The organism is Arthrobacter sp. FW306-2-2C-D06B, assembly GCF_021789175.1.
In the GTDB taxonomy this organism is placed as follows: domain Bacteria; phylum Actinomycetota; class Actinomycetes; order Actinomycetales; family Micrococcaceae; genus Arthrobacter.
The window spans coordinates 3,827,220-3,884,890 of record NZ_CP084560.1; the positions used below are offsets into that span (position 1 = coordinate 3,827,220).

The 57,671-nt window shown below is 64.1% G+C and carries 47 protein-coding genes and 1 tRNA gene (2 of these 48 cut by a window edge); 27 read left to right on the forward strand and 21 right to left on the reverse strand.

Annotated features, from left to right (window positions below):
- Both LFT47_RS17850 and LFT47_RS17855 read left to right on the forward strand, forming a co-directional pair.
- Positions 1-648: the 3' portion of a CHAD domain-containing protein gene (locus LFT47_RS17850; protein WP_236812741.1), read on the forward strand. The gene continues 216 nt to the left of window position 1, outside the view; the window shows 648 of its 864 coding nt (coding positions 217-864); its start codon lies beyond the left edge, outside the window; the stop codon is at positions 646-648.
- 222 nt (positions 649-870) lie between these two features.
- On the forward strand, positions 871-1,071 hold the full coding sequence (locus tag LFT47_RS17855; protein WP_236812744.1) for a YegP family protein: 201 nt from the start codon (positions 871-873) through the stop codon (positions 1,069-1,071).
- Between the two features lie 67 nt (positions 1,072-1,138).
- Here LFT47_RS17855 and LFT47_RS17860 read toward each other — a convergent pair whose 3' ends face one another.
- Genes LFT47_RS17860 through LFT47_RS17870 form a run of 3 tightly spaced genes read right to left on the reverse strand, consistent with a single transcriptional unit; the run spans position 1,139 to position 3,812 of the window.
- Complete coding sequence (locus tag LFT47_RS17860) at positions 1,139-1,819, reverse strand: NUDIX hydrolase (protein ID WP_236812746.1); 681 nt, start codon at positions 1,817-1,819, stop codon at positions 1,139-1,141.
- Positions 1,816-2,607, reverse strand: coding sequence for an endonuclease III (nth, locus tag LFT47_RS17865; RefSeq protein ID WP_236812748.1), 792 nt, complete (start codon positions 2,605-2,607; stop codon positions 1,816-1,818). Before nth ends, LFT47_RS17860 begins: the two co-directional genes overlap by 4 nt.
- Before the next feature lie 11 nt (positions 2,608-2,618).
- Positions 2,619-3,812, reverse strand: a complete 1,194-nt coding sequence (locus tag LFT47_RS17870; RefSeq protein ID WP_236812750.1) for a hypothetical protein — start codon at positions 3,810-3,812, stop codon at positions 2,619-2,621.
- A gap of 419 nt (positions 3,813-4,231) precedes the next feature.
- Between LFT47_RS17870 and acs the strand changes: the two genes are divergently transcribed.
- The 6 genes from acs to LFT47_RS17900 all read left to right on the forward strand — a co-directional run bounded on the left by acs (position 4,232) and on the right by LFT47_RS17900 (position 12,573).
- Positions 4,232-6,268, forward strand: a complete 2,037-nt coding sequence (gene acs, locus LFT47_RS17875; protein ID WP_236812752.1) for an acetate--CoA ligase — start codon at positions 4,232-4,234, stop codon at positions 6,266-6,268.
- 196 nt (positions 6,269-6,464) lie between these two features.
- On the forward strand, positions 6,465-7,781 hold the full coding sequence (locus LFT47_RS17880; RefSeq protein WP_236812754.1) for an ABC transporter substrate-binding protein: 1,317 nt from the start codon (positions 6,465-6,467) through the stop codon (positions 7,779-7,781).
- A gap of 14 nt (positions 7,782-7,795) precedes the next feature.
- Complete coding sequence (locus tag LFT47_RS17885) at positions 7,796-8,800, forward strand: carbohydrate ABC transporter permease (RefSeq protein WP_236812756.1); 1,005 nt, start codon at positions 7,796-7,798, stop codon at positions 8,798-8,800.
- Positions 8,797-9,705 carry a carbohydrate ABC transporter permease gene (locus tag LFT47_RS17890; protein WP_236812757.1) on the forward strand — a complete coding sequence of 303 codons (909 nt, stop codon included), beginning with the start codon at positions 8,797-8,799 and terminating at the stop codon, positions 9,703-9,705. Before LFT47_RS17885 ends, LFT47_RS17890 begins: the two co-directional genes overlap by 4 nt.
- Positions 9,706-9,710: 5 nt before the next feature.
- A complete protein-coding gene (locus LFT47_RS17895; RefSeq protein WP_236812759.1) occupies positions 9,711-11,765 on the forward strand; it encodes a beta-galactosidase in 2,055 nt (684 codons plus the stop codon).
- Positions 11,766-11,793: 28 nt separating this feature from the next.
- Positions 11,794-12,573, forward strand: a complete 780-nt coding sequence (locus LFT47_RS17900; protein WP_236812761.1) for a DeoR/GlpR family DNA-binding transcription regulator — start codon at positions 11,794-11,796, stop codon at positions 12,571-12,573.
- Between the two features lie 88 nt (positions 12,574-12,661).
- Here LFT47_RS17900 and LFT47_RS17905 read toward each other — a convergent pair whose 3' ends face one another.
- Both LFT47_RS17905 and LFT47_RS17910 read right to left on the reverse strand, forming a co-directional pair.
- Positions 12,662-13,681, reverse strand: coding sequence for a LacI family DNA-binding transcriptional regulator (locus tag LFT47_RS17905; RefSeq protein WP_236812762.1), 1,020 nt, complete (start codon positions 13,679-13,681; stop codon positions 12,662-12,664).
- 13 nt (positions 13,682-13,694) lie between these two features.
- The gene (locus LFT47_RS17910; protein ID WP_236812764.1) at positions 13,695-14,897 is read right to left on the reverse strand and encodes a Gfo/Idh/MocA family protein; all 1,203 of its coding nucleotides are present in this window, start codon (positions 14,895-14,897) and stop codon (positions 13,695-13,697) included.
- Between the two features lie 228 nt (positions 14,898-15,125).
- Here LFT47_RS17910 and LFT47_RS17915 point away from each other — a divergent pair, with 228 nt between their 5' ends.
- From LFT47_RS17915 to aroQ, 5 genes are all read left to right on the forward strand, one after another.
- A complete protein-coding gene (locus LFT47_RS17915; RefSeq protein ID WP_236812766.1) occupies positions 15,126-16,067 on the forward strand; it encodes a carbohydrate ABC transporter permease in 942 nt (313 codons plus the stop codon).
- 12 nt (positions 16,068-16,079) lie between these two features.
- The gene (locus LFT47_RS17920; RefSeq protein WP_236812768.1) at positions 16,080-17,039 is read left to right on the forward strand and encodes a carbohydrate ABC transporter permease; all 960 of its coding nucleotides are present in this window, start codon (positions 16,080-16,082) and stop codon (positions 17,037-17,039) included.
- A 51-nt stretch (positions 17,040-17,090) separates the two neighbouring features.
- A complete protein-coding gene (locus LFT47_RS17925; protein WP_236812770.1) occupies positions 17,091-18,446 on the forward strand; it encodes an ABC transporter substrate-binding protein in 1,356 nt (451 codons plus the stop codon).
- 114 nt (positions 18,447-18,560) lie between these two features.
- Entirely contained in the window at positions 18,561-20,780 is a 2,220-nt protein-coding gene (locus LFT47_RS17930) for an alpha-galactosidase (RefSeq protein ID WP_236818676.1), read from the forward strand.
- A 152-nt stretch (positions 20,781-20,932) separates the two neighbouring features.
- Positions 20,933-21,397 carry a type II 3-dehydroquinate dehydratase gene (gene aroQ, locus LFT47_RS17935; RefSeq protein WP_236812772.1) on the forward strand — a complete coding sequence of 155 codons (465 nt, stop codon included), beginning with the start codon at positions 20,933-20,935 and terminating at the stop codon, positions 21,395-21,397.
- A 342-nt stretch (positions 21,398-21,739) separates the two neighbouring features.
- Here aroQ and LFT47_RS17940 read toward each other — a convergent pair whose 3' ends face one another.
- The gene (locus LFT47_RS17940; RefSeq protein ID WP_236812774.1) at positions 21,740-22,924 is read right to left on the reverse strand and encodes a MarP family serine protease; all 1,185 of its coding nucleotides are present in this window, start codon (positions 22,922-22,924) and stop codon (positions 21,740-21,742) included.
- A gap of 247 nt (positions 22,925-23,171) precedes the next feature.
- On the opposite strand from LFT47_RS17940, the gene LFT47_RS17945 reads away from it, so the two are divergent.
- A complete protein-coding gene (locus tag LFT47_RS17945; RefSeq protein ID WP_011775987.1) occupies positions 23,172-23,849 on the forward strand; it encodes a Crp/Fnr family transcriptional regulator in 678 nt (225 codons plus the stop codon).
- A 106-nt stretch (positions 23,850-23,955) separates the two neighbouring features.
- Here the strand turns inward: LFT47_RS17945 and LFT47_RS17950 are convergent, their stop codons facing one another.
- Genes LFT47_RS17950 through LFT47_RS17960 form a run of 3 tightly spaced genes read right to left on the reverse strand, consistent with a single transcriptional unit; the run spans position 23,956 to position 25,579 of the window.
- The gene (locus tag LFT47_RS17950) at positions 23,956-24,867 is read right to left on the reverse strand and encodes an NUDIX hydrolase (RefSeq protein ID WP_236812777.1); all 912 of its coding nucleotides are present in this window, start codon (positions 24,865-24,867) and stop codon (positions 23,956-23,958) included.
- 17 nt (positions 24,868-24,884) lie between these two features.
- Positions 24,885-25,421, reverse strand: a complete 537-nt coding sequence (locus LFT47_RS17955) for a RidA family protein (protein ID WP_236812779.1) — start codon at positions 25,419-25,421, stop codon at positions 24,885-24,887.
- Positions 25,422-25,423: 2 nt separating this feature from the next.
- A complete protein-coding gene (locus LFT47_RS17960) occupies positions 25,424-25,579 on the reverse strand; it encodes a DUF4177 domain-containing protein (protein ID WP_009359196.1) in 156 nt (51 codons plus the stop codon).
- On the opposite strand from LFT47_RS17960, the gene LFT47_RS17965 reads away from it, so the two are divergent.
- The 5 genes from LFT47_RS17965 to LFT47_RS17985 all read left to right on the forward strand — a co-directional run bounded on the left by LFT47_RS17965 (position 25,578) and on the right by LFT47_RS17985 (position 32,973).
- Positions 25,578-27,911, forward strand: coding sequence for a transglycosylase domain-containing protein (locus tag LFT47_RS17965; protein ID WP_236812781.1), 2,334 nt, complete (start codon positions 25,578-25,580; stop codon positions 27,909-27,911). The two genes, LFT47_RS17960 and LFT47_RS17965, sit on opposite strands and share 2 nt — an antisense overlap.
- Positions 27,904-28,866, forward strand: coding sequence for a metallophosphoesterase (locus LFT47_RS17970; RefSeq protein WP_236812783.1), 963 nt, complete (start codon positions 27,904-27,906; stop codon positions 28,864-28,866). Before LFT47_RS17965 ends, LFT47_RS17970 begins: the two co-directional genes overlap by 8 nt.
- A 302-nt stretch (positions 28,867-29,168) precedes the next feature.
- Positions 29,169-30,998 carry an ABC transporter ATP-binding protein gene (locus tag LFT47_RS17975; RefSeq protein WP_236812785.1) on the forward strand — a complete coding sequence of 610 codons (1,830 nt, stop codon included), beginning with the start codon at positions 29,169-29,171 and terminating at the stop codon, positions 30,996-30,998.
- Complete coding sequence (locus tag LFT47_RS17980) at positions 30,995-32,812, forward strand: ABC transporter ATP-binding protein (RefSeq protein ID WP_236812787.1); 1,818 nt, start codon at positions 30,995-30,997, stop codon at positions 32,810-32,812. The genes LFT47_RS17975 and LFT47_RS17980 overlap by 4 nt, the downstream gene beginning before the upstream one ends.
- A gap of 84 nt (positions 32,813-32,896) precedes the next feature.
- Positions 32,897-32,973: transfer RNA gene (locus LFT47_RS17985), tRNA-Pro, on the forward strand.
- 287 nt (positions 32,974-33,260) lie between these two features.
- Here the strand turns inward: LFT47_RS17985 and LFT47_RS17990 are convergent.
- Complete coding sequence (locus LFT47_RS17990) at positions 33,261-33,521, reverse strand: hypothetical protein (RefSeq protein ID WP_236812788.1); 261 nt, start codon at positions 33,519-33,521, stop codon at positions 33,261-33,263.
- A 138-nt stretch (positions 33,522-33,659) separates the two neighbouring features.
- Between LFT47_RS17990 and LFT47_RS17995 the strand changes: the two genes are divergently transcribed.
- On the forward strand, positions 33,660-34,946 hold the full coding sequence (locus LFT47_RS17995) for a helix-turn-helix domain-containing protein (protein WP_078107616.1): 1,287 nt from the start codon (positions 33,660-33,662) through the stop codon (positions 34,944-34,946).
- Positions 34,947-35,050: 104 nt separating this feature from the next.
- Here the strand turns inward: LFT47_RS17995 and LFT47_RS18000 are convergent, their stop codons facing one another.
- Both LFT47_RS18000 and purD read right to left on the reverse strand, forming a co-directional pair.
- On the reverse strand, positions 35,051-35,986 hold the full coding sequence (locus LFT47_RS18000) for a phosphoribosylaminoimidazolesuccinocarboxamide synthase (RefSeq protein ID WP_236812790.1): 936 nt from the start codon (positions 35,984-35,986) through the stop codon (positions 35,051-35,053).
- 3 nt (positions 35,987-35,989) lie between these two features.
- Positions 35,990-37,300 (reverse strand): phosphoribosylamine--glycine ligase, encoded by a 1,311-nt coding sequence (gene purD, locus LFT47_RS18005; RefSeq protein ID WP_236818677.1) that lies wholly within the window; start codon positions 37,298-37,300, stop codon positions 35,990-35,992.
- Positions 37,301-37,773: 473 nt separating this feature from the next.
- Here purD and LFT47_RS18010 point away from each other — a divergent pair, with 473 nt between their 5' ends.
- Genes LFT47_RS18010 through LFT47_RS18020 form a run of 3 tightly spaced genes read left to right on the forward strand, consistent with a single transcriptional unit; the run spans position 37,774 to position 40,818 of the window.
- Complete coding sequence (locus LFT47_RS18010) at positions 37,774-39,351, forward strand: molybdopterin-dependent oxidoreductase (RefSeq protein WP_236812791.1); 1,578 nt, start codon at positions 37,774-37,776, stop codon at positions 39,349-39,351.
- A gap of 36 nt (positions 39,352-39,387) precedes the next feature.
- Positions 39,388-40,404 (forward strand): asparaginase, encoded by a 1,017-nt coding sequence (locus LFT47_RS18015; RefSeq protein WP_236812793.1) that lies wholly within the window; start codon positions 39,388-39,390, stop codon positions 40,402-40,404.
- Positions 40,405-40,419: 15 nt separating this feature from the next.
- Positions 40,420-40,818, forward strand: coding sequence for a sterol carrier family protein (locus LFT47_RS18020; protein ID WP_236812795.1), 399 nt, complete (start codon positions 40,420-40,422; stop codon positions 40,816-40,818).
- 70 nt (positions 40,819-40,888) lie between these two features.
- Here the strand turns inward: LFT47_RS18020 and LFT47_RS18025 are convergent, their stop codons facing one another.
- Positions 40,889-42,379 (reverse strand): cation:dicarboxylate symporter family transporter, encoded by a 1,491-nt coding sequence (locus LFT47_RS18025; protein WP_236812797.1) that lies wholly within the window; start codon positions 42,377-42,379, stop codon positions 40,889-40,891.
- Positions 42,380-42,612: 233 nt separating this feature from the next.
- On the opposite strand from LFT47_RS18025, the gene LFT47_RS18030 reads away from it, so the two are divergent.
- Complete coding sequence (locus tag LFT47_RS18030) at positions 42,613-43,524, forward strand: glutaminase (protein ID WP_236812799.1); 912 nt, start codon at positions 42,613-42,615, stop codon at positions 43,522-43,524.
- Between the two features lie 35 nt (positions 43,525-43,559).
- Here the strand turns inward: LFT47_RS18030 and LFT47_RS18035 are convergent, their stop codons facing one another.
- The 3 genes from LFT47_RS18035 to LFT47_RS18045 all read right to left on the reverse strand — a co-directional run bounded on the left by LFT47_RS18035 (position 43,560) and on the right by LFT47_RS18045 (position 46,768).
- Entirely contained in the window at positions 43,560-44,324 is a 765-nt protein-coding gene (locus LFT47_RS18035) for an SDR family oxidoreductase (RefSeq protein WP_236812801.1), read from the reverse strand.
- A 21-nt stretch (positions 44,325-44,345) separates the two neighbouring features.
- Positions 44,346-45,104 (reverse strand): aspartate/glutamate racemase family protein, encoded by a 759-nt coding sequence (locus tag LFT47_RS18040; protein ID WP_236812803.1) that lies wholly within the window; start codon positions 45,102-45,104, stop codon positions 44,346-44,348.
- Between the two features lie 95 nt (positions 45,105-45,199).
- On the reverse strand, positions 45,200-46,768 hold the full coding sequence (locus LFT47_RS18045; protein WP_236812805.1) for an NCS1 family nucleobase:cation symporter-1: 1,569 nt from the start codon (positions 46,766-46,768) through the stop codon (positions 45,200-45,202).
- A 344-nt stretch (positions 46,769-47,112) separates the two neighbouring features.
- On the opposite strand from LFT47_RS18045, the gene aceE reads away from it, so the two are divergent.
- Positions 47,113-49,854 carry a pyruvate dehydrogenase (acetyl-transferring), homodimeric type gene (gene aceE / locus LFT47_RS18050; RefSeq protein WP_236812807.1) on the forward strand — a complete coding sequence of 914 codons (2,742 nt, stop codon included), beginning with the start codon at positions 47,113-47,115 and terminating at the stop codon, positions 49,852-49,854.
- A 55-nt stretch (positions 49,855-49,909) separates the two neighbouring features.
- Here aceE and LFT47_RS18055 read toward each other — a convergent pair whose 3' ends face one another.
- A complete protein-coding gene (locus LFT47_RS18055; protein WP_236812809.1) occupies positions 49,910-50,101 on the reverse strand; it encodes a YegP family protein in 192 nt (63 codons plus the stop codon).
- 202 nt (positions 50,102-50,303) lie between these two features.
- On the opposite strand from LFT47_RS18055, the gene nboR reads away from it, so the two are divergent.
- On the forward strand, positions 50,304-50,933 hold the full coding sequence (gene nboR / locus LFT47_RS18060) for a nicotine blue oxidoreductase (RefSeq protein ID WP_236812811.1): 630 nt from the start codon (positions 50,304-50,306) through the stop codon (positions 50,931-50,933).
- Positions 50,934-51,085: 152 nt separating this feature from the next.
- Positions 51,086-52,084, forward strand: coding sequence for an IS481 family transposase (locus LFT47_RS18065; protein WP_236812812.1), 999 nt, complete (start codon positions 51,086-51,088; stop codon positions 52,082-52,084).
- Positions 52,085-52,121: 37 nt separating this feature from the next.
- Here LFT47_RS18065 and LFT47_RS18070 read toward each other — a convergent pair whose 3' ends face one another.
- The 4 genes from LFT47_RS18070 to LFT47_RS18085 all read right to left on the reverse strand — a co-directional run.
- A complete protein-coding gene (locus LFT47_RS18070; RefSeq protein ID WP_236812814.1) occupies positions 52,122-54,944 on the reverse strand; it encodes a molybdopterin-dependent oxidoreductase in 2,823 nt (940 codons plus the stop codon).
- Between the two features lie 2 nt (positions 54,945-54,946).
- Positions 54,947-55,906 (reverse strand): FAD binding domain-containing protein, encoded by a 960-nt coding sequence (locus tag LFT47_RS18075; RefSeq protein ID WP_236812816.1) that lies wholly within the window; start codon positions 55,904-55,906, stop codon positions 54,947-54,949.
- Entirely contained in the window at positions 55,897-57,138 is a 1,242-nt protein-coding gene (locus LFT47_RS18080) for an XdhC family protein (protein ID WP_236812818.1), read from the reverse strand. The genes LFT47_RS18075 and LFT47_RS18080 overlap by 10 nt, the downstream gene beginning before the upstream one ends.
- Before the next feature lie 290 nt (positions 57,139-57,428).
- Positions 57,429-57,671: the final stretch of an NCS2 family permease gene (locus tag LFT47_RS18085; RefSeq protein ID WP_442863416.1), read on the reverse strand. 1,329 nt of this gene lie beyond the right edge of the window; 243 of the gene's 1,572 nt are visible here — the last part of the coding sequence; the start codon falls outside the window, past its right edge; the stop codon is at positions 57,429-57,431.

Genomic DNA, 57,671 nt, shown 5'->3' on the forward strand with positions numbered 1-57,671 from the left:
TCGCTCGGTGAGTCCAGGGACGCCTATGTCCTGGCGCAGAGAATACGGCTATCCCTCGACACCAAGGATTCCTGGAAAAGCCCCGAGGCCGTGCGCGTGGCCGTGGAGGAACTGGAAGCGTCCAGCGCCCGGCTCGCCGCTTCCCTTGGAAGCCACAAGCGCAGCAAACGCACCGTGCGGGCCGCAAGGGCAGCGCTACTGGAGGTCCCCGCCGCCAGGGAATACAAGCACCCGACGGCGGACCTCGCCGAGCGCCTCCAGGCACGGTGGGAGCGGTTGCAGCACAGCCTCGCTGAGCAGGCGGGCAGCAGCGACCCCGAGGTACGCAACGCAGCGCTCCACCAGGCGCGCAAGGACGTCAAGTGCCTCCGTTACTCGGTGGAGGCAGTTGCGGACGCCTTCACCCATCATGCTTCCGGGGTGATCCAGCCGGCGATCGGCCTGCAGCGGTTGTTGGGCGAGCAGCATGACGCCGTCGTGGCTGGCGAATGGATCAGGGAACTGGCAAAAAGCCCCGGCATTGACGCCGAAGATGCCCAAAGGCTGGAATCGATGGAGGCCCGGCGGCGACTCAACGCGGAGGAAGAGTTCCGCATGGCGATCGCCGAATACCCGGTGCCGGCCCCCAGGCGCGCGCTGATCTTCTGAAGCCCGGAACCCTAGCCGCCGGCGGGTCCGAAAGCGAGTCATATGGCGGAAACGAACCTGGCATGACCCGGGCAAGTAATGTACCCCAAAGTAACTTCAACACCCCCGTTCCTTCTGGATAGTCTCGTCTTGTGGCGTTCGAAGTGAGGAGCGCCACAGTGCAAAGACGCACTGACTTTGCGAGTCAGCGTGCAAGGCAGTATCCAAGGGGGAACAGCAACGATGGCTGGACGATTCGAAATTCTCAAAGACGGCGAAGATGGCTACCGGTTTCGGTTGACCACTGCCGATGGAACCCTGGTGGCGGAATCACCGCGGTTCAAACACCTGAAAGCCGCCGTTGCCGGAATCAACGCAGTGCGTGAAAATGCCGCTACGGGCATCGTCGTGGATCGCTCAAACACGGCCCGGCGCGCAGCGTAGCCGGAGCCAGCAGCGTAGCCGGAGCCGGCGGCGCGGCCTGGGGCGCGCACGGAGCTACGCCGCGAGGCTAGATCTCGATTTCAAGCAGGCGTTCCGTGTCCCAAGGAACAGTCCAGCCCAAAGCGTCGAACAACCCGCTGAGCACCATCCCGGTGAAACCCCACACCACAAGTCCGTTGACTTGGAAAACGGGGCTCGAGAAGGTCTGGCCGAGCCGGGTGAGCGTCCCGGTGTATCGGTTGTCGGGATCCAGGAGGTCCCGCACCGGAACGCGGAACACTTGCGCGGATTCGGCGTAGTCCACCACCCTCACAGGCGACGGCGACGCCCACCACGCCAGGACCGGTGTGACCACAAAATTGCTGCGGATCAGGCCGAGTTCCGGCATGACGCCCAGCACCTGCACGCCACCGCTGTCCAGGCCGGTCTCCTCCTCGGCTTCCCTGAGGGCCGCCGCGACGGCTGACTCATCCCCGGGATCGATGCTGCCGCCTGGGAACGCCACCTGCCCCGGATGGTCGTCCAGGGTGTGGGCGCGTTCCAGGAGCAGCACGTCCAGATCCGCCGGGGCCACTGGTTTCGCGGATTGGGCGGGAACGTCGTCCAAGACGCCGAAGAGCATGAGTACGGCCGCTTTTCGCGCCTTGTCCGGATCCACGGTTGCGGCGGCGATCCGCGGATCAGGGCCGGGATGCAGCCCGGAATCGATCCTGGTGATGAGGCTGACGAGGTCCTCGAGCGCGGTCATGCCGGTCTCCTTTGCGATTCCATCCGAATCTCAGCCGCGCGATGGGTCTCGGCAAGCAGCTTTGCGAGAAGCGTTTCGTTGCCCGGCGCCAATTCGTACTTGAGCAACTTGGCCGCTTTCACGGGATCCTTTTCGCCTTCGCCATAACTCGGGCACCAGTTGGCCACCGCACACGCCCCACACGCCGGCCGGCGCGCATGGCAAACCCTGCGCCCGTGGAAAACCACGCGGTGGGACAGCATGGTCCAGTCCCTGGGCTCGAACAGTTCCGCGACGTCGAACTCGATCTTCACCGGATCCTCGGACCTCGTCCAGCCGAACCTGCGCGCCAGCCTGCCAAAATGGGTGTCCACAGTGATTCCCGGAACGCCGAACGCATTTCCCAACACCACATTTGCCGTTTTACGCCCGACGCCGGGAAGCGTCACGAGATCCTCCAGCCGGCCGGGAACCTCGCCGTCGAACTCGTCCACCAAGCGCGTGCTGAGCGCCACCACGTTCTTCGCCTTGGCACGGAAGAAGCCCGTAGGCTGCAGGATCGCCTCCAGCTCGGCAATCTCAGCCTCGGCCATGCTCCGGGCATCCGGATAGCGTGCGAACAGGATCTTTGTGACTTGGTTGACCAGCACGTCCGTGGTCTGGGCGGACAGCACCGTGGCCACTACCAGCTCGAACGGGTTCCGGAAATCAAGCTCAGCGTGGGCGTAGGGATAGAGCTCAGCAAGCGCCTTGTTGATTTTGCGCGCGCGCCGCTTCAGTGCCAGCGGGGTCTCGACGGCGGTGTCCACGGCCGGCCTGGTTAGCCGCGTTCGATGTGGCTGAGATCGCGCAGGATGCCCACACTGCCGTCGGTATCCTGCACGAGGAATTCTTCGCCGCGGTCTTCGAGGGCCAGGACCCACGCGCCCGGTTCGATGGTGAAGGCGGGCATTCCTGTGCGCTCGTCGACAACGACGCGGGGATGGGCCACGGCGAACCAGAATGCCTCGTACCCGGAGGCATGGTAGGACTCGTCCTTTCGAGTGGCTGGATCCACCGTAGCGCCGATGGGCTCGTGCGCCCGGGGCTGATCGACCGTGCCGATGTGCTGGGTGGCTGCCCCGGCTCCCAGATCCGGGCCACCCACGATCGGCGTAGCCATAGTGGCGGTAGGCAGGTGCTTGGGCTCCTCGGGTGTAGGGGCCGGCGCCTCACGCCCGCCGTCTGCAACCGCGGCTTCTGTGGACGCTGCGGGTACGACGGCGGCGGGCACGGCTGCCGCGACGGCGGCCGCCTCAGTGGCCGCGGGTTCAGGGGCCGCGGCTTCTGGGGCGCCGGCCTCAGGGGCAGCGACGGGTGCGGCTGAGGCGGGTGCGGCAGGTGTCTCTACGGGTGCCGGGGTGGCTGCTGCCGGCTTAGGCTTGGCGGGCTTCGGCACGGCCGGCTTGCGGGTTGGAATGGCCGATTCCCGAGCCACAACGTGTGCTGGCTGTTCTTCCCGGTCCTGGAAATCGTCGCGGAGGAGCGGCAAGTGGGGAGCCAGGACCGTCGCGGCCAGAAGACCTACCGAGCCGATGAGCCCGACGAGCACGAAAACGGTAAACGCGCCTGCAGCGGACAGGAAGTACAGGGTCAGGGCGAACGACGCCACGACGGAAGCGAACTGGTCGGTCGAAAGGGAACCGATTCTCACAATGTTCCCCGGCTGCAGGCGACGGGCAACGAACAAAGCGGTAACTACGAGGGGAAGAATGATGCCCAGTGCCAGGAAGAAAAGGTTGTCAAGGTTCCACAGGTTGTAGCGCCCGCCAAACATCGGCAGGAGCGACCCCACGAACATCAGCAAGGTGGAGCCGAAAACGGTCGCATCCCGGATAGTGAACGGACCCAGCACGGCCTGGTACTTCGGGGAGGTCATGCTGCCGGGCTCTGGCGCCCCGGATCCAGCTGCTGCTTCGGGGGCCGTTCCAGGCGCGATTGCACCGTATTTCGGACCTTGGCTCGTCTGGTTCATATGCAAATCTCCTTTGTACGGCGGCGCCCGGTACGCTGCCGCACGAGGCTGCAGCCCGTGTTTTCGGGCCAGGCCAGGCGGCGAGATTTCGCGTCTCGAGACCTCTTCAGCCTATGCCACGCGTCTGACAGTCCACTAGTTGGCACCGGCGCCGAGGCAGGCATGCTGCGCCGTAACATTCCCCGCGTTGGAGCCAAGGGAAAGCCTTCAGCGCCGTTCGGCGCGAATCACCAGCCGCTCACTGTCCGGATTGTGACGGCAGACACTTGTTGTCGGCCCAAAACGCTAAGGTGGGTTCCGGAAAAGCTCTTTGCGGAATCCCGTGAGGCGCCGTAGCCCAACGCCGTGCACGATTGGTGGTGGAGCGGCCTCGCTGCGGGACTGCCGCGCGGCAGAGATCGATGAATGATGAGGTTCACATGTCCCAGGACGCCAATGGATCGACGACCACCGCTGCACCCGGATCCGACGGGGCAGGCAACGGCGATGCCCTCGAAAACCTTCTCCACGAGAACCGGAAGTTCGCGCCCACCGCTGAGTTCGCTGCGAACGCGGTAGTCGGCGCCGAAGTCTATGAGGAAGCGGATGCGGACCGCCCCGCGTTCTGGGCCAAGCAGGCCCGCGAACTGCTGGACTGGGACACGGACTTCACCGAGGCCCTGGACTGGTCCAACCCGCCGTTCGCGAAGTGGTTCGTCGGCGGGCAGGTCAACGCCGCGTACAACGCATTGGACCGGCACGTCGAGAACGGGCTCGGGGACCGGGTGGCCATCCACTTCGAAGGCGAACCCGGCGACACCCGAAGCTACACGTACGCCCAGCTCACCGAAGAGGTGAAGAAGGCCGCCAATGCGTTCGAATCCCTCGGGGTGGCAAAGGGCGACCGGGTGGCCGTGTACCTGCCCATGATCCCCGAAGCCGTCATCACGATGCTGGCCTGCGCCCGGATCGGGGCCGTGCACTCGGTGGTGTTCGGTGGCTTCTCCGCCGACGCCCTGCGCTCCCGGATCGACGACGCCGAGGCCAAGCTCGTGGTCACCGCGGACGGCACGTACCGGCGCGGCAAGCCCAGCCCGCTCAAGCCGGCAGTGGACCAGGCCCTGTCCAGGGAGGGACACTCGGTCCGGAACGTCGTGGTGGTCAAGCGCAACGGCGAACCCGTGGACTGGCACGAGGGCCGGGACCAGTGGTGGGAGGACACCGTCGGCGCCGCCTCGGGCGAGCACATCGCCGTCGGGCATGACGCCGAACACCCGCTCTTCATCCTCTACACCTCCGGGACCACCGGCAAGCCCAAGGGCATCCTGCACACCACCGGCGGCTACCTCACCCAGACCGCGTACACGCACAAGGCGGTCTTCGACCTGCACCCGGAAACGGACGTGTTCTGGTGCACCGCCGACGTCGGATGGGTCACCGGCCACTCCTATGTCGCCTACGCGCCGCTGGTCAACGGCGCCACCCAGGTCATGTACGAGGGCACCCCGGATTCCCCGCACCAGGGCCGCTGGTGGGAAATCGTGGAAAAATACAAGGTCTCCATCCTGTACACCGCCCCCACGGCGATCCGGACCTTCATGAAATGGGGCAAGGAGATCCCGGGCAAGTACGATCTGTCCTCCATCCGGGTCCTGGGCTCGGTGGGCGAACCGATCAACCCCGAGGCCTGGATGTGGTACCGGGACGTCATCGGCTCCAACGCCGGCAAGAACGGGGAAAAGAAGGACCACCCCGCCCCGATCGTGGACACCTGGTGGCAGACCGAGACCGGCGCCCAGATGATCGCGCCCCTGCCCGGGGTCACCGCGACCAAGCCCGGCTCCGCGCAGGTCCCGCTGCCGGGCATCGCGATCGACGTCGTGGACGAGGCCGGCGAGTCCGTCCCGGACGGGCATGGCGGCTACCTCGTGGTCCGCGAACCGTGGCCGGCCATGCTGCGCGGCATCTGGGGGGACCCGGAACGGTTCAAGGAGACCTACTGGTCCCGTTTCGAAGGCATGTACTTCGCCGGCGACGGGGCCAAGAAGGACGAAGACGGCGATATCTGGCTCCTGGGCCGGGTGGATGACGTCATGAACATCTCCGGGCACCGGCTCTCCACCACCGAAATCGAATCCGCGCTCGTGTCCCACCCCTGGGTGGCGGAGGCCGCCGTCGTCGGAGCCTCCGACGAAACCACCGGCCAGGCCGTCGTCGCGTTCGTGATCCTGCGCGGGGATGCCGTGAACGACGGCGACACCACCGTCGCCGAACTGCGCAACCACGTGGGCAAGGAAATCGGCCCCATCGCCAAACCCAAGCACATCCTCGTGGTCCCCGAACTCCCCAAGACCCGCTCGGGCAAGATCATGCGCCGACTCCTCAAAGACGTTGCCGAAGGCCGCGAAGTCGGCGACGCCACCACCCTCTCCGATCCCACCATCATGGCCCAGATCGCGGAGTCGCTAAAGAAGTAGGCTCAGGCCCAAACCACGCGGCGCCATGCCGCCACGCAAGGGCGGCGGTTCTCTGCACAGAGGACCGCCGCTTTTGTGTCAAAAACCCTCCGTCGCAAGAATGTTATATTTAGTTCTTTCATGTTCTCTTTTGAGCGGTTATAGTCGAGTTCTACGTGAGAAAACTCACAAGCACCACGCTTTCAAGGGAGAGAACATGGCAGCGAATCTTGACCCGTTCCAGTCGGCCCACAACGCCGGCCCTGGACGCCGCACCATCCTGAAGACGCTCGGTATCGGCGCTGCGGGGCTCGCCGGCATTCCGCTGCTGACTGCCTGCACCGGTGGCTCCGGGCCGGCTCCCGGGGCCTCCTCGAACAGCCTGACCTTCGGCTCGGGCTCCTCGGACGATGTTCCCAAGGCCGCCTACAAAGCCGTTACCGATGCCTTTACCAAGAAGTCCGGCATCACGGTGGCCACCAACGTCGTCCCGCACAACGACTTCCAGAACAAGATCAACTCCTACCTCCAGGGCAGCCCGGACGATGCCTTCACGTGGTTCGCCGGCTACCGCATGCAGTACTACGCGGGCAAGGGCCTCCTGGCTCCCGTGGATGATGTGTGGGCAACCATCGGCAGCAACTTCTCCGACGCGATGAAGAAGGCCTCCACCGGGCCGGACGGCAAGATGTACCTGGTTCCCAACTACAACTACCCGTGGGGCTTCTTCTACCGGAAGAGCTTCTGGGCCGAAAAGGGCTACGCAGTCCCCAAGACGTTCGATGAGCTGAAGACCTTGGCCACCAAGATGAAGTCCGACGGCATCATCCCCATCGGCTTCGCGGACAAGGACGGCTGGCCCGCCATGGGCACCTTCGACTACATCAACATGCGCCTCAACGGCTACCAATTCCACGTGGACCTGACCGCCCACAAGGAAAGCTGGGACCAGAAGAAGGTCAGCGATGTCTTCGACACCTGGAAGGCCCTCCTGCCGTTCCAAGACCCCAATGCCCTCGGCCAGACCTGGCAGGACGCGGCCAAGGCCCTCGAAGCCAAGAAGACCGGTATGTACCTGCTGGGTTCGTTCGTGACCCAGCAATTCACGGATCCCGCTGTGCTGGCGGACATCGACTTCTTCCCGTTCCCGGAGATCGCCGTGGAAGGCACCGACGCCGTCGAAGCCCCCATCGACGGACTACTCCTCTCCAAGAAGGGCGGCGACAACAAGGCGGCGCACGACTTCCTGGCGTTCATGGGATCCGCAGAAGGCCAGAATGCCTACTCAGCCGTTGATGGCTCCAACATCGCCACCGTCAAGGGCGCCGACACGTCGAAGTTCACCCCGCTGAACAAGAAGTGCGCGGACACCATCGCCAATGCCAAGTACATCAGCCAGTTCCTGGACCGGGACGCCCTCCCTGCCATGGCCAACAACGTGATGATCCCCGCGCTCCAGTCCTTCATCAAGGACGGCACCGTGGACGTCAAGAACCTTGAAGCGCAGGCCAAGACCCTTTACGCAGCCCAGTAGCTGAAGGAATCCCCATGAGTACTACCGCCGAGAAACCGGCAGCACCGGACAGCGAGCCCGGTGCTGCCGGGCGAACCATTGCCGGCAAGAGCCGGTCCGGCACCGGCAGGCGGACCGGCAAAGCAGGCAAGGTCCGCCGCCTCACACGCCGCGACAAATTCATCCTCGCTGTCATGGTGGGCGTGCCTACCCTGATCCAGCTCCTGCTGGTCTGGCTGCCCACGCTCTTCTCCATTGCGCTGAGCTTCACCCGCTGGAACGGCCTGGACCTGAAGGACATCAAGGCCGCAGGGACGGACAACTACCGCTACGTGGTCCAGGACTATCCCCCGTTCTGGCCCGCCATCCAACACAATGTGCTGTGGCTCGTCTTCCTGGCCCTGATCGCGACACCCCTCGGCCTCCTGCTGGCCGTGCTCCTGGACCAGAAGATCCGCGGCAGCAAGATCTACCAGAGCATCTTCTTCACACCCGTCATGTTGTCGCTGGCCCTCATCGGCATCATCTGGCAGCTGTTCTACAACCGGGACAGCGGGCTGCTGAACTATCTTCTGGGCACGGCGGGCACACCGCAAGCGGTGGACTGGTTCGGAAATTCCAACGTCAATATCTGGGCGGCCATGGTTGCAGCTACGTGGCGTCACGCGGGCTACGTCATGATCCTGTACTTGGCCGGGCTGAAGGGCGTGGACCCCTCGCTGAAGGAAGCGGCGTCGATCGACGGCGCCAACGCGGCGCAGACGTTCTTTCGCATTGTGTTCCCGGCAATGCGCCCCGTGAACATCGTGATCGTGGTGATCACGATCATCGAGTCGCTGCGTGCCTTCGACATCGTGTACGTCATCAACCGAGGGACCAACGGCCTTGAATTGATCAGCGCCCTGGTGATCCAGAACTTGATCGGCGAAGGCCAGGTAATCGGCGTCGGCTCCTCCCTGGCGGTGATTCTCCTGGTCATCTCGCTGATTCCCATCGTCTTCTACCTCATCCGCACCTTCGGCAAGGAGAGCAAGGCATGAGCACCCTCGCCAACCCCATCCCGCGCACGGCAGCCGCAAGCGAAACCCGGACGTCCGGGAAGCGCCACTACGGGACGCATATCTTCCTCACCGTCATGGCAATAATGTGGCTGATTCCGCTGGGTTGGTCCTTGTTCACGGCATTGCGTCCCAAGGCCGATACGGACAAATACGGCTATTTCAGCCTGGGCGGCACCTTCAATTTCGACAACTTCATCACGGCCTGGACCCAAGGCGGATTCTCGAAATACCTCCTGAACTCGGTGATCATCACCGTACCGGCGGTGCTCCTGACCCTGTTTTTTGCCTCGATGATGGCATTCGCCGTCTCCCGGGTGAGCTGGAAGTTCAACGTCACGCTCCTGATCATGTTCACCGCCGGGAACCTCCTGCCCCCGCAGGTCCTGGCAGCCCCGTTGTTCGAGATGTTCAAACATGTCACGCTGCCTTACTCCTTCAGCGATTCGGGCAACCTGCTGAACACCTACATCTCGGTGATCGCCGTGGACACGGCGTTCCAGATCGGTTTTTGCACGTTCGTGCTCTCCAACTACATGAAGGCCCTCTCGTCCGACCTGACGGAGGCCGCGCTCGTGGACGGTGCCGGGATCTGGCGGCAGTACTGGAACATCATCCTGCCGCTGTGCCGGCCAGCCCTCGCGGCGCTCGGGACCCTGGAAGTCATTTTCATCTACAACGACTTCTTCTGGCCGCTGCTCTTCATCCAAAGCGGTAACCGGCTGCCGATCACCACAGCCATCAATAACCTGCAGGGCGAATTCCTCAGCAACTACAACCTGCTGGCGGCCGGCGCCACCATCACCGTGATACCCACCCTGATCATCTACCTCGTGCTGCAGCGCCAATTCGTGGCCGGCCTCACGCTCGGTTCCAGCAAAGGATAAAACGCATGGCAATGGATTACATCGTGGACAAGCTGGGCGGCCGGATCGCCTTCGGCGGCGACTACAACCCCGAACAATGGCCCGAAGAGGTCTGGAAACACGACGTCGCCCTCATGAAGGAAGCCGGAGTGAACCTGGTCAGTGTCGGCATCTTCAGTTGGGCCCTTCTGGAGCCCGAAGAAGGCCGGTACGAGTTCGGCTGGCTGGACAGGATCCTTGACCTGCTCCACACCAACGGCATCAGTGTGGATCTCGCGAATGCGAGCGCTTCTCCCCCGCCCTGGTTCAGCCGCAAGTACCCCGATTCACTCCCGGTGGATGCCGGCGGCGTCCGGCAAAGTTATGGTTCGCGCCAGGCCTTCGCGGCGTGCTCGCCGGACTATCGCCGGGCGGCAGCAGCCCTGACGACGGCGATCGTGCAGCGCTACGCGGGGCACCCCGCCGTCGTGATGTGGCATGTCCACAACGAGTACGGCTGCCACAACCAACCGGACTTCGGCCCGCACGCGGAGCGTGGCTTCCAGGAATGGCTCCAGGCCAGGTACGGGAGCCTTGACGCGCTCAATGAGGCCTGGGGAACGGCCTTCTGGTCCCAGCATTACTACGACTGGGCCGAAATCCTGCCGCCGCGCCGCTCGGGAACGTGGGTGAACCCCACGCAGCAACTGGATTTCGCGAGGTTCTCTTCCGATGCCCTGCTTGAGTGCTTCAACGCAGAGGCAGACATCATCAGGGCACATTCGAAGCACCCGGTGACCACCAATTTCATGGGCTTCAACATGGGCCTGAACGCCCCTGTGGACTATTGGCGCTGGTCCGGACACATGGACGTCGTGTCCAATGACCACTATCTGATCGCCGCCGACGAACGGAACTTCCAGGATCTGGCCATGACGGCTGACCTCACGCGGGGCTGGGCACAGGGCAAACCCTGGCTCCTGATGGAACACTCCACCTCGGCAGTCAACTGGCAACCCCGCAATGTGGCCAAAGCGCCGGGCGAAATGCTGCGTAACTCCCTGCAGCACGTGGCCCGCGGAACCGATGGCGTGCTGTTCTTCCAATGGCGCGCCTCCCGCGCCGGGGCCGAAAAGTACCACTCCGGACTGGTCCCCCATGCCGGCCGCGACAGCAAAGTGTGGCGCGAAGTGGTGGAGCTCGGCCGTGCACTCGAGAGCATTTCGGAGGTGGCCGGCTCAACTGTCCAGGCCGAAGCCTGCATCATCCACGACACCGACGCCCGCTGGGGCACCGAACTGGACTCGCACCCCAGCGAGGACGCCCGGAACCTCCCGGAAACACGGCGTTGGCACGATGCCCTCTACCGGGCCGGCGTCACGACGGACTTCAGGCAAAGCACCGATGACCTTTCCGGCTACAAACTAGTGATCGCGCCCATGCTGTACCTGGTCACGGATGATCGCGCGGCAAAACTCCACGAGTATGTCGAAGCCGGTGGAACCCTCGTGATCACCTATTTCTCCGGAATCGTCGACCAGAACGACCACATCCGCATGGACCCTGTCAACGGCGGCGGCTATCCAGGGGCGTTCTCCGAACTTCTCGGCGTGAGCATGGAGGAATTCTTCCCCCTGCGATCCGGCGATGCCGTCGGTTTGAGCCGCTTCGGCTCCGGGACGGTCTGGAGCGAGCTGGGTAAGGCAACCGCGGCGGAGGTTCTTGCCACGTTCGACGGCGGTGCAGCCACTGCCGGGTCCGGCGTCGGCGGCTCGCCGGCAGTGACCCGCCGGGCCGGATCCGCCGGACGCGGCGCCGCCTATTACGTGGCCACGAGCCTGGGCCGCGAGGGGCTCGCCGAACTGGTGCAGCTCATCTCCTCGGACGCCGGCGTGGAGCCGGTTCTGGGTGTTCGGCCTCCGGAAGACGTGGAGATCGTGCGCAGGAGCAACGGCACCAAGGACTGGACCTTCGTCATCAACCACAGCGCGCAGGACGCGGAGGTGGCGCTCGACGGCGTCGAGCTCCTGAGCGGGACACCCACCGGAGGTACGCTAAACCTTACTGCCGGAGGCGTCGCCGTCGTCGCCACTTCCGCCTAGCCACCCGCCGTCGTCCAGAAAGGCTCCGATGCTTCAGGCAGCCCGCCACACCGCCATTGTCGACGCCGTCCAGCGTGAACGGGTTGTCCGTGTCTCGGACCTCGCTCAACTGCTGGGCGTCTCAGCCATGACAGTTCGGCGCGACATTGAGTCGCTCGAGGAGTCCGGACTCGTCGAACGTATCCATGGCGGGGCCAAGATACCCGGCGATGCCCGGACCCACGAGCCCGGCTTCGAACTGAAGTCAACCCAGCTGATCGAGGAAAAGCACGCGATCGCCGTCGAGGCCGCCACCCTGGTCCATGAGGGCATGGCCGTGGGCCTGAGCGCCGGAACCACCACCTACGAGCTCGCCAAGGTGCTCCTTGAGGGGCCACGGATCACGGTGGTGACGAACTCCATCAGGATTGCGGATCTCTTTCACAATGCCTCGGGTTCCCGGGAGGGTTTCCCGGTCATCGTGACGGGTGGCGAGCGGACGCCGTCGGACGCCTTGGTGGGTCCCATCGCCACGGCCGCGCTGAAGCAACTGCACCTGGACACGCTGTTCCTGGGCGTCCACGGCATGGATGCCGACGCGGGATTCACCACGCCCAACCTGCAGGAAGCCGAAACCAACAGGGCCTTCATCAGTGCGTCCCGCAACGTGGTGGTCTTGGCGGACCACAGCAAGTGGGGAACGGTGGGCATCGCCTCGATTGCCCAGCTGGAGGAAGCCGACGTGCTCGTGACGGATTCGCATCTCGGCGAGGATGCGCGGCGCATCCTCGCCGACGGCGTCGGGAAGCTCAGGATCGCCGCACCTTAGCGGGGCCGGCCCCAACTAGCTCGCATTTGTTGTCGTTATGAGCCCTCAAAACGACAACAAATGCGAGCTAGTTGGGCTGGGGAGGGCGTTAGGGGCACCCGCACGATTGCCGGATACGGAGCTGGGTGGGGAAGACCCTGTGCCGCGGGGGTTCGTTGCGGTTCTCGCCCACCAGCGCGGATACTGCGGCCTCTGCCATCTCCCACACGGGCTGCTCCACCGTGGTCAGGGCCGGCCAGCTGTATTCGGCCTCGATCGAACCGTCGAAGGACGCCACGGCGATATCGTCCGGAACGGACAAGCCAGCCTCGCGGATCGCCCGGAGGAGTCCGATGGCCTGCATATCGGAGCTGGCGAAGATCGCCGTCGGGCGGTTGTCCATGGCCAGGAGGCGTTGTCCGGCAGCATAGCCCCCGGGACGGTCGAACCCGCCGCGGGCGAGCGGCCCAACCGGGAGTCCGGCAGCTTCCAGCGCCCGCCGCCAACCCTCCTCGCGCCCGTCAGCCTCGTTGTCCGCCGTGATGCCCATGGCGAGTCCGATGTTGGTGTGTCCGTGGCCGATCAAATGTTCCACGGCCAGGCGGGCGCCGGCTTCAAGGTCCACGCCCACGCTGTTGAAACCGGGAGCGACCGAGGCATGGTTCAGCAGGACCGAGCGGATTTCCGTGCCGAAAAGCTCCAGTAGATCGGGTTCGAACATGACGCTGGCCAGGACCACTCCATCAACCTGCCGGTCAGCGAGGTTGCGTATGTGGCGGCGTTCGGAGTCCAGGTTGTTGTCGGAATTCGTCAACAGCAGGGCATATCCGCGCTCGGCGGCAGCCACTTCCACCGCGTGTCCCAGCAGGGCCCAGAACGGGTTGCTGGAGTCGGGAATCACGAGGCCGAGGGTTTGGTTGGACCCCATTTTGAGCGCACGCGCGGCGGCATTCGGCCGGTACCCCAGAATCCGGATGGCTTCCTGGACCTTCGCTTCCGTTGCCGGCGCCACCTTCTTGGGGCCGCCGTTCACCACATAGCTCACGACGGCGGTGCTCACCCCGGCGTACCGGGCCACGTCTTTGCGCGTCACCGGTCCGCGCGGGGTGTGCACTGCCGAAGTAGTCATTGGATCATGCTAGCTACAAAGCCTCCGGAGCATCGCCGAAATCGCGGATGGGAAGCCGCTCGCCGCCGCGGAGGGCGGATTCGTGAGCCACGACGCCGGGAAGCGTGAAGCGCGCCGCCACCCAGGCGTTGACCGGGGGAAGGCTTCCTTTGTTCACGGCCGTGACGAAGTCGTCCACCAGGAACTGGTGGCTGCCTTCGTGCCCGGTGGGGGCTCCCTCGAATTCAACCGGGAGCCGGCCGGCGTCATGCACCGGGGCGAGGCCGGAGATGAACGCACCGCGAAGTTCGGGGGCCACGTCCGCCAGCGAGGGGTCATCGGCCGACATGCTCGGCTTGGTCTCCACCTGGTCCGAGACGTCGAGCACTCCCTTTTTGTCCTGCCACAGCGTGGTGGTGGCCAGCTGTTCAAAGCTTGCCTCCGTGCCGAAGAAGCGGAAGCGCGATTCCCGAATGTGCGAGGGGTAGCCGACGCGGCGCATCTCATTGGTGCGCATCACGCCGCCGTCGTTCATTTCGAACAGCGCCGTGGCGTTGGAGAAGTCATTGTCGAACATGCTGACTTCCTTGTCGAAGACGCCGTCGCCTAGATCGTCCTTGACGCCGATGCAGCTGACGCTCACGGCGTGTCCCGGTATGGCGCCCAGCACGCCTCCGATGGCGTGGGTCGGGTACAGCATGGGCGGGTAGCTTGCAGTTGCTTTCCAGTTTTCGCCGCCGCTGTACTGGTAGGCCTCGTAGAAGCCCAGGTCCATGTCGTGGACATAGTCGCCTTCGGTGTAGAAGATGCGCCCGAACTTGCCGGCGGCGTGCTGCTTTCGGGCATAGACGGTGGCGGGGTTGTAGAAGCTGGTCTCTCCCATGGCATAGACAAGCTTGGTTTCACGCACGGCGTCGATGATTCCGGCGATCTGCTCCTCGGAGATTGCCATGGGAACGGCCGAATAGACGTGCTTCCCGGCGCGCAGCGCCTTGATCACCAGCGGCCCGTGCGTCCAACGCTGCGTGAAGATGGCGACGGCGTCGACGTCGGAGGCCAGCAACTCGTCGAAACTGCCCATGGTGCCGTCGAGCCCCAGCTGTTCAACAGCTTTGGACGCGCGTTCAGGGAGCTCGTCCACTGCGTAGACCGCGGAAACCCCTGGGTGGAGCTTGAAGAGGTGGGCAAATTGGCCGCCAAACTGGCCAAGGCCTACTACTCCCATTGAAAACGTCATTGTTAGCCCTTCGATTCATGTGGATGGCTTCAGAATGCCCTCGCCAGGCCGGGAGGGGCTCAACGAGTGACTCAGGCCAGTGAATCACCGGGATCTACTCGAGTCAACAAAAAGCAAGAAATCTAAAATAATCGAACAAAACTTCACAAATCCACTTGACCCCTTCATATCTACTCGTGTAGATTTCCATCAGTTGTAACCCACATCACAGTCAGGAAAGGGTCGAAGATGACCACCCTTGCCAAACAAGCGGAGCCCGCCGCGCTTCCCCAACCGGGCAAACCAGCGAAGTTCGGCATTCGCCGGATCGGTGACTTGAAGATCGCGTTGCTCTTCATCTTCCCGGCGATGATCGGCTTCGTTCTTTTCTTCCTGGTCCCCACCATCCGGGGGATCTACCTCAGCTTCACCGAGTACAGCATCCTGGGTGATCCCACCTGGATCGGCCTGAAAAACTACACGACGATTTTCAGCGACGACCTGTTCTGGAACGCCATGGCGGTCACCGTGCAGTACGTGGCACTGAACATCGGCTTCCAGACCGTCATCGCCATCGGACTCGCGCTCCTCATGCACCGCGTGGCCAAATCGACCTTCATCCGCGGCGTCCTGCTGCTGCCGTTCCTGGTGGCGAACGTGATCGTCGCACTGCTCTGGTTCTGGATGCTGGACTACCAGCTGGGCATCGTCAATGAAGTCATCAGCTGGATGGGACTGCCCCGCATCGCCTTCTTCGGCAGCGAACAGTGGGCCATTCCCACCATTGCCTTCGTCAACGTCTGGCGGCACATGGGCTACACCGCCCTGCTGATCTTCGCAGGACTCCAGTCCATCCCCAACCACGTCTACGAAGTAGCCAACCTTGACGGGGCCTCCCCCACCCGCACCTTCTGGAGCATCACCATGCCGCTCCTTCGCCCGGTGCTGGCCCTGGTCCTGGTGGTCACCGTGATCGGTTCATTCCAAGTCTTCGACACCGTGGCTGTCACTACGCAAGGCGGACCTGTCAATGCCTCCAGGGTCATCCAGATGTACATCTACCAGAAGGCCTTCGGCGAGTCCGACTTCGGCTACGCCTCAGCGCTGTCCGTGATTCTCTTCATCATTCTCGCCCTGGTGGCCTTCATCCAGATGAAGTTCCTCAAGGGCAACGAGACGGACCTGGACTAAGGAAACCCCGCCATGAGTACCTCCACCAATTCCCGCCACTCCCGCGAGTCAGCCACCGCCGTCGTCGGGTCCCCGCAGTCGCGCCGCCCCCGCACGAAACCCTTCAACTGGCGCCGCGCAGGCGCCTGGATCCTCGTAGTGACCGCCGTCGTGGTCACGGTCGCTCCGTTCCTCTGGATGCTCCGGACAGCATTGTCCAGCAACCATTCGCTGGCCTCGAACGCCGGCAACCTCCTTCCGGCCGATTTCAGCTGGGGCGCGTTCCAGCGGGTCTTCGGGTTGCAAAGCCCCGAGCAAGCCATCGCCGAAGGCGGTTCCGGCGCCGACATCAATTTCTGGCTCTACCTGCGCAACTCGATCATCTTCGCCACCATGACCACCGCGGGCCAGGTGTTCTTCAGCGCAATGGCCGCCTACGCCTTTTCCAGGCTGCGCTGGCCCGGCCGGAACAAGGTCTTCGCGATCTTCCTGGCCACCATGATGGTCCCGCCGATCTTCACGGCGTTGCCCAACTTCCTGATGATCAAGAACCTGGGCCTGCTCAACACCTTCGCCGGACTGGCACTGCCCTTTATGTTCATGACGCCGTTCGCCATCTTCTTCCTGCGCCAGTTCTTCCTCAGCATGTCCCGCGAAGTGGAAGAGGCCGCCATGCTCGACGGCGCCAAGCACCTCCGGATCTTCTTCCAGATCGTGATCCCCAACGCCGCAGCACCCTTGGCCACCCTGGCCCTGCTGACCTTCATCGGTCAGTGGAATGAGTACTTCTGGCCGCTCCTGGTGGGCCAGGACGAAAGTGTCCGCGTCCTCACCGTGGGCCTGGGCGTCTTCAAATCCCAGTCCCCGCAGGGGGCGCCGGACTGGAGCGGGCTCATGGCCGCCACCCTCGTGGCAGCGCTTCCCGTCCTGATCCTCTTCATCGCCTTCGGCAAGAAGGTGGTCAACTCCATCGGCTTCTCCGGCATCAAGTAAGTCCTCCGCCAGCACTGCCCCGTTCTATCGCAACCCCCTGAAAGGTCCACCATGAAGAAATCCATTGGCACCGTCGCAGCTGCCGTCACCGTCGCTGTCGCGGCCGCACTATCACTCTCCGCTTGTGGCGGCGGGTCCGCCCCCGCCTCCAGCGAAGCCAAGGGCGAGATCAACTACTGGCTGTGGGATGCCAACCAGCTCCCGGCCTACCAGCAGTGCGCGAGTGACTTCACCAAGGCCAACCCGAATATCACGGTCAAAATCACCCAGCGCGGCTGGGACGACTACTGGACCACCCTGACCAACGGTTTCGTGTCCGGTACCGCTCCGGATGTCTTCACTGACCACCTGTCGAAGTACCCGGAGTTTGCTTCCAAGAAGCAGCTGCTGGCCCTCGACGACGCAGTGGCCAAGGACGGGGTCAAACTGGACAGCTACAACAAGGGCCTGGCCGATCTCTGGGTGGGTCAGGACGGCAAGCGCTACGGCCTCCCGAAGGACTGGGACACCGTGGGCCTCTTCTACAACAAGGCCATGACCGATTCCGCCGGCATCACGGCCGAGCAGATGGCCAAGCTCGATTGGAACCCCAAAGACGGCGGCAGCTACGAAAAGACCATCGCCCACCTGACCGTCGACAAGAACGGCAAGCGCGGAGACGAAGCAGGCTTCGACAAGAACAACGTGGCCGTCTACGGACTGGGCTTGGCGGGCAGCGGTTCCGGCCAGGGCCAGACCGAGTGGAGCTTCCTGGCAGCCACCACCGGCTGGACCGCCACCGACAAGAACCCGTGGGGCACCAAGTTCAACTACGACGACCCCAAGTTCCAGGAGACCATCGCCTGGTGGGCCGGGCTCGCGGACAAGGGTTACATGCCCAAGCTTGAGACCACCGTCGGCGCCAGTGTGGCGGACAACTTCGGCGCCGGCAAGGCCGCCATCAACACCTCCGGCGACTGGATGATCGGCCAGTACACCGGCTATAAGGGCATCCAGACTGCCTTCGCTCCCACCCCGGTCGGTCCAAGCGGCAAGCGTGCATCCATGTTCAACGGCCTGGCCGACTCCATCTGGGCCGGCACCAAGAACCCCGCAGCAGCCACCAAGTGGGTCGAATACCTTGGTTCCTCAGCTTGCCAGGACGTCGTCGCCAACAAGGCCGTCGTGTTCCCGGCGATCAGCGCGTCCTCGGATTTGGCCGCCAAGGCTTTCGCAGCCAAGGGTGTTGACGTCTCCGCATTCACCCAGCAGGTCAAAGACGGGACCACGTTCCTCTTCCCCATCGCGGACAAGGCTGCAAAAGTTGACGGCATCATGAAGCCCGCAATGGACGCCGTACTCAGCGGCAAGAAGCCGGCCAGCTCCCTCTCCGATGCCAATAACCAGGTCAACAACCTCTTCAAGTAACACCAGCCCCTGAAAACCAGTCCGGGCGCCGCCGCTTCACTCCTTTGACGGCGGCGCCCGGACTCTCCACTCCCTCGTAACGCGACACACGACTCTCTGAAAGTGAACCAGCCCATGGACCCGCTCCACCTCCGTTCCGCCGGCACAAGCCTGGTGGTCAGTTTCGATAGCGGAGAGGCCGAAGTGATCCACTGGGGCGCCGATCTCGGCAGCACCCTCCCCGACCTCGCCATCCTGGGCGAACCCATCCCGCACTCCGCCGTCGACGCCAACGTACCGGCAGCGCTCCTCCCCCAAGGCTCCTCCGCCTGGCAGGGCCGCCCGGGCCTGCGTGGCCAGAGAATCGCCGACGGCGTCCCGGGACTGGACTTTTCGCTCCGGCTTCGCGTGGTGGACGTCCAGACTGACGCCAGTTCCGCCGTCGGCTTTGCAGCGGTCACCTCTGCAGTGATTGCCTCTGCAGTGATTGTCCAGAAGGATCCCGACGCCGGGATCACCGTGACCTCCACCCTCACCCTTCACCCCGGCGGCCTCCTCGAGCTGCGCCACACCGCCGTCAACGACGGCACGTCTCCCTTCCAGCTCGACGAACTGGCCACCGTCCTCCCAGTGGGGCCGGACGCCGTCGAACTCCTCGACCTCACCGGGCGCTGGTGCCGCGAACGGCACCCACAGCGCCGGGCCGTCCAGCAAGGGACCTGGGTGCGGACGGGACGCCACGGGCGCACGGGGCACGATTCCTCGCTGCTTTTCGCGGCGGGTACCGCCGGATTCGGCAATCGCCACGGGAAGGTCTGGGCCACCCACCTGGCGTGGAGCGGCAACCACGAACAATTCGCCGACACCGTGGCCGATGGCCGCACCATGATCGGCGGCTCCGAGCTCCTGGGCCCGGCCGAAGTGGTGCTCCAGCCCGGCGAGGGCTACACCACGCCCGCGCTGTTTGCCGCCTACTCGGACCGCGGCCTGGACGGCATCAGCGAAGCCTTCTACAGCTGGTTCCGGTCCCGCCCCCATCATGTCCTGCCCGCGGCTTCCACGGGACTCCCCGCCGGCAACCCCCGGCCGGTGGTCCTGAACACCTGGGAGGCCGTGTACTTCGACCACAGGCTGGACACCCTGATCGAGCTCGCGGAGTCCGCTGCGGAACTGGGCGTTGAGCGCTTCGTGCTCGACGACGGCTGGTTCCGCGGGCGCCGTGACGACCACGCCGGCCTGGGCGACTGGTACGTCGACGAAACCCTTTGGCCTGACGGCCTGACACCGCTCATCGAGGCCGTGAACTCCCACGGCATGGAATTCGGGCTTTGGGTGGAACCGGAGATGGTCAACCTGGATTCCGACGTTGCCCGGGCGCACCCCGACTGGATCGTGGGCCCCGCGGTGCTCTCCCACAAGAACGGCGGGCGCCTCCCCCTGGAATGGCGCCACCAGCACATCATCGACCTCGTGAACCCCGCGGCCTGGCAGTACGTGTTCGAACGGATCGATGCCCTGCTGGGGGAAAACAACATCAAGTATCTCAAATGGGACCAGAACCGGGACCTCAGCGAGCATGGCCATGCAGGCCGGGCATCCGTGCATGCGCAGACCCTTGCGGCCTACCGCCTCTTCGACGAGCTCCGCAAGGCCCACCCCGGCGTCGAGATCGAAAGCTGCTCTTCCGGCGGCGCCCGGGTGGACCTCGGCATCCTTGAGCGGACCGACCGGATCTGGGGATCGGACTGCAACGACGCCCTCGAGAGGCAGACCATCCAGCGCTGGACCGGCGTCGTGGTTCCACCGGAACTGGTGGGCGGGCACATCGGTCCGACCACCTCGCACACCACGGCCCGCACGCACGATCTCTCTTTCCGTGCCATCACCGCGTTGTTCGGGCATTTCGGCATGGAATGGGATGTCCGCCAGGTGCAGGGCGCCGAACGCGAGGAACTCAAGCGCTTCATCGGCCTGTACAAGGAGCACCGCGGGCTCATCCACAGCGGGCGGATCGTCCGTGCGGACGTTCCGGACGACTCGCTGATGCTGCACGGCGTCGTGTCCGACGACGGCGACGCTGGTTTGTTCGCCGTCGTCAGCACCCGGACGTCGTTCGCGGAACAACCCGGACGGCTGGCTATTCCGGGCCTCGACCCCGAGCGTTCCTATAGGGTTCAAGCCATTTTCCCGGCCCCCGGCGATGCCGACTATGCCCGCACGTTCACCCAGGTGCAGCCGCCGGCATGGTTGCCATCCGGGGCCCAGGCGAGCGGCCGATTCCTTGCCGAGGTGGGGCTTCCGATGCCCGTCCTGAACCCGGAGCACGCTCTGCTGCTCAGCTGCACCGCGGAGTAGCTGCTGTTCGGTGTTTCTTACGCTGCGCGTGTTTCTTACGCTGTTCGGCGTTTCTTACGCTGTTCGGCGTTTCTTACGCTGTCGGCGCCGCGGCGCAGCCGGGCGGCGTAAGAAACGCCGGACCGGCTCGGCGCACCGATAGATTGGGAGTCATGACTGAAGCTCCCACCGCCACCGAAGCCGGTCGCGGCACCATCCTCGTCCTCAATGGCCCCAACCTGAACCTGCTGGGCACGCGCGAGCCTGAAAAGTACGGCACTTCCACGTTGGCCGACGTCGAACAGCTCGCCATGGCAGCCGCCGAGGCCAACGGCTTCACAGTGGACTGCGTCCAGTCCAACCATGAGGGCGACCTTCTGGACGCTATACACGGAGCCCGCGGAACCGCCGTCGGGATCGTCATCAATGCTGGGGCCTACACACATACTTCCGTGGCACTGCGGGACGCGCTTGCAGCAGTCCAGATTCCCGCCGTCGAGGTCCACATCACCAATGTGCACCAGCGCGAGGAATTCCGGCACCACTCCTACCTGTCCCCGGTGTGCTCCGCGGTGATCGTCGGCGCAGGAGTCCAGGGCTACAAGCTGGCCATCGACTACCTCGCCACCGCGGTCTAGATCGTCGGACGGAGCAGGGTTCCCTGGGGGACATGCTCATTCTTGGCGGCCAGCGCTGGACATGTGCGCCCCACCCCTCGGGACATGCTCATTCTTAGCGGGTGGGGCTGGACATAATCGCAATATGTCCAGTGCTCAGATCAAGCGCTGAGCATGTCCCGTGGTGGGCAGGGCTACTTTTCAAATCCTGGCAAATGGAACATGCTCAGTCTTCGTGACCAGGGCTGGACATGTCCGCCCATCCCCTTGGGACATGCTCAATGTTCACAGCCAGCACTGGGCATACTGGCAATATGTCCAGTGCTCAGATCAAACGCTGAGCATGTCCCTTTGTGGGCGGGGCTATTTCTTGGTGCACTGGCCCGACGACACCGCATCGCTCAGGGAAGGTGCTTGCTTGGCCACTGGCGAGAGCTCGTCCATAGTGAGGGCATAGCCAACTGCCACATCCGAAGTGGTCTTGGCGAAGACCACACCGGCAACCTGCCCTTGGGTCGTCAGCAGCGGACCGCCCGAATTGCCCGGCTGCACGTCTCCGGCCAGCTTGTAGACCTGCTCCGGGGACGGGTTGTCTCCATAAATGTCCGGGACCAGCAGGGTCGAGATGCCCTCCACCGCGGCCGGTTTGGACTGGAAAGGCCCACCGTGGGGGTAGCCGGCGAAGGCCGCGGGCGAACCGGCCGGAAGGTCGGCACCCAACTGCAGCGGCGCCGTCGGGAGACCGTCGACGGCGACCACGGCCAAGTCGCGTTGGCTGTCGAAGTAGACCACTCGACCAGGCAACGCACCGCCGTCGGGGATTTCCACTACAGGCTGCGACACGCCGGCCACGACGTGCGCGTTGGTCACCACGCGGCCGGGGGAAACCACGAAGCCGGAGCCCGTCTGGTTTTGCCCGCATTGGTAGGCCGTGCCGGCAATCTTCAACACGGAATGGGCCGCATTGTTGAGTGCGGGAGTGTCCGTGCTGGTGTTCGGAACGGGCACAGGAGCCACAGGGCCAATGCCCTCGATGAGCTGCGGAATGCCGTTGCCCATGACGGTGGAACGCAATTGCGCCACGCTCGCCTTGACGGGTGTGGGCGTCATGGTGTCGATGAAGCGGATGACCTTGGAGTCTGCGAGCTGCTGCGAAACGAAGGGCACACCCAAGGAGCCGATACTGAACGCCAACATGGACATGACCAGTGCGGCAACAATCAAGCTGACGAAACCTCCCAACACGCGGTCAAGTGCGTGCAATGGCTGGATGCGCACCGCTTTGCGGACCCTCTGGCCGATCCAGGTACCTAGACCGTGCCCCAGGACAATGAGCACCACCGCCGAGCCGATAATGGCGGTCAGCCTCCAGCCACTGTCCTTCACCCAGTCTCCGACGAGCGGAACCGCAATAAAGGCAGCCGCTGCCCCGACTGCGAAGCCTGCGATTCCTCCGAGCGTCACGAAGAAGCCGTTGCGCAGTCCGTAGATCAGGTAGGAGAGAAGCGTCAAAATCAACGCCAGGTCCAATATGGTCAAGCCGAACACCAAAGCTCCTCACAGCCGAGTAAGCCCCAATTGTAGTTGCACAGGCTGACAGCTTCCCGTCGGCAGCAAGCTGCCGTCCAGATCGCGCAGCCGCCGTCTAGCAGGGCATTCCCGGCCGATTGGGGTGCGGATTTGGGGCTCTTCCGCGTGATTTAGGGCGTTTCGGCTGCCAAGTACGTCACAGAGGCGACAAAATTCTGAAACAATGGCTGAAGCGCCCCAGCCGAACTTTTACTCAGGAGATTTCATGGATATCGAGGTATTGCGCCGCGCACCCCTCTTCGCCACCCTTGACGACGACGCTTTCCGTCTGCTGACGGACGAACTCACAGAGGTGGACCTTTCACGCGGAGCGTCTGTTTTCCGCGAGGGCGATCAGGGTGACCAGCTCTACTTCATCGTGTCCGGCAAGGTTAAGCTCGGCCGCACCTCTCCGGACGGCCGCGAATCCCTCCTGGCCATCCTCGGCCCGGGCGAGCTCTTCGGCGAAATGGCGTTGTTCGACCCCAGCCCGCGCACCGCGACGGCCACGGCCGTTTCAGAGACCCGCCTGGCCGGCCTGAAGAACGAGAGCCTCAACGCCCTGCTGCGCACTCGGCCCGAGGTGTCGGCACAATTGCTCCAGGCCCTTGCCCGCCGCCTGCGCCGCACCAACGATTCCCTGTCCGACCTCGTGTTCTCGGACGTCCCGGGCCGTGTCGCCAAGGCCCTGCTGGACCTCGCGGACCGCTTCGGCCGGCCCGCGACCGACGGCGTCCTGGTGGCCCACGAGCTCACGCAGGAAGAACTGGCCCAGCTGGTCGGAGCCTCCCGCGAGACGGTCAACAAGGCCCTCGCCGAGTTCGTTCAGCGCGGTTGGCTCCGCCTGGAGGCCCGCGCAGTAGTCATCCTGGACATGCAGCGCCTCCGCCAGCGCTCGCGGTAATTTCTAACGACACAGAAAATGCCTGGCGACTCCGGAATTCCGGAGTCGCCAGGCATTTTTCGTTTCGTCGGCGTCGTAGGTCGCCGGTCCCGCTCAGCGGTACTGCTCAGCGCTCCCGCTGCGGCTCCCCTGAAACCGTCCGGGCGGCCTCGACTTCGAGCATGAGTGAGCCATCCTCTTCGACCAGCCGCGGCTGGTACATGTGTGGCTTCCGTTTATAGCTGAGGTACGCAATGCAGCCTTGGGCAGCGGCCATCTTTTCGAGGATGATCTCCGAGCCCGGCACCAGCAATTGGCCCAGTGGCAAGCCAACCGTGTTTTCCTGGCCGATTTCGTCCCCAAGCGCGGTGGTCTGGCGCTCGGCCATGAGTTTGGAAACGCACACCCAACGCCCCCAGACACCCTTGCTGGCCAGCAGTGTGGGCTGCTGGTTGACGGGAAGCGTGGCGGCGAAGTAGCGGGTGTTGAAGCGCCGGTGCGCGAAGTCCGGGCTGAGCCAGTTGACGAGCGGCTTGAGCAGGTCGGTCCGCAGCGACAAGCCACGCTTGGCCAGGACATCCGTGAACGACTTGTCCTGGGCTGCCACGGCTTCGCGGGCCTTCATCCACTCGGGAGTCGAGGTCGCCTCCACTGTGGAGGAAAGGTCAGGGCCGGCCAGGAGCACGCCGGTTTCCTCGAACAGTTCGCGGATGGCGCCCACCACGTGGCGGCGGGCAAGTCCGACGTCGGCGGTCCCCAGCGTCTCAGCCCAATGCTGAGGTGAGGGGCCCAACCAACCGAGGGCGTCCTCGTCGGTGGGTTCCAGCGATCCGCCGGGAAACGCGACAACGCCCAACGGCGAGGAACCGGGACGGTAACCCATCCACGTTTCCAGGCCGGTAGGCGAATCGCGGAGCAGGACTACAGATGATGCAAAACGCGCGGCGCGGGGGGCCCGTTCGCCGAGCTCAAGCCAATTCCGTGCAGCCCCTTCTAGTTCAGGGGGTAACGCAAACAGGCGTCGGGCTAGTTGTGGCAATTGAGTGAACCGGTTCCTTAGCTGAATTCAGCGATCAACTCGACCTCGACGGGAGAGTCGAGCGGAAGGACTGCAACGCCGACGGCGGAACGCGCGTGCTGCCCTTTGTCGCCGAAGACACGCCCGAGGAGCTCGGATGCACCATTGATTACACCGGGCTGGCCGGTGAAGGAGGCATCGGAGGCCACGAAGCCGACGACCTTCACGATGCGCGTGATGCGATCGAGGTCCCCGATGACGCTCTTGACGGCAGCCAAGGCATTGACGGCACAGACGGCTGCATACATCTGCGCGTCTTCCGGAGACACCGTGGGCTCTTCCGAAAGGCCCTCTTCACCGCTGGAGACTTTGCCCGTAGCTTCGAGTTTGCCGTTAATGAAGGGCAGCTGTCCGGAGGTGTAGACGTGGTTGCCGGAGACGATGGCCGGAACATAGGCGGCCACCGGAGCTGCCACAGCCGGCAGGGTCAGTCCCAGTTCGGCAAGGCGCTGCTCGACGGCGGATGCCGGAGCTGTGGAATCCGCGCCAACGGTGGCTTCTGCGGGGGTTGTCATTGTTACTGCTTCTCCCTCTTCAAGTATGCAACAAGTCCGTTTCCATCGGGTCCGGGGACAACCTGGACGAGCTCCCAGCCGTCCTCTCCCCACTGGTCCAGAATCTGCTTTGTGGCGTGAATGATGAGCGGAATCGTCGCGTACTCCCATTTGGTCATGAAAGAAAGACTAGCCCTTGCCGGTAAAGTGGTGAACATGGTGACTCGTAGGAACCCTCTATTCGACACTGCCACCACTCTTGGAAAGATCCTCGGATTCCTCGGTGTGAGCGCTATTTGTGGTGTCCTGGTGGCGGGCTTGCTCGTTCCCGCGGCCGCGGTTTCAGGCAGTGCGGCGAGTGGATCCATTCAGTTCTTCGACACGCTGCCGGCGGAGCTTCAGGTGAACCCGCCCAGCCAGGCGACCACCATCCTGGCCGCGGATGGCAGCCAGATCGCCTCCATCTACTCCGAGAACCGCACGCGGGTCTCGCTCGACCAGATGAGTCCTTTCATCAAGGACGCGATCGTCTCGGTCGAGGACAGCCGCTTTTATGAGCACGGCGGCATCGACGCCACCGGCATCATGCGCGCCATCGTCAGCACAGCGCGTGGAAAGCAGCAGGGTGCCTCCACCATCACCCAGCAGTACGTGAACAACGTCATCAACGAGTCCCTCGTTTCCCAGGACAAGGCTTCCGACGTCAAGCTCAACGGCGTCAACAAGGGCGTCGGCGACAAACTCCGCGAAATGAAGCTGGCCATCGCGCTGGAGAAGAAGTTCTCCAAGCAGCAGATCCTTGAGGGCTACCTCAACATCGTCTTCTTCAATAAGGACGCTTACGGCATCGAGGCCGCCTCGAGGCTGTTCTTCAGCACCAGCGCCAAGGACCTCACCTTGCCGCAGGCCGCATTGCTTGCTGGCGTGGTCAACAGCCCGTCCTACTACGACCCGGTGACGAACCCGGACCACGCGAAACAGCGTCGCGACCTCGTACTGGGCCTCATGCTGGACCAGGGAAAGATCAAGAAGGCTGACTATGACGCCGCCATCGCGACGCCGGTGACCACCAAGGTCACCCAGCCTCGCCAAGGCTGCGCATATGCCGCCACGGCCCCGTATTTCTGTGACTACGTACTTCACTTGATCCTGAACAACCCGGCGTACGGTGCCACCCCTGTCGAGCGCGCCAACCGCCTCGCACGAGGTGGCCTGACCATCCAGACCACTCTGGATCCGAAAGCCCAGAGCGTTGCCCAAAGCCAGGTTGATGCCACTACGGGGGCCAACCCGGATAAGTGGGGCGCCACGATCGTCTCGGTCCAGCCTGGCAGCGGAAAGATCGTTTCCATGGCCCAGAACACCGTGTGGCTACCCGCACCGGGGAAGTTCGACCAGACGCAAAATTTCAACGTGGATGTGGTCGATTCACAGGGCAACGACCTTAACGGTTTGGGCGGATTCCAGCCCGGCTCTACCATGAAGCCCTTCACATTTGCCGAATGGCTCAATGAAGGCAAATCGATGAACACCACCATCAATGCCACAGTCCGTAAGTATCCGCAGAATTTCCCTTGGCGGAACACCTGCCCCACCCCCGAAAATGGCTTCTACGACGCCAATGTCGCAGGGAGTTACGACCTCCAGAACTCCGATGAGACCCACTACCGCTCCATGACGGTCCTTTACGGCCTGATGAACTCGATCAACACCGCGACCTTCGCCTCTGCATCGCAACTGGACCTTTGCGGCATCCAGAAGATCGTCGACGCCGTAGGCATCCACGGGGGAAACCCTGTACGCGACAAGTCCGGGGCGGTCACGGATGCCAACCCGAAGGTTCCCATGACGACGCTGGGTAACCTGATCGGTTCAACCCAGACCGCGCCGCTCACTATGGCCAGTGCCATGGCAACGTTCTCCAACAACGGCAAATACTGCGAGCCCATCGCTGTCACTTCCGTGACGGACCAGACAGGCGCAAAGCTTCCCGCCCAGTCCCCGAATTGCCGCGACGCAGTCTCTCCGGAGGTTGCCCACGGTGTTGCTTACGCCATGCAAGAGGTGCTTAACCAGGGTTCCGGTTCGCTGATCCAGCCCAGGATTTCCACCAAGACCAGCTTCCCGATCGCGGCCAAGACCGGAACCAATGACAGCAACGGCTCCACCTGGGTTGTGGGCTACACTTCCGGCCTCGCGACGGCCAGCTGGTTCGGCGATCCGCTGGGTGGTCAAACCCGCTTCGGCCGTAATATCACCGTGAACGGGAAGCTCTATCCCAGCATCGACGGTTACATGATCGCGGGTCCGCAATTCTCCAACTACATGTCCCAGGTTGCTCCCGCTTATGGAACCAACCCGTTCCCGGCACCGCCGTCGAACCTGCTCGATCCGCCAGGATACAAGCCGTCGACGCCGAGCAACAATTTTCCGGGCAACACCACTCCGAGCACTCAGCCGAGCACTCAGCCGAGCGGTAATGGAAATGGCAACGGGAAGAACAATGGCTAACGGCTCGAAGCCCGTCATTGAATCGCTGGCAAGCCGCGTCCGAAGCATCGGGCGCGGCTTTGCCGTAGCTGCCGGTGCGGGCGCAACCGCTGGCGTTGCCGGCCTCGCGTATGGCCTTTGGGAAAAGAACCAGTTCGTGCTCCGGGAGGAGACCGTTCCGATCCTGCCCGAAGGCTCCGCTCCCCTCCGGGTGCTGCACATAAGCGACATTCATTTCGTACCAAGCCAACGCAAAAAGGCCGAATGGTTGCGTTCGCTCGCTGCGCTTGAACCTGACCTCGTGGTGAACACGGGTGATAATCTCAGCCACCCCCACGCCGTCGTTCCGCTGTTGGATGCCTTGCGGCCGCTGTTGAAGTTCCCGGGCGTCTTCGTCCCGGGCTCCAACGACTATTACGCCCCGCGGTTCAAGAACCCGGCCACGTATTTCCTCGGCCCGTCGCGCGTCAAGAACAATCCAGTCGAGCTCGATTGGCCGCGCCTTCGTTCGGGATTCGGGATGTCGGGCTGGATCGACCTCACCAACAGGCACCAGTCCTTGCCCATCAACGGAATCCGTTTCGACTTCTCCGGAGTGGACGACCCCCATCTGAATCGGGAGCGCTATGCCGGCTGGCCACGAGGCACCGCCGGACAGGACTTCCGCCCGCATCTGCGGGTCGCCGTCATTCACGCCCCCTACCAACGGGTCCTGGACCATTTCACGAACGACTCCGCAGACCTCATCCTCGCCGGACACACCCACGGCGGCCAGATCTGCATCCCCGGTTACGGTGCTTTGGTTGCCAATTGCGATCTCCCCACCTGGCGCGCCAAGGGCCTGCATGACTGGGAAAACGACGGACGCACGACGCCGGTCAACGTATCGGGCGGCATCGGCACCTCGCGCTTCGCCCCGGTCCGGATCGCGTGCAAGCCGGAAGCCGTGCTGCTGACACTGACGGCACGCAAATAGCCAGCCCCATAACCGGACATGCCCGTCCGGCCACACCAAGGATGGACATGTCCACCCCGCTCCAATGAGCATGCGCATCCCGCAACGCCAGGAATGGACATAGCAGCAATATGTCCATCCCTGACTGCCAGAGCCGGGCATGTCCGGGGGAAGGGGCGGTTCCGAATACCTCGCATCACGGAACGCAATGGTGCTGTGAATCCTGTTACACGATGGCATAGGGTAGTTGCTATAGGAAACTACCTCCGTGCATCGCGCCGGACAGGCGCGGAACGCCGGGACAAAGCTGTTGAGAAGCGGGCATGGCCAAACAGACTTCATTCTTCACCTCCGTCAAACGTCTCTATCCGCACGTTAAACCGATCCTCCCCCGGCTTTTCCTGGGCCTGGTCAGCGCTTTGCTCGCCAGCATCATGGCGCTTGCCATCCCGCAGGTGCTGAGGGTTTTGATCAACGGCTCCCTCCACCCTGGCGGCCCTACCAACGCTGTCTGGATTGCCGCCGTCGTGGTTCTGGCACTCGGCATCGCAGAAGCCGGGCTTGTGGCGCTGCGGCGCCAGTTCGTCATCAATCCCGCAACCACCGTGGAATCGAGGATGCGGGTGTCGCTCTACGGGCATCTGCAGGACCTCACCGTTTCCTTCCATGACCGTTGGGGTTCAGGACAGCTCTTGTCCCGCGCGATGACGGACTTGAACTTCCTGCGGCGTTGGATGGCGTTCGGCGCGATCATGCTGGTGGTGACCACCTTGACCGTGGTGATCGGCGTCGCGGTGATGTTCGCGATGAGCTGGCAGCTGGCGTTGATCTTCCTGGCCGCCGCGGTGCCCATCATGATCTATTCCTTCCGTTTCCGGCGCCGCTTCAGCCTCGTGACCCGGTTGAGCCAGGATCAGGCCGGCGACCTCGCCACCACGGTCGAGGAATCCGTTCACGGCATCCGCGTGCTCAAGGCCTTCGGTCGCAGCCGCGAAGCGCTGGAGAACTTCAACGAGCAGGCCGAGGAGCTGAGGCAGACCGAGATCGCCAAGGCCAAACACCAAGCCACCTTCACTCTCGTTGTGACGCTGCTGCCCGAGCTGGCGCTCGGCGTCGGGCTCGTGGCGGGCGTCCTGCTCGTCTCCACGGGCCAACTCAGCATCGGTTCCCTGGTTGCGTTCTTCGGCACCGCGGCTGTTGTGGCAGCACCGGTGGAGTTCTCGGGGACCCTCCTGGCCATGGCATTGACCGCCAAGACCGCGCTCGACCGCCACTTCGAGGTCATGGACACGCCCAACACCATCACCAGTCCGGCGAACCCCAGAACACCCAAGGAACTGCGCGGGGCTTTGAGCTTCAAGGGTGCCGCTTTCGGTTTCGACGACGGCGCCCGGCTCCTGAACGACATCACCCTGGACATCAGGCCGGGCGAAACCATGGCCCTCGTGGGCATTACCGGCAGCGGAAAGAGCGCCTTGCTCCAGTTGGTCCCCCGGCTCTATGACGTGACCGAAGGATCCGTGGCCATCGACGGCGTGGATGTCCGCGACTTCAGCGTCGAGCAGCTGAGGACCGTCGTGGCGGTCGCCTTCGAGGACACCACCCTGTTTTCCAGCTCGGTCCGGGACAACGTGCTGCTCGGCGCGCCCGACACGTCCGAGGAAGCCCTCGAGGAAGCGCTCGACGTCGCCCAGGCGCACTTCGCGTATTCCCTGCCCGACGGCGTCGGGACCCTCATCGGAGAGGAAGGGCTGAGTCTTTCCGGCGGCCAGCGGCAGCGGATCGCGCTCGCCCGGGCCATCGCAGCCAAACCCAAGGTCCTGGTGTTGGATGATCCGCTATCGGCCCTGGACGTGAACACGGAGGAACTCGTCACTGCCAGGCTCCGCGAAGTCCTCCGGGACACCACCACGCTCATCGTCGCGCACAGGCCCTCGACCGTGGCCCTGGCCGACCGGGTGGCGCTGCTCGAAAACGGAAGCATCACCGCCGTCGGGACCCATACGGAACTCTTGGCCAACAACGCGCACTACCGCTACGTGATCGCAAGCCTTGACTCCGGCCCGAAGGACCTCGACCTCGAACTCGACGAGCTGGAGCACGAGCTGGATTCGGAACATCACATGGACCAAGCCGGGGAGGGCCGCCGATGAGCACGTTCGGTACCGCCAATGAAGACAACGCCCATCTGAGCCGCAGCGACAGCAAGGCAGTACGACGGCGGTCGGTCGCCTTGCTGGGGTCCCTCATCCGCCCGGTGCGGTTGCGGTTCTGGCTGACGCTGGGCATGGTGGTGCTCTCGCAGGCCACCCGGGTAGCCGGACCGGCGATCATCGCTTTCGGCATCGACCACGCACTGCCCTCGCTGCTCGCAGGGAACAACATGCCGGTGGTCCAGGCCGGCGTCCTCTATCTGACGGCGGCCGTCGCCACGGCGATTTTGACGGCCCTCTACGTCACTTCCACGGCGAAGCTGAGCCAATCCATGCTTCTGGACTTGCGGCTGCGGGTCTTCCGGCACACCCAACGGCTCAGCTTGGAGTTCCACGAGAAGTACACCTCCGGCCGGATCATCGCGCGCCAGACTTCGGACCTTGAGGCGCTACGTGAACTCCTCGATTCGGGTGTCAGCTCGCTGGCATCCGGGATCCTGTTCATGCTTTTCACGGCATTTACGGTGTTTGCGCTCGACTGGCGCAGCGGTCTCCTCATGCTCGCCACGGGCGTCCCCGCGTACTTCCTGGCCCGCTGGTACCAGAAGCACTCGCAGATCGCCTTCCGCGAATCACGGGTGGTGTCCGCGAGGCTGATTGTGCACTTCGTCGAGACGATGACCGGTATCCGGGCCATCAAGGCATTCCGCAAGGAGCCGGAGAACGCCCAAAGGTATGCCGAACTCTCCGAGGACTATCGCAAAGTCACGGTCCGCTCCATCAACCTCAATGGTGTATTCCAACCGGGCCTGGTCCTCATCGGCAATGTGTGCGTGGCAGTGGTCCTGCTCTTCGGCGGCTTCCGGGTGCTCTCCGGAGACCTGGCGGTGGGTGTGCTCCTGGCACTGATCCTTTCAACGAAGCGCTTCTTCCAGCCCGTGGACCAGATGGCCATGTTCTACAACTCCTTCCAGAGCGCCCAGGCCGCGCTCGAGAAGGTGTCCGGCCTGCTCGAAGAAGTCCCGACGGTCCGGCCGCCCAAGAACCCTGTGCCCTTGCCCCGTGCCCGCGGAGAAATCGACTTCCGTGGCGTCGAGTTCGGCTACGGGAACGGCAAGGTAGTGGTCCCCAAGCTGGACCTTCACATTCCCGCCGGACAGACCATAGCGCTCGTCGGACAGACCGGTGCCGGCAAATCGACCTTCGCCAAGCTGATCGCCCGCTTCTACGACGTCACCGAAGGCTCATTGACCCTCGACGGCGTCGACCTCCGGGAGCTCTCGACGGCGGACCTGCGCCGCGCCGTCGTGATGGTCACCCAGGAAGCCTTCCTCTTTAGCGGCTCCGTAGCGGACAACATCGCCTTGGGGCGGCCTGAAGCTACCCGAGCGGAGATCGAAGAAGCTGCGAAGGCCGTCGGTGCGCACGACTTCATCTCCGCCTTGCCTGACGGCTACGACACGGACGTCAACAAACGCGGCGGCCGTGTCTCCGCCGGGCAACGGCAGCTGATCGGCTTTGCCCGGGCATTCATCGCGGCCCCGGCAGTGCTCATCCTGGACGAAGCAACATCTTCGCTTGATATTCCCTCCGAACGGCTGGTGCAGGCCGGCCTCGGCAGGCTGCTGTCCGGAACGGACTCCGAGCGGACCGCGATCATCATCGCTCACCGGCTCTCTACTGTGGAGACCGCAGACCGGGTGCTGGTGGTGCACGAGGGGCGCATCGTAGAAGACGGCACCCCTGCCGAACTCATCGGCGGAGGAGGACGCTTCGCCCGCTTACACGGCGCCTGGAAGGACTCGCTGGTCTGAGGTTGTTGATCCCGGGGCGGCCTCCTTCGATTTCGCATCCGGGGAGGGATCGGCTATTCTTGAACAGTTGCTTTCGCAGCGGATCGGGATGTAGCGCAGCTTGGTAGCGCGCTTCGTTCGGGACGAAGAGGTCGCAGGTTCAAATCCTGTCATCCCGACCAATTGGTAGAAGACCTTCCACTCGGAAGGTCTTCTACGTTATTTAACGAGCATTTCGGGCGCCCGGGAAAACCGGGAAAACATTCCCCTGACCGGTTTTCCTCACCCGCCCAAGGTTTAGAGACAAGTGTTGTTAACAACCCCGGCACAATGACTCGGGGTATATCACGGCCCACGCAGAACTCGGCGCAAAAGAAATCCCCGGTGTGTCGATTTCAGACCACCGGGGATTTCTTCACTTCATTTGAATTATCAACGCCTGCCGGGATCTCCGGTAGCCGCCGTCGAGCTACACGGGATCGGGCCAGTTGCCGATTGCCTGCGAGACCCTCATCGGATCAGGCCAGTTACCGATAGCCTGCGAGACCCTCATCGGATCAGGCCAGTTACCGATAGCCTGCGAGACCCTCATCGGATCAGGCCAATTACCAATGCTGAGCACCGTACTGACGGTGTCTGCCACAGGGGCTGCCGAAACCACGGCTGGCGCCGCGGCGGAGAATGCAAGAGCGCCGGCCAAGGCCACTGCTGCAGCAATCTTCTTCAACATAATTTTTCCTCAATGCGAGTCGGATTCGTTACGGAAATTTAGCGGTCCCTGTTGACATTCATTGTAAAATGTTTTCCACAGCGACTGTCAAGCTCTAGGGGTAAAGACAGCGCAAAGACAAGCCTCTAGGAGGAACCTGTGGGGAACGGATTCGGAGAAAAGCTCCGTGCCGAACGGCTCGAACGCGGGCTGACCCAGGCTGAATTGGGCAGGGACCTTTACTCGCCCAGCTACATTTCGCTTCTTGAAACCGGCCGGCGGGAGCCCACGGCCGAAGTCATTGAAGAACTCGCCCGCCGTCTGGAGCTGGCACCAAAAGCCTTGGAAGCCTGGAGCCAGCCCGTATCCGTCAGTGACGCCGAATACGTGCTCGCAGGGCTGTACGCCAGGCAAGCCTGGGACCTCAGGGACTACCCGCTTGCCGCAAGCCACGCATCAACCGCCGCCCAAATCGCGCTCGAGGCAAAGAACACCAGCGCGTGGTGGAACATGACTTACATGCAGGCCGAATGCCTCATGAAGCAGGGGCAGTTGAAGGAATGCCAGCAAATCATCCAGCATCTCCTGGAACATCCCATGGCTACCGAATCTGCGGGCCTGGGTGTCCGTGCCCGGCAGATGCTTGCCGCCGTCTGCCACGGACAAGGGCAGCTGGCCACCGCCGTCGAGCATGCCAAGGAAGCCGTAAGGCTATCCGAGCAGCTGCCCAAAGGCTCAACGTTGATCATCGGGGCGCACCGCGCTCTGATCGGTGCATTGGCCGAGAGTGGCAGGTTGGACGAGGCCTGGACATATTGCCAAGCCATGAACAACCAGATGGACGACCATTCGATGTCGCAGCTTGCAGGCGAAGTGGCATGGGTCGTGGGAAACGTGGCCTTCATGCGGCACGACTATGTTGAAGGCATCAAGCATCACGAGCGCGCCGCAAAGCTGCTCTCCCCCGCCAATGACATTGAGCTGTGGGCCCGGTTCAACAAGGCATCGGCGGCCGTCAGGCTATCCTCGGGAATCGTAGAGCCGGAGACGCTCTCAGCTATCGAACGTGCTGAACTCGCCCTGTCGATTGTGGGCGGAAACAAGACGGACCAGCTCGAGGTTGCCTTTATCCGCGCCCGCTGGCTGTACCTGACGGGCGACATCCCGGCCGCCATCACCAAGCTGCGCGAAATCCACGCGGACCGCGATGTACTCGCCCGGCACACCGCGGGCGAAGTCGCTTTCCTCCTTGGCAAAGCACTAAAAGCGGCCGGTGAAAACACTGACGCACTGGTCCATCTCGAAGAAGCCCAGCGCGATTTCACCGCCGCCGGCGCAGCCGACCGCGTCCAGCAGGCCATGGACTCCGTACTGGAGATCAGGCTGGCGGAACGCCGGGCGGCGTCGGGCCATGGCGGGAGCGCGCAGTCTTCCCGCGCAAGCTGAGCCTTCCCGCGCAAGCTGAGCAACGCGGCTGAGAGCTGCTGGGCGAACCCAACTACCTCGCAGTTGTTGTCGTTTAGACGCCGCTAAACGACAACAACTGCGAGTCAGACGAAAGTCCGGCCGGTGAGCTTCTCGTAGGCCTCCACATAGCGGGCACGCGTCTTCTCCACGACGTCGGCCGGCAGCGCGGGCGGCGGGGTGTCACTTGAGCGGTCCCAGCCCGATTCCGCGGAGGTCAGCCAGTCACGCACAAACTGCTTGTCGAACGATGGCTGCGCCTTGCCCGGCTCGTAAGTGGACGCATCCCAGAAGCGTGAGGAATCCGGCGTCAGGACCTCATCGCCCAAGGTGATGACGCCTGTGTTGACGTCGATGCCGAACTCAACCTTCGTGTCGGCCAGGATGATTCCGCGGCCCCGGGCGATCTCTTCCGCGCGGGTGTAGATCTTCAACGTGAGTTCACTCAGGCGCGCGGCGATATCGTCGCCCACCATCGCGACGACGTCGTCGTAGGTAATGTTCTCGTCGTGCTCGCCGACCTCAGCCTTGGCAGAAGGCGTGAAGATGGCGTGCTCAAGCCGCGAGCCGTCAACGAGGCCCTCGGGCAGCGGGATGTCGCAGACAGTGCCGGATTGCTGGTACTCGGCCAGCCCGGATCCCGTGAGGTATCCGCGGGCGATGCATTCCACGGGGAACATCTCCAGCCGTTTGCAGATCATCGCGCGGCCCTCGACTTCCGCAGGCACACCCTCGGCGGCCGTGGACGCGAGGACGTGGTGCTCCACGCCAAGCTGCTCGAACCACCACAGGCTCAGCTGCGTGAGTACCCGGCCCTTGTCCGGGATCTCGCTGCTCAAGACGTGGTCGTAGGCACTGATGCGGTCGCTTGCCACTACAAGGACACGGTCCTGGCCGGATGCGGCCCCCTCGAGGTCATCCGCCGGAACGTAGAGGTCGCGGACTTTGCCCGAGTAGAAGTGCTTCCATCCCGGGAGGTCGAGGGTTTCGGTCTGCAGGCCGTTTGCGTTGTCTTCAGGCATGGTTCAGGCCTTCACATTCGGGATGGAGCCGGTAGCCGGGGAGACCACATGGATCTCGCTGCGGGCCGCCTTGCCGGCGATGTCGGTACGGAACTGTCCGCCGTCGAGCTGGACCAGCTCCACGCCGTCGTAAGCCCTCTCGCGGGCCTCCACGAGGTCCGTTCCCAGCGCGACAACGGCCAGCACACGCCCGCCGGCGGAGACAAGCCGGCCTTCTTCGTCCAGTTTGGTGCCGGCGTGGATGACGTGGACGCCTTCCAGCGCGTCCACCTTGTTCAGTCCCCGGATGCGGTCCCCCGTGCGGGGCGTGTCCGGGTAGTTTTCGGCGGCGACGACGACGGCGACGGCCGACTCCTTCGACCAGCGCAGCTCTTCAGCCTGGTCCAGTTCGCCCTTGGCGGCTGCCAGCAGGAGGGCGCCGAGCGGGGTCTTGAGCCGGGCCAGGACTGCCTGCGTTTCGGGATCGCCGAAACGGACGTTGAATTCGATGACTCGAGTGCCGCGGGAAGTCAGGGCCAGGCCACAGTAGAGGACGCCGACGAACGGAGTTCCACGGCTGGCCATCTCGTCCACGGTGGGCTGGGCCACCCGGTCGATGACTTCCTGGACCAGGCCAACAGGTGCCCAGTCGAGCGGAGTGTAGGCGCCCATGCCGCCGGTGTTGGGGCCTTCGTCATTGTCGAAAATCCGCTTGAAGTCCTGGGCCGGAGACAGAGGCACCGTGGTGCGGCCGTCGCACAGCACGAACAGGGAGACCTCGGGCCCGTCCAGGAACTCTTCGATCACCACGGTTCCACCGGCGTCGAAACAAGCCTGGGCGTGGGCGAGTGCTTCCTCGCGGTCGTTGGTGACCACGACGCCCTTGCCGGCGGCCAGCCCGTCATCCTTGACGACATGCGGAGCGCCGAAAGTGTCCAGTGCGTCCGCAGCCTCTGCAGCGTTTGTTGCCACGCGGGCCATGGCGGTGGGCACGCCGGCCTCGGCCATGACTTCCTTGGCGAACGCTTTGGATGCTTCGAGCTGTGCTGCGGCCTTGCTAGGGCCGAAGACCGGAATGCCGGTTTCGCGGACGGCATCGGATACGCCCGCCGCGAGCGGGGCTTCAGGGCCGACGACAACCAGGTCAACCGCCAGTTTTGTCGCAAGCGCTGCGACGGCGCCGGGGTTGTTCCCGTCGATCGCGTACGTGGGGACCAGCTTGGCGATGCCCGCGTTTCCAGGAGCCGCATGGACCTCGGAAACGTTGGGATCCTTGAGCAAGGAGCGGACAATTGCGTGTTCGCGGCCGCCGGGGCCAATGACGAGTACCTTCACAGTCTTCAAGGGTACTTTGTGCGAGGGCAGGACTCCTAAGCTGTCTCCACCACTGGACATGCCCACCCTTGGCCACAAGCCAGGAGGGAGCATGCCCACCCTTGGCCACAAGCCAGGAGGGAGCATGCCCACCTTTCGTTACGAGCGGTGGACATAACACTGATATGCCCACTCCTGAGCCAAACCGCTGAGCATGTCCAACCCGGACCGCGGGCACCTCCAAGGCACATGCCCAGCGTTCGCCACGAGCAATGGACATAGTGGCAATATGCTCATTCCCTCGCTGCAGCGCAGGACATATCCCAACCCCACCGCCAGCACAGCACATATCCCAACCCCACTGCGGGCACGAAGGGCGAACATGCCCACCCTCGGCTGTGAGGAACGGACATAACCCTGACATGTCCGTTCCTGAGCGACAGCGCTGCGCATGTCCAACCCATCTTGGGGGCCTCCGGCTACGAACAACCTGCATGAAGAAGCTCAGGAACTGGCTCAGGGGACCCACCGCATTGGCCGCACTGGCCGGGGTGGCCGCTGCCGCCGTCGTACTTTCCATTGCGGAACTGATCGGCGCCTTCTTTACGGCCCGGGCTACTCCTGTGATTGCGCTGGGGTCCACGTTCATCGACTTCACGCCGCCGTGGATGAAGGACTTTGCCGTGACCACCTTCGGCACAAACGATAAGGCTGCGCTGTTTGTGGGCATGGGCCTGACCATCTTCGTGCTGGCTTGCGTGCTGGGTATCGTGGCCTTCCGCAATTGGGCGCTGGGCTTGTTAGGTGTTCTCGGCATGGGTGCGGTGATTGTGGCTGCCGTGGTGACCCGGGCCAGCGTGAAGCCCGTGGATGCCATACCAAGCCTGATCGGCACTCTGGCTGGGCTCATTGTCCTCCGTCTCTTGGTGGCCCGGCTCTGGCGGCTGAAGTCGTTCCCTGACGCCCCTGCCGACACCGCGGCCAAAGGCATCGAGCGTCCCGCCACGACGCGCCGAACCTTCTTCGCGGCCACCGGTATCACCGTTGCCGCAGCGACCATCGCAGCCGGCGGCGGCCGGTTCCTGAGTGCTGCACGCAGCAATGTGGCCAAGGCACGGGATTCCTTGAAACTCCCCGCTCCCGCCCGGGCGGCCGCTCCGGTTCCCGCGGGCGTCCAGTCCCCGACGCCGGGAGTCACCCCCTGGCTCACCCCGGCCAAGGACTTCTACCGGATCGACACCGCCCTCAGCGTCCCGGAGATCAACGCCCAGGATTGGGAGCTCCGGATCCACGGACTGGTGGAGCAGGAGGTCCGGCTGAACTTTCAGGATCTGCTCGACGCCCAACTGATCGAAACCCACGTCTCGCTCACGTGTGTGTCCAACCCCGTAGGCGGAAACCTGGCGGGCAACGCCAAATGGCTGGGCATGCCCATCCGCGACGCCCTCAAACAAGCCCGACCCAAACCCGGAGCGGACATGGTCCTCTCCACGTCGATCGACGGCTTCAGCGCCTCCACTCCGCTGGAAGTTCTCCAGGACGGCAGGGATGCCATCCTGGCCATCGGCATGAACGGCGAACCCCTCCCGCTCGAACATGGTTACCCCGTGCGCATGGTGGTTCCCGGTCTTTATGGCTTCGTCTCCGCAACCAAATGGGTGGTGGACTTGGAAGTCACCCGATTCGCGGACAGCAAGGCCTATTGGACCACCCGCGGCTGGTCCGAGCGGGGTCCGATCAAGACCATGGCCCGGCTGGAAGTTCCCAAGTCCTTCGCCAAAGTGCCTGCCGGCAGGGTCGCCTTGGGTGGCACGGCATGGGCCCAGACGCGTGGCATCAAGAAGGTGGAGGTCCAGATCGACAACGGCCCATGGGTCGAAGCCACCCTTGCCGCGGAGGCATCTGTTGTCACGTGGCGGCAGTGGTCCTTCAACTGGGACGCCACTCCGGGACCCCACTACATCAAGGTCCGGGCCACGGACGGAACCGGCGAGGTGCAGACGGAAAAGCGCGCCGATCCAGTACCTGACGGCGCCTCGGGATGGCAGTCCGTCATGGTGACCGTGGAGTAGCCCGGGAAGACGGTTCGTTCACCCTAGACTTGCATCATGCCCTTGAGTTCGCATGAAACCTTTAGCGTTGAGTCCGCCGTCGAACTGGCAGTGATCGAACGCAGCGGCTTCATCGAATCGCGCCATATCGGTTCCGCAGTGGTTCTTTCCGGTGACGGCTCCGTCGTGACCCGGCTCGGCGACATCACGACGCCCATCTACGCCCGCTCCGCGCTCAAGCCTTTCCAGGCCCTCGCGTCGATGCAGTCGGGGGTTCCCTTGCGCGGCGCCCAGGTGGCTTTGGCGTGTGCCAGCCATGTGGGCTCGCTGGATCACATGGACGTAGTGGAAGGCATGCTGAAAGCCGCGGGCGTACGGGAAGAACAGCTGCAATGCCCCTCGGTGTGGCCCCAGGACGAAGTCGCGCGCAATTGGTTGATCCGTTCCGAGCACGGCAAGTCCAAGTTGGCTTCCAATTGTTCAGGCAAGCACGCGGCGTTCCTCTGGGCCTGCACCGAGAACGGCTGGGACACGCACAGTTACCTGGAGCCCAACCATCCCTTGCAGCACCGCGTGCGGACCGTCATCGAGGAATACAGCGGCGAGAAAATCGCCCACCTCGGCATTGACGGCTGCGGGGCACCGGTGGCAGCCCTTTCGCTGACGGGGCTGGCGCGGGCCTACTCGCGCCTGGCCCAGGCCCCGCGGGACCAGAGCTCCAACGCCCGCGCGGCAACCATTGCCACGTCCATGTTGGACTACCCGTGGGCAGTGCAAGGCCGCGGCGAGGCGAACACCATCGTCATGGACGAACTCGAAGTGCTTGCCAAAGGCGGCGCGGAAGGCGTCCTGGTCCTGGCAACCCCCACAGGCGCCTCTGTCGCAGTGAAGATCCTCGACGGGAATCCCCGCGCGGCCACCCTGGTTGGACTCACGCTTCTCGCGGTTGCCGGCGCCGTCGATATTCCCGGTGTCTCAAGCGTGCTCGAAAAGGTCGTGGAGCCCGTCCTCGGCGGTGGCCACTCGGTTGGCAGGATCCGCCTCGGCCACGCCGTTTCGGCGCTGCTGGACTGATTGGAACCCTCAACCATGGCAATTGCACGACGCCGGATCGACCTCGCGGAAGGCCGCGCGGCACTGGCCGCATGGCAGGTCGCCGTCGGGCAGGAAGCCGGGCAGGAAACGGTGCCGGGAACGCCGCCGTCGCGCGCTGTGCTGGCCACCGCGGTGCGTTACTCGCTCGAGGAACTCACCGCCCGCGCTCCCGGCAATTCGGTTGAAGTCAGGGTGCCGCCCTTCGGCGTCACCCAGTGCGTGGAGGGACCCCGGCATACGCGCGGCACCCCGCCCAACGTCATAGAGTGCGACGCCGCCACTTGGCTGGCGATGGTCACCGGCCGCTTGGCCTGGTCCGACGCCGTCGACGCCGGACGGGTCGCCGCGTCGGGCCTGCGCGCCGATTTGTCGGAGCTGCTGCCGCTGCTCTGAGGGCTTAAATGGTTGATCGCCCTACGGCGGCGGCGCTGTGGGGCGATCAACTGGAATGGTGCGTGGTGCCTTAGTCCGGGCTGACGGAGGGGCTCCGGTGTTGGCCCGGTTTGGTCATTTCGAACTGCGGGATCGCATCCGGATTCGGGCCGCCGCGGAACTTCGGCGAAGGCTCGCGTCCTTCGCTGATGCGCTCGATTTCCTGTTCCTCGAAGACGTCTTCGGCTCCGAGCATGATGGCGGAATCCTCGTTGGTGATCTCGCCCCTGAAGGCACGGAGCATGACCGAACGGTCGAACTGGCCTTCCCATTTCGCGACAACGAACGTAGCCACGCAGTTGCCGAGGAGGTTGACGACGACCCGCATGGAGTCCATGAGGCGGTCTGCACCCAGGAGCAGCGCGACGCCGGCAACCGGGAAGATGCCCAGTGCCGCGGCGGTGGCCGAGAGAGCCAGGAAGGACGAACCGGGTACGCCGGCCATGCCCTTGGACGTGAGGAGCAGGACACCCAGGGCCGCCAATTGCTGGCCGAGGTCGAGGTGGTGGCCAAAGGCCTGGGCCAGGAACAGCAGGGAGATCGAAAGGTAGATCGCGGCGCCGTCGAGGTTGAAGGAGTAGCCAGTCGGTACAACCAGGCCAGTGGTGGCACGGGAGCAACCGGCGTTGGTCAGCTTGGTCATGATGCGCGGCATGACCGCTTCGGTGGACGCGGTGCCGAGCGCGAGGAGGAATTCCTCACGGGTGTACTTCAGGAACTGCCACAGGGGCACCCGGGCGAAGCTCCACGCGACGAGGAACAGCAGGCCGATGAAGACAATGGCCGCCCCGTAACAGGAGGCGATCAGGAGCGCATAGGTCCCGAGGGTGTCGAGTCCGTACTGGCCGATGATGAACGCCATAGCGCCAAATGCACCGATGGGCGCCACTTTCATGATCCACGACATGATCTTGAAGATCAGTTCCAGGACGGTTTCCATGAGGCTGATGACCGGTAGGCAGCGCTCGCGGCCGATGACGACGATTGCCGCGCCGAAGAAGACCGAGAAGAACAGGACCTGGAGAAGGCTGTTGCTGGCGAAAGCGCCGATCACAGAGGTGGGAATGATGTCCAGGAGGAAGGAAGCCGCATCCTTGGGCGGCGCAGTGCCGGTCTTTGCGTTCAGCGCGTCCTGGGAAAGGGTACTCGGATCGATGTGGAGTCCGGCGCCGGGCTGGACCAGGTTTCCCACGATCAGGCCGAAGACCAGGGCAAAAAGCGTGGCGCCGGTGAAGTAGAGGAGTGCCTTGACCCCGACCCTTCCGACCGCTTTGACGTCGCCCACTGCCGAGATTCCCGTGACGATCACGAGGAAGATCAGCGGAGCGATGATCATCTTGATGAGTTGAATGAAACCATCGCCCAGTGGCCGGAGGGCGGACCCGATGTTCGGCCAGAAATGGCCGATGAGTACACCTGCGACGACGGCGATCAGAATTTGGAAGAAGAGCGACTTATACAGTGGCTTCTTCTTCCGCGGGGCCGAACTCGCCTTCAGCGCCGCAGAGTCTGGGAACTTCATTGATCTGAACCAATCAGTTTGGGAACAGCCCCGATTTTCGGGGATGAATTCAATGTAATCCCGATCACAGCATTCCACAAGGGGGAATTCAAATTTCACAATGCGGAATTCTTCCAGATGAAGCTTCTCTGTGGTTTGTGAAGTCCCTGAACTCAGGCCGTGGCCTCCGGACCGGCAGAGTGCGCGTAATGTACATGGCTGTGGACCCAATCCGAAGGACGGCACTAAGAAACATGGACCTCCAGAATCTCCTTGACGACATTGTCGGCACGGTTCAGCCCCTGCTCGGCCAAGGAGCGCCTGCGAACTACATCCCGAGCCTTGCCGCGGTGGACACCAAGCAATTCGGCATTTCCGTGGCAACGGCCAACGGCGACGTGTTCGCCTCCGGAGACGCTGACGTGCCTTTCTCCATCCAAAGCATTTCGAAGGTCTACGCCCTCGCCCTGGTGCTGGCCGGGGATGGCGATCGGATCTGGAAGCGCGTGTTCCGGGAGCCCTCCGGCAATCCGTTCAATTCCCTGGTGCAGCTCGAACACGAAGACGGAATTCCGCGGAATCCGTTCATCAACGCCGGCGCACTGGTAGTCACCGACAGGCTGCTCAGCATCGCAGGCAACTCGCCATCTCCCGTCCGGGAATTGCTCCGCCAGGAAAGCGGCAACAACTCGATCGATGCCGACCCGGTGGTGGCGGCCTCGGAAGCGGCGAACAGTCACCGCAACGCCTCGCTGGCACACTTCCTGGCCAGCTACGGAAACCTCGAAAACCCCGTGGACTCGGTCCTCGAGGCCTACATTGCCCAGTGCGCGCTCGAAATGAGCTGCACTGATTTGGCCCTCGCGAGCAGGTTCCTGGCCAACAACGGGCTGCGCGGGAACGGCACGGCGCTTCTGTCCCCGTCGCAGACCAAGAGAATCAACGCCGTGATGCTCACATGCGGCACGTACGACGCCGCGGGCGAATTCGCCTACCGCGTGGGGCTCCCTGGAAAGAGCGGGGTGGGCGGCGGCATTGTGGCCGTGGTACCCAACAAATGCACCATCTGCGTCTGGAGCCCGGGCCTGGGCCGATCCGGGAATTCACTCGCGGGCGTTGCCGCGCTCGATGAGTTCACCACCCGCACGGGCTGGTCGATTTTCTAGCCGCGGGCTTGCAGCCGTGCCGGGCTAGCAGGCCGCTAGCCCCGGCCCACGAATGGCATCCCGGCGGCGGTCACCACCACGGAACCAACATTGGCCGACGCCGGCATGTTGGCCATCATGAGCACAGCGCGGGCAGCGTCCTCCACGGGAAACATCGGCTCGACACGCCTGCTTCCATCGGCCTGGAGCGCGCCAGAGCCCACGCCGATGGTGTCCATGATTTCGGTGCGGGTGTTGCCGATATCGATCTGGCCGCAGCTGATGCCGTACGGGCGCCCGTCGAGTTCGATGCTCTTGGTCAGGCCGCTCATCGCGTGCTTGCTCACGGTGTACGCGACAGACAAGGGCCTCGGCGAATGGGCGGAGATGGAGCCGTTGTTGATAATGCGTCCGCCTTGCGGTTCCTGCGACTTCATGGTGCGCACGGCCTCGGCTGCACACAGCATGGATCCTGTGACGTTCACGGCCAGGGTGGCATTCCAATCGCTGACGCTGATCTCATCCACGCCGCCGGAAGGACCGAAGATGCCCGCATTGTTGAACAGGACATCAACCCTCCCCCAGCGCTGGCGGGCCGCCGAGAAAAGGCGCGCGACGTCGTCGGGCACCGTCACGTCGCACGGCACCACGAGCGCCTCGGGGTGGCCACCGGCGGTCTCGAGAAGCTGCGCTTCCCGCCGTCCGGCGAGGGTAACGCGGTAGCCTTCGGCCAGCAGAAGGCGGGCAACCGCCCGCCCGATCCCGGAACCTGCTCCGGTGACGACGGCGACCCGGGGCCGGGTGGGGATGGTTTCGCTCACGCGGTTCTCCTGTTTGTCGAGCTAGTGCGCGGCGGGAGCATCCGCCGTCGTCGTGTCCGTTGTGGTCAGGGGCCAGCCTATGACGGTCTTGGGACGCGGTGTGGCGTAGGTCCGGACCTTGGACGTGGACAGTCCCAGGCGCACGAGCGACTCGGCGATGGTCACCGCGGCGGCGACGCCGTCCACCACCGGAACGCCGCAGCGTTGGCGGATCTGCTCGTCGAGGCCGGCCATGCCGCCGCAGCCGAGGACGATGACTTCGGCTTTGTCGTCACGCACGGCTCGTTCGGCCTGTTCCACGATGGCTTCGACTGCGCGGTCGGGGTATTCCTCGAGTTCCAGCACGGCCATGCCGCTCGCGCGGACGGATGCACAGCGGTCATCCAGCCCGGCGAGCTTGAGGCGGTCTTCGATGAGCGGGACCGCGCGGTCCAAAGTGGTGATCACGGAATATTTGTGGCCGAGGAACATCGCGGTGCTGGCGGCGGCCTCGGTGATGTCGATGACCGGAACGTCGAGGAGCTCCTGGAGTCCCTCGCGGCCGTGCTCGCCATAGCCGGCCTGGATGACGGCGTCGAACGGTTCAGGATAGTTGACCACGCGGTCCATCACGGCAATGGCGGCGAGATAGCTCTCAAAGTTCCCTTCGCAGGAATCGGCACCGAACCGCGGGGTGATGCCGATGATCTCGGTGCCGGGAGCCGCGACGCTTCGCGCCTGTGCGGCGATGGAGTCGGTCATGGATTGGGTGGTGTTGACGTTTGCGACGAGGATGCGCATGTGTTCCTCCTGGATTGGGCCGGTTAGCCCAACTAACTCGCAGTTGTTGTCGTTTTGACGGGCGAAAACGACAACAACTGCGAGTCAGTTGAGTATTAGTGGTTGCTGACGACGGCGATCGGCTCGCCGGAGACGTCGGTGTGCTGCTGCTTCTTGTCCGCGAACAAGTAGTAGCACAACGCCCCGATGCCTGCTCCGAAGAACCAGGCGAACGGTGCCGCGGCCTCAAGAGCTGGAACGAACGCAATGAGGATGGCGACGACGGCGGCCGGAACCATTGCGGCGATCGCCCGGGGGTTGACGCCGCGCTTGTAGAAGTAGGTACCCGAGGGATGGTCCGTGTACAGGTCAAGAACGTTGACCTTGCCGCGGCGCAGGAGCCAGTAGTCGGCCATGACGACGCCGAACAGCGGGCCGAGCAACGCGCCGAGTCCGCCCAGGAAGTACACGATCACCAAGGGGTTGTTGTAGAGGTTCCACGGCAGGATGACCAGGCCGATGGTGCCGCTGACCCAGGCCGCCTTGCGGAAGTTCAGGTGCTTGGGGAAGAGGTTGGTCAGCGCGTAGACAGGTGCCACGAAGTTCGCCATGAGGTTCACTGCGATGGTCAGGATCAGCAAGGCAAGGCAGGCCAGGACGAGGAAAAGCGTGTTGGGGATGCTCTGCACGATGTCCGAGGGGCTTTCGATGATCTTGCCGTTGATCTTGTACTGGCCGCCGGCCATGATGACGACGATTGCGCCGAACAGGAGCATGTTGATGGGGATGCCCCAGAAGTTGCCGCGGACAATCGACTTCTTGGACACCGAGGAACGGGTGAAGTCGCAGAAGTTCAGCACGAAGGTGCCGTAGATGGAGACCCAAAGCGCGCCGCCGGCAAAGATCGTGCGCCACATCTCCCCTCCTTCGAGGCCCTTGATGCCGGACCACTGGATGGCTCCCCCGGCCTCCACGAAGACCCAGATGGCAATGGCCAGCATGGTGGCAAGGATGATGGGGCCGGCGAAGGCCTCGTACTTGCGGATCATTTCCATGCCGAAGCTGACGATGACCAGCTGGACAATCCAGAGCGATACGAAAGCGATCCACCCAAGCGTGGACAGGCCCAGGATGGAGTTGGCGTCCATGTCCTTGAGTCCGGGGAACATGGCGACAAGCATGACGCGGAGCACCACGGAGGCGAGGTAGGTCTGAATTCCGAACCAGGCGATGGCCACCGCGCCACGGACCAGGCTGGCCAGCTGGGCACCCCGGATACCGAAGCTGATCCGGCTCATGACAGGGAAGGGGACACCGGTCTTCTGGCCCATGAATCCGGAGAAGGTCAAGAGGGTGAACAGCAAGACCGCGCCGATCCCAAGGGCCACGAGGATTTGCCACCCGCCCAGGCCAAGCGAAAAGAGGCCGATGGCGAAAGCGTAGTTACCAAGGCTGTGGACGTCGTTGGCCCAGAGGGTGAAGATGCTGTAGCTGGTCCAGCGCCTACCCTCTTTCTTGGTGGGGGCGAGGTCGAGGTTATAGAGGCTCGGGCTGATGGTGCGGCCCGCTGCGACGGACGCTACATCGCACAGGGTTTCATTTCCTACTGACGGATGGACCGAACTGCCTGGCAGTGCGGTCTGCTCCGAAGCCGTCGTGACGCCGACTGGGGGAGTCGATTGCATCGTGGATCTCCACTTCTTTGTGGTGCTGCAACTAGGCTTCCGAGACGCTGTGAGAGGATATGAAACTTTTCGCATCGTGGAATCTAGTTATTGAATAGTGAAATAACTGTATGAGCTAGGTCACCTTTGGTCAAGGGCCGCACCCCCGACGGCGGTCACAAACGGCAGCGTGGGGGCCGCGGGGCCCTATAGGCGCTAGCCTCCGCCCCGCTGGATTGACGCTTGGCGAAGGCGTCGCTAATCTCGAATTACAGAATTTTATTCTCACAATACGAAATTTCCATGCACGTTTCAGCGCGCACTACAGTGCAAGCGCCCAGACATTCAATGAAGAGAGGTTGGACGTGGCTGCAGGAGAAGAGACCTCACACATCCTTAGCGGGTTGACTTCCCAGCTGCCTGATCGTGATCCGGAAGAGACTGCCGAGTGGGTTGAGTCTTTGGATGCGTTGATCAGGGAGCAGGGCACGGAGCGGGCGCAGTTCATCATGCGCAGCCTGCTTCAGCGGGCGGGGTCCCAGTCGGTGGGGGTGCCGATGGTGACGACCACCGATTACGTGAACACGATCCCGGCGGACCAGGAAGCGCCGTTCCCGGGCAACGAGGAATTCGAGCGCCGGTACCGGGCGTACATGCGCTGGAACGCGGCCGTGATGGTGCACCGGGCCCAGCGCTCCGACATCGGGGTGGGCGGGCACATCTCCACCTATGCCGGGGCCGCGACCTTGTACGAGGTCGGCTTCAACCATTTCTTCCGCGGCAAGGACCACGCCTCGGGCGGGGACCAGGTCTTCTTCCAGGGACACGCGTCCCCGGGCATGTACGCCAGGGCGTTCATGGAGGGCCGGCTCTCGGAGGAGGACCTGGACGGGTTCCGGCAGGAAAAGTCCAAGCAGGGCCACGCCCTGTCCTCCTACCCGCACCCGCGCCTGATGCCCTCGTTCTGGGAATTCCCCACCGTGTCCATGGGCATCGGCCCGATGAACGCGATCTACCAGGCCCAGTCCAACCGCTACCTGCACGACCGCGGCCTCAAAGACACCTCCGGGCAGCAGGTCTGGGCGTTCCTGGGCGACGGGGAAATGGACGAGCCCGAGTCCCGCGGCCTGCTCCAGCTCGCCGCGAACGAGAACCTGGACAACCTGAACTTCGTGATCAACTGCAACCTCCAGCGACTGGACGGGCCGGTCCGGGGCAACGGGAAGATCATGCAGGAACTGGAGGCGTTCTTCCGCGGCGCGGGCTGGAACGTCATCAAGGTCGTCTGGGGCCGGGAATGGGATGAGCTGCTGGCCCGCGACACCGACGGGTCCCTGGTGAAGATCATGAACGAAACCGTCGACGGGGACTACCAGACCTACAAGGCCGAGTCCGGCGGGTTCGTCCGGGAACACTTCTTCGGGAAGACCCCGGCCACCAAGGACATGGTCGCGGACCTGGACGACGAGCAGATCTGGAACCTCAAACGCGGCGGCCACGACTACCGCAAGGTCTACGCCGCGTACAAGGCCGCGACCGAGTTCAAGGGCAAACCCACCGTGATCCTGGCCAAGACCGTCAAGGGCTACGGACTCGGACCCCACTTCGAGGGCCGCAACGCGACCCACCAAATGAAGAAACTCACCCTCGCCGATCTCAAGGAATTCAGGGACTACCTCAGGATTCCGATTTCCGACGCCCAATTGGAAGAGGATCCCTACCGGCCGCCGTACTACCACCCCGGCATGGACGCATCCGAGATCGCCTATCTCCTCGAGCGCCGAGCTGCGCTGGGAGGTTCGGTCCCGGAGCGGCGTTCCAACCATGCGGCCATCGAGCTGCCCGAGGCCAAGACCTTTGACGTTGCCAAGCGGGGAACCGGCAAGCAGCAGGCCGCCACCACCATGGCCTTCGTCCGTCTGCTCAAAGACCTGCTCCGCGACAAGAAATTCGGGCACCGGATTGTTCCCATCGTCCCGGACGAGTCGCGGACCTTCGGCATGGACGCGTTCTTCCCGACCGCGAAGATCTACAACCCCAAGGGCCAGAACTACCTCTCCGTGGACCGGGACCTCGTCCTGGCCTACAAGGAATCCCCCATGGGCCAGCTCATCCACCCCGGCATCAACGAAGCCGGCGCCGTCGCGGCCTTCACCGCCGCCGGCACCGCCTACGCCACCCACGGCGAACCCCTCGTGCCGATCTACGTCTTCTACTCCATGTTCGGCTTCCAACGCACCGGCGACGCCTTCTGGGCCGCCGCGGACCAAATGACCCGCGGCTTCATCATCGGCGCCACCGCAGGACGGACCACCCTCACCGGCGAAGGACTCCAACACGCCGACGGCCACTCCCCCATCCTGGCCTCCACCAACCCCGCAGTCCTCACCTACGACCCCGCCTACGGCTACGAAATCGGCCACATCATCCGCGACGGACTCGAACGCATGTACGGCGAGAACTCCGCCGACCGGAACCTGATGTACTACCTCACCGTGTACAACGAGCCCATCAGCCAGCCCGCGGAACCGGAAAACCTCGACACCGAAGGCCTCCTGAAGGGCATCTACCTGCTCGCCCCGGCGAAAACCGACGGACCCCGCGCGCAGATCCTGGCCTCCGGCGTCTCGGTCCCCTGGGCCCTGGAAGCCCAGAAAGTCCTCGCCCAGGACTGGGGAGTCTCCGCCGACGTCTGGTCCGTGACCTCCTGGAACGAACTCCGACGCGACGGACTCGCCGCCGAAGAACACGCCTTCCTGAACCCCGGCGAAGAACCCCGCACCCCGTTCGTCGCCCAGCAACTCGCCGGCGCCACCGGACCGGTCATCGCCGTCACCGACTACATGAAGGCCGTCCCGGACCAGATCCGCCAATTCATCCCCAACGAATTCGCCTCCCTCGGCGCCGACGGATTCGGATTCTCCGACACCCGCCAGGCCGCACGCCGCTTCTTCAAAAACGACACCCACTCCATCGTCGTGAAGACCCTGCAGCTGCTCGCGGCGAGGGGCGAGGTTGACCCGAGTGCGCCGTCGTACGCCATCGACCGGTACAAGCTCCTCGACGTGACTGCCGGCACCACCGGCGGTTCGGGCGGCGACTCCTAAACGGCGGTAAAAAGAATCGGCGGTAGTGCTCCGTGAGCACTACCGCCGATTCTTTTTACGCTCCGAGCGATCGTCGATCCACCACGAATCCTGTGGCGGCATTCTCCCTGACTGCGTTGATACCGGCCACAAGGGCCGCAATATCCGGGAACCTGGGCGACACCGCCACCACCGTTCCATCATCGGCCTTCAACCGGAAACGGAACGATTGCTCCCCCGCCGTCAAAATTTCGAAAATGCCAGACATAAACCCTCTTTCCACCGCGGATGCGTCATTGCATCCCCTTCGATGACCACTGACTCTCGTGAAGTCCCTACGAGGATATCGGCCATGGGAGCCTCCCAGAAGGCCTACCCATGGGTAATATTCAACCTTTTTCGGTAGACCTATATGGGAGTGCAAGGTGAACCTAGAGACCTCGCTGGGGCACATGGATAGGGTGAACCCCATGAACGATTCCTGCCCTGCGCCTACCACTGGCGTGCTGTTGGCCGGCGGCGCGGGGACACGCCTGGGCCTTGGCCCCAAGGCGCTGCTGCCCTTCCGCGGGCACACCTTGGTGGAGGTACTCGCCAAGACACTGCTCGACGGCGGTTGCCGCGAAGTGGTGGTGGTGCTCGGGGCCGGAGCCGAGGATGTCCGCCGCGGGACGGAGCTGGGCAAGTACCTCGTGGTGGACAACCCGGAGTGGGCGTCCGGCATGGCCAGCTCGTTTCGCACCGGTGTTGCGGCGGCTACCCACGGCCACAATGTCATGGTGACTCTCGTGGACCAGCCCGGGCTGACCCCCGATGTCGTCGCCCGGCTGCTGGCCGCGCACCAACCCGGCCGTGTGACCGCAGCAGGATACGCGGACACTGTCTACAACGGCAGCAACACAGCAAAACTCCGGCGCGGCCACCCCTTGATCATCGACGCTACCCTCCGCGCCGACGTCGCCGAGTCCGCCGTCGGCGACGCCGGAGCACGCCGCTTCCTCAAAACACACCCAGGGCTCGTGGACGTCGTCGACTGCAGCGACCTCGCCGACGGTGCCGACGTGGACACGAAGGACAAGCTGCACCTCCTCAGCGACTAACTCCCCCAACCGCCCGGCCCCCCAACTAGCTGTACTGCCCAGGGACATTGGTTGAAGTCGTGTGAGAACACGGCATAGATTTCCGGCATGACGAAGGCCTCCCGGTGTGGAGTGGAGCTGTCTAAGAACCGCTGCTCACCCAGGAGGCCTTCGTGTCCCACGCTAACGCAACACTGACCTCAAAAACCCGTTTGAAGCTCGCCAAATTGGTCGTCCACGAGCACTGGACGATCTCCGAGGCAGCGAAGATGTTCATGGTGTCCTGGCCCACGGCCAAGCGCTGGGTCCAGCGCTACCTCGACCACGGAGCCGCGGGCATGCAGGACAGGTCCTCACGGCCGCACCATAGCCCGGCCAGGACACCGCAGGCGTTGGTGAAACGCATCGTGGCACTTCGGTGGCGCAAACGACTGGGACCGGTGCAGATCGCCGGCAGGCTGGGAATCGCGGCGTCAACTGTTCACGCAGTCCTGGTCCGCTGCCGGATCAACAGGCTGCGCTACATCGACCGGGTGACCGGCGAACCAATCCGCCGCTATGAACACCAATCCCCGGGAGAGCTGCTCCACGTCGACGTCACCAAGTTCGGCAACATCCCCGACGGCGGAGGCCACCGATACCTCGGCCGGCAAGAAGGCGGGAAGAACTCCCGGGCCTCAGCCAGCCGCAACGGCCTGCCCCGCTCGGGCAAACACCCCCGCAACGGCACCGCCTACGTGCACACCGTCATCGATGACTACTCCCGGGTGGCCTACGCCGAGATCCACCACAACGAGAAGGCCGTAACCGCGATCGCCGTGCTGCGCCGCGCCGTGGCCTGGTTCGCCGACCGCGGCATCACCACCAAACGGGTGCTCTCCGACAACGGATCCGCCTACGTCTCCAAGGCCTGGACCCACGCCTGCGAGGAACTGGGCATCACACCGAAACGCACACGACCCTACCGGCCCCAAACCAACGGCAAGATCGAACGGTTCCACCGCACCCTCAACGACGGCTGGGCCTACGCCAAGTTCTACCCCACCGAAACAGCACGCCGCGACGCCCTACCGGCCTGGATCCACTACTACAATCACCACAGGCCCCACACCGCCACCGGGAACAAACCACCCCTCAGCCGGTTGACCAACCTCCCTGGGCAGTACAACTAGCTCGCAGTAGATGTCGTTATGAGGCTCCAAAACGACATTAAATGCGAGCTAGTTGGGTGGGGGTGGGGGCTTCGGCGTCCTTGAGCGCCAGGTAGATCTTGTCCCGGGCGATGGGGAGCGAAGCGAACCTCACCCCGGTGGCGTTCCGGATGGCGTTGGCCAGCGCAGGCGCTACGGGGTTGAACGGGCTCTCGCTCATGGACTTCGCGCCGAGCGGCCCCATCTGGTCGTTCGTTTTCGCGAAGTACACCTCACTGCGTGGCACGTCCGCGAAGGAAGGGATGTGGTACTGCCGCAGGATGTCGGTGGTGACCTTGCCGGCGTCGTTCACGCGCACTTCCTCATACAGCGCGACACCCAACGCCTGGGCGATTCCGCCTTCCACCTGGCCGCGGCACTGCCGTGGATTGACCACGACGCCGGCATCGGCCGCCTGGACGCTCTGCAGGATCCTCAGCTCCCCCGTGCCGGTATTCACGGCCACCCGGAATCCATGGACGTTGAAGGCGACCGAACGCGGGGTTCCGCCCCAACGCCCGTCTGCGGCGAGTTCCACACCCTGCTGCTGCGCGGCGTCGTACACCTCAGCGAGCGGCAAGACCCGCTCACCGCAGCGCGCGGCACCGTCCTCGAGCACACAGTCCGCCTCTGAAACACCGAGGAACGCAGCAGCCACGGCCCGGATCCGGAGCGCGAGTTCCTGCGCCGCGAGCAAGGTTGCTTGCCCGGCCACCACGGTGCCTGCGGAGCCGAACGCGCCGGTATCGTGCTCCACGAGATCCGTGTCGGACTGGCGCACGGCCACTTTCGGCGCGGTGGTAGACAGGGCGGTCGCCGCCAACTGGGCATGGACCGTGGTGGTGCCGTTGCCGAACTCGGCGGTCCCGACGGCGGCGTCGAACGTGCCGTCCGGCAGGAGCCTGAGGCGCGTATGGGCGAAGTGCCCGCGAGGCGGGACCGTGTCGATCATGGACAGCGCTGAACCGACGCCGGTGGCCCACTCCGGACCCAGATCGTCGAGCCCGGCGTCACGGTAGCGTTCACCGCCGCGCTCCAGGGCATCCCGGACCAACGCCACGCACTGGTCCAGGCCGTAGCTCCCGTAGAAAACGTCCTCTTCCGGTTCCGGGTTCGTGGAGAGCATGTGGTCCCCCGGCCTGACCATGTTCTTGAGCCGGAACTCCAAGGGGTCCATGCCGATACCAACCGCGAGTTCGTCCACGGCGGATTCGATCGCGAAGATCATCTGGCTCAGGCCGTAGCCACGGAAGGCGCCGGCCGGGACCGTGTTGGTGTAGACGGCCTGCGCGTCCACTTTCTTGTTGGCGCATTTGTAGACGGCCAACGACTCGCCGCAACCGTGGAACATCACTCCGGGCGCGTGATTTCCGTACGCACCCGTGTTGGTGACCACGTCCAGTTGCATAGCCGTCAGGTGACCGTCCCCGCTCGCCCCGGCCTTCACCTTGATGGTGAAAGGGTGGCGTGTGGTGGTGGCGGTGAATTGCTCGGTGCGGGTGAACTCCACCTGCACAGGCCGGCGCAGCTTGAGGGCAGCCATGGCCACGAGGTCCTCAGTGAGCACTTCCTGCTTGCCGCCGAAGCCACCTCCCACGCGGCCCGCGACCACGCGGATGCGGTCTTCAGGAAGATCGAATACGCGGGCGAGGGTGCGCCGGACAAGGAACGGGACCTGGCTGGAGGAACGCACCATGAGCCGGTCCTCCGCTGGGTTCCCGGACGGCTCCACCCACGCGATGGAACAGTGCGTTTCCATCGCGACGTGCTGTACCCGCTGGGTCTGGTACGTGTTCTCGTGGATGAAGTCGGCCACTGCGAATCCGGCCTCGACGTTCCCCAGCTCGGAATGAACCTCAGCCACGACGTTGTTCTGCGGGCGGGAAATCCGGGCCGTTTCCCCGTCCTTCTCACCGTGGATCGCGGGCGCACCGGGCAGCAATGCGTCCTGTGGCGAGAAGACAGCGTCCAGGAGTTCGTACTGCACTTCGATGGCACGCGCCCCGGCTTCCGCTGCGCCCACCGATTCGGCGACGACGGCGGCAACCCGCTGGCCGATGAAGCGCACCACATTGTCGAGGACCCGGGTGTCGTCCGGATCATCCGTGTAGAGCTCGTGCTGGGCCGTTGAGAACAACCGGGCCGGCGCGTCCTCATGCGTGAAGACCGCGACGACGCCGGGTACCTGGAGAGCCGCCGTGGTATCGATGGAAACAATGCGGGCATGCGCGTGCGGCGAGCGCAGCAACTTCAGATGCAGCAGTCCCGGGAGCTGTTCCGGCGGGACGTCGAGGGTGTAGCGGGCGGTACCGGTGACGACGGCGCGTCCCGCAGGCGCGGGAACGTTGTCGCCAAGCTGGCCCGTACTGGCTGCCGCGCCGGACTGCGCCGCAGCGCCGCCGTCCGGTGCGTGCGTGTGACTTCCGCAGACTGCGTCCGCAATGGAGCGGTAACCCGTGCAGCGGCACAGGTTTCCTTTGAGGTTGCGCGGGAGGTTGGCTTTCTGTTCCTCGTCGAAGGTGGCGGCGGTCATCATCATGCCGGCCGTGCAGAAGCCGCACTGGAAGCCCTGGTTATCCAGGAACTGCTGCTGCACGGGATGCAGCTCGCCCCCGCTGGAGAGCCCCTCGATGGTGGTGACCGAGTGCCCTTCGGCGCGGACGGCCGGGTAGATGCAACTGTGCACGGGTGTGCCGTCTACGTGGACAGTGCACGCGCCGCAGTCGCCGCCGTCGCACCCCTTCTTGACGCCGAAGTTGCCCTGTTCGCGCAGGAACGTCCGAAGGCACTGGCCCGGGCGGGGGGCGGCCTCGGTGGCTGTTCCATTGATCTCGATTGCCATGCTCAGGCCTCCTTCTGCTGCTCGGTGTTGAATGATTCCGCTTGGGTGGACGGCTGTGGCGAAGTGGCGTGTGGTGGCCAGAAATCTCCCGACACCGTGAGCGGTCCGCCCGGCTCCCCCGGGCCGCACAGCTCCGCGCGGATCTCCTCGGCAAGGCGGAAGGTCATGTCCCGGCGCCATTCCGGGAGCCCGTGGATGTCGTCGTGGTACAGCTCCGCGGGGATTGAATGCCCGACGGCGGCGGCCAGCTGGCCTGCGTCCGGCAACTGCCCGGCGGCCAACCGCAGCTGCACGGGCCGCTTGGTGGCGGCGGTAACGGTGAGGACCAGGCCGCCATCGGCGTCGAGCCTTCCGATCAGCAGCACCCCGGATCGCCCGAGGTTGCTCAGCGAGAGCCGGCGGAAGGCCACCTTCGCAGCCAAGGCCGACGCCGGCAGCTGGATGCTGCGCAGGAGCTCGCCGGGTGCCAGGCAGTTTTTCCCGTCCCCGGTGACGAATTCGGCCACTGGAACGGTCCGGCTGCTGCCGTGCCGGCCAAGGATGGTGGCCCTCGCGTCCAGGCCGGCGCACAGCGAAATCATCGGCCCGGCCGGGAGCGAGGTGCACACATTGCCGCCAACAGTGGACATGTTCCATACCTTGAAAGAGGCCACGAAAGAGTCGCAGCACGGCCGGAAAAGTTCCAGCCCCGGCCAGTTCCGGCCGGCCACGGCGTCCGACCCCGGGAGTGCGTAGAGCTCGGCAACCGTGCAGGTAGCGGCAAGCTCGATGCCGGTATCGCTCACGGTGACGGCCCGCCATCCTGCTTGGCCAAGGTCCAGCAAGCGCTTCAATGGCTCCTCGCTGCCCACCGGGCTGCCGTAGGAAAACAGGACGGTGCCGCCGGCAAGCCAGGCGTCGCCGTCGCGCCACTCGCCTGGATCCGTGGTGGCAACTACGGACTCGATGGTGTTCATGTCCATGGGGTCACCTTGCTTTGTTCGGGGGTGTTGTGTTCGGGGGTGTTGTGTTCAGGAGCGCTCGGGTGGATCGGCCCTGTGCCGTCCTTGAGCGAACCCCAGCCGGAGGCTGGATAGGGTGCACAGCCGGAGGCCGGCCGCGGAGCGCGGGACGCGAGGATCTCGGCCGTAATGGACACCGCAACTTCAGCCGGAGTGACGGCACCAAGGTCCAGTCCGATCGGCGAATGAAGGCGTTCGAGGGCCTCGGCCGGGACGCCGCAGTCCAGCAGTCCGTCGATCCGTTGCCGGTGACTGCGCCTCGAACCCATGGCTCCCACATAGGCGAGATCCAAATTCAAGGCGGTTTCCAGCAGGGGAATATCGAATTTGGGATCGTGGGTCAGCACGCACACGACGGTGCGGGAATCGATCCGTCCGGCGCTTGCTTCTGCGGCAAGGTAACGGTGCGGCCAGTCGGTGACGAGGTGGTCGGCGCCGAGGAATCGGCCCTGGCTCGAAAAAGCGGGGCGGGCATCGCACAAAGTGACCTCGTAGCCCAGGAGTTTCCCGGTGGGGAGCAAGGCCGCGCCGAAGTCGTTGGCGCCAAAGATGAGCATCCGGGCCGCGGGCAAGCGGCTTTCGACGAAGAGGGTGATGGGTTCGGCTTGCGGCACGGCGCTCCCGCAGCCTGCGGCCGGGGCGAGCCGCACCAGCCCTGCCCGGCCACCATGCAGAAGGGGTTCGAGCTGGGCCGCGGCCGCGCGGATCACTGCGTCATCCCCGCCAAGCAGGGCCGAAAGTTCCCGTGAACCAACGGCGGAAAAACCCGCCGGATCAGGAACGACGACGGCGCCTCCCGCGGCGTCGAGCCTGCGGATGAGTGCCAGGGAAGCGCCGCCGGAAGCGGCATTCAACAAGGCCAGGTCCAGCCCGGCGGACCCCGTCGGCTGGATGTGGACTTCCAGCTCGCCACCGCAGGTGAGCCCGACGGCGAACGCGTCCTCGGCGCTGTAGCCGAACGACTCGAGGCGGCTGCCGCCGTCGTGCATTGCTTGAAGGGCAGCCTCCACCACGGCGCCTTCCACGCACCCTCCGGAGAGGCTGCCAAGGACATCGCCGTGTTCGGAAACCAGCATGGACGTGCCGAGGGGACGGGGCACGGAGCCTCCCGCGGCCACGATGGTGGCGACGGCGCATCGCTGACCGGAGACCGCGGGCCGCCACGTGCCCAGCGAAGGCATCAAATCCAGCATGGCAACACCTCCTTTACCGAGGTCCCGGACCGGAGACCCGCCCGGGGCAGTGTGCGATCTTGCCTCATATTCTCATTCCTTGCGTCTGTACAGGAGAGCTTCGGGTAAACACGTACCCGTTGCGTGAAGAGGACCGGGGCGGGCCTCTCATTTCCCGCCCCGGTCCTTAGCGGAGCGGCCGCACCCCACCGCCGCCCGCCGTCGTCGTCCCGCCTTATGCGGTTGAGGACGATCGGCGGACGCCTATTCATTGCGGTGACTTGCGGCCGAACCGCCGTCTCAACGGCCGGCTACCCTCCCATGAGCGAGCTGATCGGCCCACGCGCGAAGTAGACCAGGAAGCCGACGGTCACTACCCACATGAGGGGATGGACCTTCTTTCCCTTCCCCGAAGCCCCGTGGATCACGGCCCAGGAGATGAATCCGACCCCGATGCCATTGGCGATGGAGTACGTCAACGGCATCGTGACGATGGTGAGGAAGGCGGGCAGGGCCACGGAGAATTTGGAGAACTTGATCTCGCGGATCTGTGC

Coding starts and splice junctions, on each gene's coding strand:
- LFT47_RS17895 (WP_236812759.1), top strand. CDS start 9,711: ATGGCAATGGATTACATCGTGGACAAGCTGGGCGGCCGGATCGCCTTC.
- LFT47_RS17915 (WP_236812766.1), top strand. CDS start 15,126: ATGACCACCCTTGCCAAACAAGCGGAGCCCGCCGCGCTTCCCCAACCG.
- LFT47_RS18070 (WP_236812814.1), bottom strand. CDS start 54,944: ATGGCAATCGAGATCAATGGAACAGCCACCGAGGCCGCCCCCCGCCCG.
- nboR (WP_236812811.1), top strand. CDS start 50,304: ATGAACGATTCCTGCCCTGCGCCTACCACTGGCGTGCTGTTGGCCGGC.
- LFT47_RS18040 (WP_236812803.1), bottom strand. CDS start 45,104: ATGCGCATCCTCGTCGCAAACGTCAACACCACCCAATCCATGACCGAC.
- aroQ (WP_236812772.1), top strand. CDS start 20,933: ATGACTGAAGCTCCCACCGCCACCGAAGCCGGTCGCGGCACCATCCTC.
- LFT47_RS18025 (WP_236812797.1), bottom strand. CDS start 42,379: ATGAAGTTCCCAGACTCTGCGGCGCTGAAGGCGAGTTCGGCCCCGCGG.
- LFT47_RS18030 (WP_236812799.1), top strand. CDS start 42,613: ATGGACCTCCAGAATCTCCTTGACGACATTGTCGGCACGGTTCAGCCC.
- LFT47_RS17885 (WP_236812756.1), top strand. CDS start 7,796: ATGAGTACTACCGCCGAGAAACCGGCAGCACCGGACAGCGAGCCCGGT.
- LFT47_RS18080 (WP_236812818.1), bottom strand. CDS start 57,138: ATGCTGGATTTGATGCCTTCGCTGGGCACGTGGCGGCCCGCGGTCTCC.
- LFT47_RS17900 (WP_236812761.1), top strand. CDS start 11,794: ATGCTTCAGGCAGCCCGCCACACCGCCATTGTCGACGCCGTCCAGCGT.
- LFT47_RS17965 (WP_236812781.1), top strand. CDS start 25,578: ATGAAAGAAAGACTAGCCCTTGCCGGTAAAGTGGTGAACATGGTGACT.
- LFT47_RS18020 (WP_236812795.1), top strand. CDS start 40,420: ATGGCAATTGCACGACGCCGGATCGACCTCGCGGAAGGCCGCGCGGCA.
- LFT47_RS17870 (WP_236812750.1), bottom strand. CDS start 3,812: ATGAACCAGACGAGCCAAGGTCCGAAATACGGTGCAATCGCGCCTGGA.
- LFT47_RS17890 (WP_236812757.1), top strand. CDS start 8,797: ATGAGCACCCTCGCCAACCCCATCCCGCGCACGGCAGCCGCAAGCGAA.
- LFT47_RS18010 (WP_236812791.1), top strand. CDS start 37,774: ATGAAGAAGCTCAGGAACTGGCTCAGGGGACCCACCGCATTGGCCGCA.
- LFT47_RS18045 (WP_236812805.1), bottom strand. CDS start 46,768: ATGCAATCGACTCCCCCAGTCGGCGTCACGACGGCTTCGGAGCAGACC.
- LFT47_RS17855 (WP_236812744.1), top strand. CDS start 871: ATGGCTGGACGATTCGAAATTCTCAAAGACGGCGAAGATGGCTACCGG.
- LFT47_RS17905 (WP_236812762.1), bottom strand. CDS start 13,681: ATGACTACTTCGGCAGTGCACACCCCGCGCGGACCGGTGACGCGCAAA.
- LFT47_RS18000 (WP_236812790.1), bottom strand. CDS start 35,986: ATGCCTGAAGACAACGCAAACGGCCTGCAGACCGAAACCCTCGACCTC.
- LFT47_RS17980 (WP_236812787.1), top strand. CDS start 30,995: ATGAGCACGTTCGGTACCGCCAATGAAGACAACGCCCATCTGAGCCGC.
- LFT47_RS17880 (WP_236812754.1), top strand. CDS start 6,465: ATGGCAGCGAATCTTGACCCGTTCCAGTCGGCCCACAACGCCGGCCCT.
- LFT47_RS18075 (WP_236812816.1), bottom strand. CDS start 55,906: ATGGACATGAACACCATCGAGTCCGTAGTTGCCACCACGGATCCAGGC.
- LFT47_RS17990 (WP_236812788.1), bottom strand. CDS start 33,521: ATGTTGAAGAAGATTGCTGCAGCAGTGGCCTTGGCCGGCGCTCTTGCA.
- LFT47_RS17920 (WP_236812768.1), top strand. CDS start 16,080: ATGAGTACCTCCACCAATTCCCGCCACTCCCGCGAGTCAGCCACCGCC.
- LFT47_RS17945 (WP_011775987.1), top strand. CDS start 23,172: ATGGATATCGAGGTATTGCGCCGCGCACCCCTCTTCGCCACCCTTGAC.
- acs (WP_236812752.1), top strand. CDS start 4,232: ATGTCCCAGGACGCCAATGGATCGACGACCACCGCTGCACCCGGATCC.
- LFT47_RS17925 (WP_236812770.1), top strand. CDS start 17,091: ATGAAGAAATCCATTGGCACCGTCGCAGCTGCCGTCACCGTCGCTGTC.
- LFT47_RS17960 (WP_009359196.1), bottom strand. CDS start 25,579: ATGACCAAATGGGAGTACGCGACGATTCCGCTCATCATTCACGCCACA.
- LFT47_RS17970 (WP_236812783.1), top strand. CDS start 27,904: ATGGCTAACGGCTCGAAGCCCGTCATTGAATCGCTGGCAAGCCGCGTC.
- LFT47_RS17930 (WP_236818676.1), top strand. CDS start 18,561: ATGGACCCGCTCCACCTCCGTTCCGCCGGCACAAGCCTGGTGGTCAGT.
- LFT47_RS17955 (WP_236812779.1), bottom strand. CDS start 25,421: ATGACAACCCCCGCAGAAGCCACCGTTGGCGCGGATTCCACAGCTCCG.
- LFT47_RS17910 (WP_236812764.1), bottom strand. CDS start 14,897: ATGACGTTTTCAATGGGAGTAGTAGGCCTTGGCCAGTTTGGCGGCCAA.
- LFT47_RS17860 (WP_236812746.1), bottom strand. CDS start 1,819: ATGACCGCGCTCGAGGACCTCGTCAGCCTCATCACCAGGATCGATTCC.
- LFT47_RS17975 (WP_236812785.1), top strand. CDS start 29,169: ATGGCCAAACAGACTTCATTCTTCACCTCCGTCAAACGTCTCTATCCG.
- LFT47_RS18055 (WP_236812809.1), bottom strand. CDS start 50,101: ATGTCTGGCATTTTCGAAATTTTGACGGCGGGGGAGCAATCGTTCCGT.
- LFT47_RS18015 (WP_236812793.1), top strand. CDS start 39,388: ATGCCCTTGAGTTCGCATGAAACCTTTAGCGTTGAGTCCGCCGTCGAA.